Annotated in this window: 52 protein-coding genes (2 of these 52 running past the window's edge); 12 read left to right on the plus strand and 40 right to left on the minus strand. The window is 42.3% G+C overall.

Annotation, left to right across the window (positions count from 1 at the left end; all coding sequences use genetic code 11):
• From AC4PM4_RS05115 to AC4PM4_RS05150, 8 genes are all read right to left on the minus strand, one after another.
• Positions 1 to 215: the 5' end (the start) of a glycoside hydrolase family 130 protein gene (locus tag AC4PM4_RS05115; RefSeq protein WP_491612904.1), read on the minus strand. 787 nt of this gene lie to the left of the window's left edge; the window shows 215 of its 1,002 coding nt (coding positions 1-215); it begins with the start codon at positions 213 to 215; its stop codon lies off the left edge, out of view.
• A gap of 32 nt (positions 216 to 247) precedes the next feature.
• Positions 248 to 1,075 (minus strand): carbohydrate ABC transporter permease, encoded by an 828-nt coding sequence (locus AC4PM4_RS05120; RefSeq protein WP_063563753.1) that lies wholly within the window; start codon positions 1,073 to 1,075, stop codon positions 248 to 250.
• Positions 1,076 to 1,088: 13 nt separating this feature from the next.
• Positions 1,089 to 1,991 carry a carbohydrate ABC transporter permease gene (locus AC4PM4_RS05125; RefSeq protein WP_491612905.1) on the minus strand — a complete coding sequence of 301 codons (903 nt, stop codon included), beginning with the start codon at positions 1,989 to 1,991 and terminating at the stop codon, positions 1,089 to 1,091.
• A gap of 79 nt (positions 1,992 to 2,070) precedes the next feature.
• Entirely contained in the window at positions 2,071 to 3,435 is a 1,365-nt protein-coding gene (locus AC4PM4_RS05130; RefSeq protein WP_090806726.1) for an ABC transporter substrate-binding protein, read from the minus strand.
• 171 nt (positions 3,436 to 3,606) lie between these two features.
• The gene (locus AC4PM4_RS05135; RefSeq protein WP_491612906.1) at positions 3,607 to 5,265 is read right to left on the minus strand and encodes a response regulator; all 1,659 of its coding nucleotides are present in this window, start codon (positions 5,263 to 5,265) and stop codon (positions 3,607 to 3,609) included.
• Complete coding sequence (locus AC4PM4_RS05140) at positions 5,262 to 6,719, minus strand: sensor histidine kinase (protein ID WP_491612907.1); 1,458 nt, start codon at positions 6,717 to 6,719, stop codon at positions 5,262 to 5,264. The genes AC4PM4_RS05135 and AC4PM4_RS05140 overlap by 4 nt, the downstream gene beginning before the upstream one ends.
• A gap of 841 nt (positions 6,720 to 7,560) precedes the next feature.
• A complete protein-coding gene (locus AC4PM4_RS05145) occupies positions 7,561 to 7,872 on the minus strand; it encodes a hypothetical protein (RefSeq protein WP_090950534.1) in 312 nt (103 codons plus the stop codon).
• Positions 7,873 to 7,985: 113 nt separating this feature from the next.
• On the minus strand, positions 7,986 to 9,482 hold the full coding sequence (locus tag AC4PM4_RS05150) for an alpha/beta hydrolase family protein (protein ID WP_491612908.1): 1,497 nt from the start codon (positions 9,480 to 9,482) through the stop codon (positions 7,986 to 7,988).
• A gap of 1,073 nt (positions 9,483 to 10,555) precedes the next feature.
• Between AC4PM4_RS05150 and AC4PM4_RS05155 the strand changes: the two genes are divergently transcribed.
• Positions 10,556 to 11,854 (plus strand): hypothetical protein, encoded by a 1,299-nt coding sequence (locus AC4PM4_RS05155; RefSeq protein WP_491612910.1) that lies wholly within the window; start codon positions 10,556 to 10,558, stop codon positions 11,852 to 11,854.
• Positions 11,855 to 12,094: 240 nt separating this feature from the next.
• Here the strand turns inward: AC4PM4_RS05155 and AC4PM4_RS05160 are convergent, their stop codons facing one another.
• Positions 12,095 to 12,568, minus strand: coding sequence for an HIT family protein (locus tag AC4PM4_RS05160; RefSeq protein WP_491612912.1), 474 nt, complete (start codon positions 12,566 to 12,568; stop codon positions 12,095 to 12,097).
• Positions 12,569 to 12,888: 320 nt separating this feature from the next.
• Between AC4PM4_RS05160 and AC4PM4_RS05165 the strand changes: the two genes are divergently transcribed.
• The 5 genes from AC4PM4_RS05165 (at position 12,889) to AC4PM4_RS05185 (ending at position 16,498) form a co-directional block, all read left to right on the plus strand.
• Entirely contained in the window at positions 12,889 to 13,392 is a 504-nt protein-coding gene (locus tag AC4PM4_RS05165; protein ID WP_063563743.1) for a DedA family protein, read from the plus strand.
• Positions 13,393 to 13,438: 46 nt separating this feature from the next.
• Positions 13,439 to 14,005: a class I SAM-dependent methyltransferase gene (locus AC4PM4_RS05170; protein ID WP_072733075.1), complete on the plus strand. Its 567-nt coding sequence runs from the start codon at positions 13,439 to 13,441 to the stop codon at positions 14,003 to 14,005.
• A gap of 88 nt (positions 14,006 to 14,093) precedes the next feature.
• Positions 14,094 to 14,774, plus strand: coding sequence for a response regulator transcription factor (locus AC4PM4_RS05175; RefSeq protein WP_079693707.1), 681 nt, complete (start codon positions 14,094 to 14,096; stop codon positions 14,772 to 14,774).
• Between the two features lie 100 nt (positions 14,775 to 14,874).
• Positions 14,875 to 15,867, plus strand: coding sequence for a sensor histidine kinase (locus tag AC4PM4_RS05180; protein WP_491613081.1), 993 nt, complete (start codon positions 14,875 to 14,877; stop codon positions 15,865 to 15,867).
• Positions 15,868 to 15,901: 34 nt separating this feature from the next.
• Complete coding sequence (locus AC4PM4_RS05185) at positions 15,902 to 16,498, plus strand: class I SAM-dependent methyltransferase (protein WP_240321320.1); 597 nt, start codon at positions 15,902 to 15,904, stop codon at positions 16,496 to 16,498.
• Positions 16,499 to 16,713: 215 nt separating this feature from the next.
• On the opposite strand, the gene AC4PM4_RS05190 is transcribed toward AC4PM4_RS05185, so the two are convergent.
• The 7 genes from AC4PM4_RS05190 to AC4PM4_RS05220 all read right to left on the minus strand — a co-directional run bounded on the left by AC4PM4_RS05190 (position 16,714) and on the right by AC4PM4_RS05220 (position 23,072).
• A complete protein-coding gene (locus AC4PM4_RS05190; RefSeq protein WP_491612914.1) occupies positions 16,714 to 17,733 on the minus strand; it encodes a phosphotransferase in 1,020 nt (339 codons plus the stop codon).
• 488 nt (positions 17,734 to 18,221) lie between these two features.
• The gene (locus tag AC4PM4_RS05195) at positions 18,222 to 18,542 is read right to left on the minus strand and encodes a hypothetical protein (RefSeq protein WP_491612915.1); all 321 of its coding nucleotides are present in this window, start codon (positions 18,540 to 18,542) and stop codon (positions 18,222 to 18,224) included.
• A 70-nt stretch (positions 18,543 to 18,612) separates the two neighbouring features.
• Positions 18,613 to 20,175: an MFS transporter gene (locus tag AC4PM4_RS05200; protein ID WP_274567213.1), complete on the minus strand. Its 1,563-nt coding sequence runs from the start codon at positions 20,173 to 20,175 to the stop codon at positions 18,613 to 18,615.
• A 267-nt stretch (positions 20,176 to 20,442) separates the two neighbouring features.
• On the minus strand, positions 20,443 to 20,772 hold the full coding sequence (locus AC4PM4_RS05205) for an ArsR/SmtB family transcription factor (RefSeq protein WP_064637734.1): 330 nt from the start codon (positions 20,770 to 20,772) through the stop codon (positions 20,443 to 20,445).
• Positions 20,773 to 20,937: 165 nt separating this feature from the next.
• Positions 20,938 to 21,399, minus strand: a complete 462-nt coding sequence (locus AC4PM4_RS05210) for a GNAT family N-acetyltransferase (RefSeq protein WP_491612916.1) — start codon at positions 21,397 to 21,399, stop codon at positions 20,938 to 20,940.
• A 69-nt stretch (positions 21,400 to 21,468) separates the two neighbouring features.
• Positions 21,469 to 21,909 carry a 3-hydroxyacyl-ACP dehydratase FabZ gene (gene fabZ / locus AC4PM4_RS05215; RefSeq protein WP_090806731.1) on the minus strand — a complete coding sequence of 147 codons (441 nt, stop codon included), beginning with the start codon at positions 21,907 to 21,909 and terminating at the stop codon, positions 21,469 to 21,471.
• A 740-nt stretch (positions 21,910 to 22,649) separates the two neighbouring features.
• Positions 22,650 to 23,072 carry a MarR family winged helix-turn-helix transcriptional regulator gene (locus AC4PM4_RS05220; protein WP_063563734.1) on the minus strand — a complete coding sequence of 141 codons (423 nt, stop codon included), beginning with the start codon at positions 23,070 to 23,072 and terminating at the stop codon, positions 22,650 to 22,652.
• A 143-nt stretch (positions 23,073 to 23,215) separates the two neighbouring features.
• On the opposite strand from AC4PM4_RS05220, the gene AC4PM4_RS05225 reads away from it, so the two are divergent.
• Positions 23,216 to 24,700 carry an MFS transporter gene (locus tag AC4PM4_RS05225; protein ID WP_491613082.1) on the plus strand — a complete coding sequence of 495 codons (1,485 nt, stop codon included), beginning with the start codon at positions 23,216 to 23,218 and terminating at the stop codon, positions 24,698 to 24,700.
• 548 nt (positions 24,701 to 25,248) lie between these two features.
• Here the strand turns inward: AC4PM4_RS05225 and AC4PM4_RS05230 are convergent.
• From AC4PM4_RS05230 to AC4PM4_RS05240, 3 genes are all read right to left on the minus strand, one after another.
• Positions 25,249 to 26,220, minus strand: a complete 972-nt coding sequence (locus AC4PM4_RS05230) for an aldo/keto reductase (protein WP_491612918.1) — start codon at positions 26,218 to 26,220, stop codon at positions 25,249 to 25,251.
• 65 nt (positions 26,221 to 26,285) lie between these two features.
• Complete coding sequence (locus AC4PM4_RS05235; protein WP_256336254.1) at positions 26,286 to 26,417, minus strand: hypothetical protein; 132 nt, start codon at positions 26,415 to 26,417, stop codon at positions 26,286 to 26,288.
• Positions 26,405 to 26,725 (minus strand): SDR family NAD(P)-dependent oxidoreductase, encoded by a 321-nt coding sequence (locus tag AC4PM4_RS05240; RefSeq protein WP_491613084.1) that lies wholly within the window; start codon positions 26,723 to 26,725, stop codon positions 26,405 to 26,407. The genes AC4PM4_RS05235 and AC4PM4_RS05240 overlap by 13 nt, the downstream gene beginning before the upstream one ends.
• Before the next feature lie 213 nt (positions 26,726 to 26,938).
• Here AC4PM4_RS05240 and AC4PM4_RS05245 point away from each other — a divergent pair, with 213 nt between their 5' ends.
• Entirely contained in the window at positions 26,939 to 27,409 is a 471-nt protein-coding gene (locus AC4PM4_RS05245) for a MarR family winged helix-turn-helix transcriptional regulator (RefSeq protein ID WP_063563732.1), read from the plus strand.
• Positions 27,410 to 27,653: 244 nt separating this feature from the next.
• Here the strand turns inward: AC4PM4_RS05245 and AC4PM4_RS05250 are convergent, their stop codons facing one another.
• From AC4PM4_RS05250 to AC4PM4_RS05265, 4 genes are all read right to left on the minus strand, one after another.
• Complete coding sequence (locus AC4PM4_RS05250; protein WP_063563731.1) at positions 27,654 to 27,950, minus strand: immunity 53 family protein; 297 nt, start codon at positions 27,948 to 27,950, stop codon at positions 27,654 to 27,656.
• Positions 27,951 to 27,983: 33 nt separating this feature from the next.
• Positions 27,984 to 29,069, minus strand: a complete 1,086-nt coding sequence (locus AC4PM4_RS05255) for a protein kinase (protein WP_491612920.1) — start codon at positions 29,067 to 29,069, stop codon at positions 27,984 to 27,986.
• Between the two features lie 73 nt (positions 29,070 to 29,142).
• The gene (locus AC4PM4_RS05260) at positions 29,143 to 29,523 is read right to left on the minus strand and encodes a hypothetical protein (RefSeq protein WP_063563729.1); all 381 of its coding nucleotides are present in this window, start codon (positions 29,521 to 29,523) and stop codon (positions 29,143 to 29,145) included.
• Between the two features lie 433 nt (positions 29,524 to 29,956).
• The gene (locus AC4PM4_RS05265; protein WP_491612921.1) at positions 29,957 to 30,991 is read right to left on the minus strand and encodes a glycosyl hydrolase family 18 protein; all 1,035 of its coding nucleotides are present in this window, start codon (positions 30,989 to 30,991) and stop codon (positions 29,957 to 29,959) included.
• Between the two features lie 352 nt (positions 30,992 to 31,343).
• Between AC4PM4_RS05265 and AC4PM4_RS05270 the strand changes: the two genes are divergently transcribed.
• Positions 31,344 to 32,381 (plus strand): hypothetical protein, encoded by a 1,038-nt coding sequence (locus AC4PM4_RS05270; protein WP_491612922.1) that lies wholly within the window; start codon positions 31,344 to 31,346, stop codon positions 32,379 to 32,381.
• Between the two features lie 139 nt (positions 32,382 to 32,520).
• Here AC4PM4_RS05270 and AC4PM4_RS05275 read toward each other — a convergent pair whose 3' ends face one another.
• From AC4PM4_RS05275 to AC4PM4_RS05320, 10 genes are all read right to left on the minus strand, one after another.
• Entirely contained in the window at positions 32,521 to 33,828 is a 1,308-nt protein-coding gene (locus AC4PM4_RS05275; protein WP_491612923.1) for a 6-phospho-beta-glucosidase, read from the minus strand.
• Positions 33,813 to 34,805 (minus strand): N-acetylglucosamine kinase, encoded by a 993-nt coding sequence (locus AC4PM4_RS05280; RefSeq protein ID WP_491612924.1) that lies wholly within the window; start codon positions 34,803 to 34,805, stop codon positions 33,813 to 33,815. The genes AC4PM4_RS05275 and AC4PM4_RS05280 overlap by 16 nt, the downstream gene beginning before the upstream one ends.
• 113 nt (positions 34,806 to 34,918) lie before the next feature.
• Positions 34,919 to 36,562, minus strand: coding sequence for an extracellular solute-binding protein (locus AC4PM4_RS05285; protein ID WP_491612925.1), 1,644 nt, complete (start codon positions 36,560 to 36,562; stop codon positions 34,919 to 34,921).
• A gap of 72 nt (positions 36,563 to 36,634) precedes the next feature.
• Positions 36,635 to 37,528, minus strand: a complete 894-nt coding sequence (locus AC4PM4_RS05290) for a carbohydrate ABC transporter permease (protein ID WP_072733089.1) — start codon at positions 37,526 to 37,528, stop codon at positions 36,635 to 36,637.
• Between the two features lie 22 nt (positions 37,529 to 37,550).
• Positions 37,551 to 38,504 carry an ABC transporter permease gene (locus AC4PM4_RS05295; RefSeq protein ID WP_063563721.1) on the minus strand — a complete coding sequence of 318 codons (954 nt, stop codon included), beginning with the start codon at positions 38,502 to 38,504 and terminating at the stop codon, positions 37,551 to 37,553.
• Between the two features lie 133 nt (positions 38,505 to 38,637).
• Positions 38,638 to 39,468, minus strand: coding sequence for an AraC family transcriptional regulator (locus tag AC4PM4_RS05300; RefSeq protein WP_256336256.1), 831 nt, complete (start codon positions 39,466 to 39,468; stop codon positions 38,638 to 38,640).
• 326 nt (positions 39,469 to 39,794) lie between these two features.
• Positions 39,795 to 40,553 carry a beta-glucanase gene (bglS, locus tag AC4PM4_RS05305; protein ID WP_491612927.1) on the minus strand — a complete coding sequence of 253 codons (759 nt, stop codon included), beginning with the start codon at positions 40,551 to 40,553 and terminating at the stop codon, positions 39,795 to 39,797.
• Between the two features lie 540 nt (positions 40,554 to 41,093).
• Positions 41,094 to 41,984: a GNAT family N-acetyltransferase gene (locus AC4PM4_RS05310; protein ID WP_063563962.1), complete on the minus strand. Its 891-nt coding sequence runs from the start codon at positions 41,982 to 41,984 to the stop codon at positions 41,094 to 41,096.
• A gap of 207 nt (positions 41,985 to 42,191) precedes the next feature.
• A complete protein-coding gene (locus AC4PM4_RS05315; RefSeq protein WP_063563718.1) occupies positions 42,192 to 42,527 on the minus strand; it encodes a hypothetical protein in 336 nt (111 codons plus the stop codon).
• A 149-nt stretch (positions 42,528 to 42,676) separates the two neighbouring features.
• The gene (locus AC4PM4_RS05320) at positions 42,677 to 42,778 is read right to left on the minus strand and encodes a hypothetical protein (RefSeq protein WP_161490553.1); all 102 of its coding nucleotides are present in this window, start codon (positions 42,776 to 42,778) and stop codon (positions 42,677 to 42,679) included.
• A gap of 8 nt (positions 42,779 to 42,786) precedes the next feature.
• Here AC4PM4_RS05320 and AC4PM4_RS05325 point away from each other — a divergent pair, with 8 nt between their 5' ends.
• Complete coding sequence (locus AC4PM4_RS05325) at positions 42,787 to 43,080, plus strand: carboxylesterase family protein (protein WP_063563717.1); 294 nt, start codon at positions 42,787 to 42,789, stop codon at positions 43,078 to 43,080.
• Between the two features lie 223 nt (positions 43,081 to 43,303).
• Here AC4PM4_RS05325 and AC4PM4_RS05330 read toward each other — a convergent pair whose 3' ends face one another.
• Positions 43,304 to 43,867 carry a class I SAM-dependent methyltransferase gene (locus tag AC4PM4_RS05330; protein ID WP_491612928.1) on the minus strand — a complete coding sequence of 188 codons (564 nt, stop codon included), beginning with the start codon at positions 43,865 to 43,867 and terminating at the stop codon, positions 43,304 to 43,306.
• A 600-nt stretch (positions 43,868 to 44,467) separates the two neighbouring features.
• On the opposite strand from AC4PM4_RS05330, the gene AC4PM4_RS05335 reads away from it, so the two are divergent.
• Complete coding sequence (locus AC4PM4_RS05335; RefSeq protein ID WP_063563715.1) at positions 44,468 to 44,953, plus strand: hypothetical protein; 486 nt, start codon at positions 44,468 to 44,470, stop codon at positions 44,951 to 44,953.
• A gap of 274 nt (positions 44,954 to 45,227) precedes the next feature.
• On the opposite strand, the gene AC4PM4_RS05340 is transcribed toward AC4PM4_RS05335, so the two are convergent.
• Both AC4PM4_RS05340 and AC4PM4_RS05345 read right to left on the minus strand, forming a co-directional pair.
• The gene (locus AC4PM4_RS05340; RefSeq protein WP_063563714.1) at positions 45,228 to 46,100 is read right to left on the minus strand and encodes an AraC family transcriptional regulator; all 873 of its coding nucleotides are present in this window, start codon (positions 46,098 to 46,100) and stop codon (positions 45,228 to 45,230) included.
• 421 nt (positions 46,101 to 46,521) lie between these two features.
• Entirely contained in the window at positions 46,522 to 51,549 is a 5,028-nt protein-coding gene (locus AC4PM4_RS05345; protein ID WP_161490552.1) for a golvesin C-terminal-like domain-containing protein, read from the minus strand.
• A 7-nt stretch (positions 51,550 to 51,556) separates the two neighbouring features.
• On the opposite strand from AC4PM4_RS05345, the gene AC4PM4_RS05350 reads away from it, so the two are divergent.
• Positions 51,557 to 51,793: a hypothetical protein gene (locus AC4PM4_RS05350; RefSeq protein ID WP_491612930.1), complete on the plus strand. Its 237-nt coding sequence runs from the start codon at positions 51,557 to 51,559 to the stop codon at positions 51,791 to 51,793.
• Between the two features lie 54 nt (positions 51,794 to 51,847).
• On the opposite strand, the gene AC4PM4_RS05355 is transcribed toward AC4PM4_RS05350, so the two are convergent.
• The 4 genes from AC4PM4_RS05355 to AC4PM4_RS05370 form a co-directional block, all read right to left on the minus strand.
• Positions 51,848 to 53,056, minus strand: coding sequence for an SGNH/GDSL hydrolase family protein (locus AC4PM4_RS05355; RefSeq protein ID WP_491612931.1), 1,209 nt, complete (start codon positions 53,054 to 53,056; stop codon positions 51,848 to 51,850).
• A gap of 17 nt (positions 53,057 to 53,073) precedes the next feature.
• Positions 53,074 to 55,305, minus strand: a complete 2,232-nt coding sequence (locus AC4PM4_RS05360; RefSeq protein ID WP_063563711.1) for an FAD-dependent oxidoreductase — start codon at positions 55,303 to 55,305, stop codon at positions 53,074 to 53,076.
• Between the two features lie 84 nt (positions 55,306 to 55,389).
• Positions 55,390 to 57,012, minus strand: a complete 1,623-nt coding sequence (locus AC4PM4_RS05365; RefSeq protein WP_063563710.1) for a response regulator transcription factor — start codon at positions 57,010 to 57,012, stop codon at positions 55,390 to 55,392.
• On the minus strand, positions 57,012 to 57,671 hold the 3' end of the coding sequence (locus tag AC4PM4_RS05370) for a sensor histidine kinase (protein WP_240321317.1). 1,008 nt of this gene lie beyond the right edge of the window; 660 of the gene's 1,668 nt are visible here — the last part of the coding sequence; the start codon falls outside the window, past its right edge; its stop codon occupies positions 57,012 to 57,014. The genes AC4PM4_RS05365 and AC4PM4_RS05370 overlap by 1 nt, the downstream gene beginning before the upstream one ends.

Genomic DNA, 57,671 nt, shown 5'->3' on the forward strand with positions numbered 1-57,671 from the left:
AGATCTGTTGTATGATGAGCCTCAATCGTCTGCTGCTCCAAAGACCCATAGTCGTTTCGAAAAACCATCACATATTTTCCATTGAATTTCGTTACGCCTGCATTGAATACAAGTGCAGTGGGATATGGGACGCGAGAAGCATCTAGAATCGGGTTATTCAGATAACGTTTAATTACAGAACTTGATGTCAGTTTTCCAATATAAGGTGAATTCATTTCCATTCCTCCTGATGATGTTAAGAATACCACTAGCCCTTTAAGGAGCCCGCAGTCATTTGCATAAAGGATTTGTTAGCAAAAATATAAGCAATAAGGATCGGGAGAATGGACAGACACGCCCCCGCCATCATGAAGTGTGTCTGTGAAGCAGCGGCGATTCCGTACTTCAAATTGGCTAGTCCGACGGTCAATGTCTGCAGTTCGGGTTTACTGAGCGTAAACACAAATGGAATCAGGTATTCGTTCCACGCTCCCCGGAAGGCAAACAAGGCACACACACCGAGCCCAGGCGTAAGCAGCGGAATAATGATTCTCCAGAATGTTCTGCCCGGAGAGCACCCATCGATGCGTGCAGCCTCATCAAGCTCTTTAGGAATTCCGTTCATGAAGCTGAGCAGGATAAAGAATGCCGAAGCATGTGTGCTGATCAGAATCAGAATTACGCCCCACAGCGTATTATGCAGATGAAGTTTAATCATCAGCTCGAATTGAGGTCGAAGAACGACTGCTCCGATCGCTACAAACATAGTAAATGCCTGGATGCTGACGTATAGTTTTTTGCCAATAAAGTCCATTCTGTTCACGACATAGGCTGCCATGGATGAGACGATTAATGTTCCTATGGTTGACGCTACGGCAACAAATACACTATTTAGTGTGTATGTTGAAAAATTCGCCTGTTTCCATGCTTCGATATAGTTGGTGAACTGCCAAATAGCTGGCAGAAAAGTCGCTCCGGCAGTAAGTTCGGCATTCGTTTTAAAGGAACCAAGCAGGGTGATAATTATAGGAAACAGCGTTAGAAATGCTACTATTAACAGAAACGCCCACAGTACGGTATTCCATGCAATTCTCATGAACGTTCCTCCCTTATTCGTTATGACTCATCCGTTTTGATCCATAAAAGTAAAGTATCGTGATGATGCCAACAATAACAGCTGTGACAAAAGCGACAGCACTACCATAGCCAAATTCTTGAATTTGTGTAGATGCCGTGGAACCCGCAGGCGGGAAAAATAATTTATATACATATAAGAACATGACATTGGTTTTTCCAATTGGCCCGCCATCAGTCATCACCATAATACTCTCATAACCTTTTAGCGCATTAATGATGGCTAGCATAATGATCATTTGCATGACAGGGCCCAGCATTGGAATGGTAATGTAACGAAATTGTTGGAATTTGTTTGCCCCATCCAGAGCAGAACTCTCGTACACATCTTCGGGAATATTTTGTAGCCCTGCTAGAAACAAAAGCATATAATTGCCTACCGCCCCCCATACAGCAACGAGGATGATCGTCAGCATGGCATAATCAACGCCCAGCCAATCTATAGCACTGCCGATCAATTTATATTTCAGAAGGAACTGATTGAGGATGCCATTATACGAGTTGAAAATGGTGAAAAATACGACCGCCATAACCGCTGTACTAATGATCGTAGGCATAAATATAATAGCTCTCAGCAGATTTCTCCCTTTAATTTTCCAATTCAGGATGACGGCCAATATCAGAGCGAGCGGTATCGATAGCAGGAGCTTGCCTCCAGCATAAACGAACGTGTTGGATACTGAATCCCAAAACTGATGATCTGTCATTACGCGTTCTAGATTTACCAGTCCTACAAATCGTGCAGTCCCAAACCCTTTGTAATCGTAGAACATATATCTCATGGCCCACATAATCGGGTAGATGCCCAGAACAATGGTAAGAATATAGCTTGGCAAAAGAAAGCTGTATGAAAAAGCTAGATTCTTTGCTTTATTCATATCCTCTCAACTCCTTGCAATCTCTGTAAGATTTAATGAAAGGATGGAGCGTGCCCCACCCTTTTTAAACACCTCTATTTTATTTTACGTATTTTCCTGCAAGTTCCGCTGGATCGAAATCTGCAATAGGCTCGGCCTTCGCTTCTCCACTCGCAATTGCTGTATCCAAAGCAGCGTTATAACGAGTATTCAAATCGTTGATAATGGTATCCAGATTACCTCCGCTTAGAATGTACTTGACGAAGGCATCGTCAGATTTCATACCGTGTACCGGCACTGTAGGGTAGACCGGCCAGACACCGTCGTACTTGTTCGGCAGGAAACCTTCTATGCCTTTAACTTCCGGTTTCGCTGCAACAGCACTTACTGAAGGGACCATGGATATGCCAAAGCCTTTCTCTTGATATTGTTGAAGAACAGATTCATTATACATATACTCCAGGAACTTCCAGGCTGCTTCCTTATTTTCGGTCTCTGAACTTATTGCCAACCATTGGCCCCCTAAGAACCCAGAAGCACCATTGAAATTTCCGTCAATGGATGGTGCAGGTGCTGCAGCCCAATCAATTTTAGCTGGAAATTGAGATTGGTAGACTCCCGCTTCAGCAGAAAAGGATAAGTACATCCCGATTTTCCCTTCAGCGAATTGGGCGCGCAATGGGTCGATATCAAGCGATTCGACACCGGGCAACATACTTCCATCATCCTTGATTTGCTTAAATGCTTCCATGATGGGTTTAAAGCCACTATAGTCATATCGAGCTGTCTTAAAATCATAACCATATCCGCCGTAACCACTTACTTCTGCAATAACACGGGCAGATCGGCCCAAGGCACTGGAAGGATTTTTAAAATTCTGTGCGAAACCGTAGGCTCCGTTTGATTTACCCACTTGCGTAATTTTCTTGGCTGCCTCAACCAACTCATTCAGTGTAGTCGGAGGTTGTTCAATACCTGCTTTGGCGAAAAGCTCTTTGTTGTAAATCAGACGCATCGTTGTCCCATAGTTCGGCAAGCTATAGCGTTTTCCATCGAAGCTGTTCAGATCCTCCATGACAGGAAATGTATCTTTCATTTTATCTGTGAGAAACTCGTCAATTGGAGCTAGGAATCCTTTTTTATAGAAGGTCTGTATGGTGTTTTCTTTAACACGAATGACATCCGGTGGTTCCGAGGTCTGAAAAGACATATCCAGCGCTTGATCGAAATCATCTCCCTTGATAACCAGTTCCACTTCGATGTTATCCTTATTGGTTTCATTGAATTTATCGATCGTTTCTTTCACGAACTCAGAATCATGGCGGTCTCCAGTCCAGTAGGTGATCTTGGTTTTAGCCGCTGCGCTTGCTCCTTTATCTGTGGACTTAGGGCTACTGCAAGCCGCTAGGCTTCCCGTGAGCACGATACACAGTGCAGACATAAGAAATTTCTTGTTTAATTTCATTCGTATTACCTCCCCTTTTTATCTGTTATTCTCTTTCTTCTTCATTATAGTTTCTTGTAATCGTTTACATAATGCGGTAAACCACACATCAAGGGCAGGTTTTCTTATGAATCTGTCATTAAAAAACTAGCCCTGCATCCGAAACTTTCGGAAACAAGGCTATCTTTCGAGTTATGATTGATCATAGGCCAGATCCACAGGCGGACTGATCTTCCCTGTACTATATAATTTGAATTCGGATGGTGTCATATTGGTATGCTTCTTGAAAATTTCGCTAAAATAACGTCGATGCTCATACCCCAATTCCCTAGCGATCTCCTGTACCTGATAATCATTGATTAGCATTTCTTTAGCTTTTTCCATTCTTTGATGGATTACGAATCGCTGAAATGAAATATTTAGCACTTTTTTGAACAGATTCGAAAAATATCCGGGACTTAAATTGAACTGCTTTGCACATAAATCAAGTGATAAATTTAAATGCAAGTTGGCACATATATAATCCTTCGCCTGATAGATCAACTTGGTCGTTTCATCCGAACGCTCGTGCTCAATCCACGAACACGCTTCAAGACAAAGTTCTTTTACTGTATCCCGCATAATCTGAAATGTAACCACACCTGTGCGCTTTACATGGTTCCACTGCTTCTCAAGGTTCTTCACCCGATCAGGCGGAAATTGTTCTAACATGACTCGACATATCTTGGATGACAGCTCATAACAAAGGTTTTCGACTTGTTGCGGTTTGGGAAGAGGATCTCGCTGCAATAAATCATTAAAGATCTGCTCCAGAATAAGTCGGCATTTTTCTCGATTGCCCGAGCGCAAAGCCATTAAAAACTCGTGCTCCGTGGACGCAGTATAATGAAGCAAGGTTTTCTCTTCATCGGATGTACTTGAATAACTGTTAACACCATTACCATCTGTATAAAAATGATAGGCCAGAGCACTTAAGGCTAGTTGATATGAATCCGGTAATTCATCGATAGATGTTACACAACTACCAATACCGATTGAGATGGTAGAGTTCGTGAATTGATAAATATTTAATCTGCATGCTTCAGAAATCTGCTCTGCGATTCTCATATCTTCACAATTGATCAGACAGATGAACCGATTTAACGCTTCACTAAAAACAACACCACTGCTAAAAGCTGCGATAGTTTCCTCCAAAATATTTCGAAGGCTGAATCTGATCAATTCCACTTCCCTTGAGGGTTGTGCTTTATATTTGTCCATAAAACGGTCTAGCTCCACAATAAAAAGATTGAAATTCTGAGGAGCAAGTTGAATGCCGAGTGTTTGCCATTTTTGAAAGGCTACGACAGCATTCGTCCTATGATGAACTAGCAAGGACAAATACTCCTGCTGCAATACAGGTAAGCTTTTTCTTACATGTTGCTTCAGTTCTATCGCCTTGCTCTGCTCCCGCCATTCTTCTTCGATTGCTGCCTTTGCTTTCAACACGACCTGAATGATTTCATCTATAGAGAATGGTTTCTTTACGAAATCAAATGCGCCTAATCGAATCGCTTGTCTCGTAAATGAGAAATCGGTATACGCGCTGAGAATGACAATTTTCGTAAAAGGAGCGTTTACGAGAATTTCTTGCGTCATGGCCAGCCCATCCTTTTTGGGCATCCGTATGTCTGTAAGGACAATATCCGGTTTGGTCTCTTGGATTAGGCGAATGCCTTCCTCCCCATCGAGTGCCGTACCAACCACTTCAATGTGATGTTCTTCCCAGGGCGGCTTCTGAGAAATCATATTGACTACACTTCGAATATCATCAATGATGCATAATTTAATCCGTTGGAGTTCTTCTATCATGATTCAACTTCTCCTTCTCTAATCGGAATCCAAATGTCGGTTCTCGATCCCTTGCCAGGACTGCTGTGAAGTTCGATTCGTGCTTCTTCTCCATAAAATAGGTTGAGCCGATTCACGATATTGTTCAGAGCATAACCCTTCTTGGAGACAGGCGGTTTCAACATCGCTTGACTTACCATAGCCGCATCCATGCCTGCACCGTTATCCTCAATAATCAAATGAACCCAATTGTTTTGTCTGTCCACCTGTATATGAATCTGACCTCCGAAAGTAATGTCCTTAAAGCCGTGTTGAATGCTATTTTCCACAATTGGCTGCAAGAGAATCTTTGGCAAAAGGCTGTTCAGCACAGATTTATCAAGTACAGTAACTTCAAACACAAACAGTCCTTCATAGCATTTTTGTTGAATTAAACAATACTGCTGTGCGTGCAACAATTCATCCTGCAGCGTGTTCCAATCCTTCCCCCCACTCAAGCCAAGCTGAAACATCTGGGACAAGGAGAGAATCATCTCATTGACTTCCTCATTTTCCCCTAGAACGGATTTGCAGTAAATCGTATTAAGAGTGTTATACAAAAAGTGTGGTTCCATTTGCGCAGTTAAAGCTCTCATCTCGGCCTTACGTTTTCCGGATTCGCTCAACCTTACATCATCAATGAGTCTGTTGATTTCATCCAACATGCGATTGAATTGAAAACCGACCTGAGCTACTTCATCGGACGAACGGCTGGCAAAGCGAACATTCAGGCGGTTATTCTCTACCTCGCGCATAAGTCGTTGAAGCTTGTATAGAGGATTTAGCAACAGCGCCGTCAGTTTATTGGATAAAAGGCTAGTGAACAGCAGAAAGAAAAGCATTATATAAAGGGTTGTGCGCTTTACACCGTTCATTTGTTCAAGCAGTTTATCCTTCTGTTGAATACCGAATAAACTCCAATCTTTGACAACTGTTGATCTTGTGTAATTGACTAGGTAATCCGTTTCATCAAAATTATGAAAGAAAGAGCCCATATTGCTCTCAGATACATTGTACAAGAAAGGTTTATCTTTCATTAGATTATGGCTGGATGACCATGAAGTTCGGATGACTTCCTCGCCATTGGAATCGATTACAAAATAGTCGCTGTCATCATTCGAAGAATGTTTGTTAACCAGTCCTATTAGTCCACTCTCATTTACATTCACGACAATGTATACATTTGTATTGGGGACATTCTCTTGAGTTCCCTTTGTAACAAATGAAATAGCACGCTTATTACCAGAAAAAAACTTATCAGAATGCCCTTTTATCCACTTTCCTCCATAATTCTCAATCATATCGAAATACATACTGGATTCATAAAAGGATTGTGTCTGAGAACGTCTTTGTGAAATAGGATAAAAATCTCCAATGGGCGTGGCAATAAGTATACTTTCGATTAGAGGTTCGTTGAAATAAACCTGTGAAAACACATATTGGAGCTCTGACAAATGCACATAGTAATTGGAGATATCATTACTCTGTACATCCAGCATCATATCTTTGAAGGCATAGCTAAAAGTCAGTGAACGAATGGAGTTGGAGATCCCCGTTAATTTATCATCCAGTATCTGAGTGGTTTTGTTTACGGTTTCTTGACTAGTCTCAAATGCATTTTTCTGGAGCTCTTTGGATGCAATCCAGTAGGTTGTCAGGCCTACCGCCCCAATTGCAAGCGTTATCATAGTTATGATGGATAAGCGAATTCTCTGTTTGAATGAACTGCTGTATATCAAACGATTGAATTTTTTAGTGATGTGCTCTGCCCAAAGTCGTCTCATAAATTCGGTATCAACCTCTCTTGTAAATAAAAGAAGTCTTGCTGAAATTAAACTTATCTATTTGCGAATCATTTTACATTAAAATATCAATTTAGCAATACATTCTTCATGTCAATACGGATTTATTACAAATATACTGTTCCATTCGGATCATCAATTAAACAATTCCACGCTCCGGTTTAATATGTTTCAATTCTTTTGCTGCCAAGAAGAAAAAATTTATATCAACTTAAATTTATTTGACTCGCCGATATAATCATTTTACTACTAAGGGGGGCTGAGGTTTTGCCGATCAGGGAGATTTTTTGTTTAGTTCGTTTCACGCACTCAATTGGCTTAAGCCATAACAAAAAAGCCGCTATATAGCGACTTCCAATGGAATCATGTTCTTGTCCCTCGACACTTCCCTTAAATCATCGTCTGTCTAAATGATCCTTCTATTTTTGGTCAACGTTGTTAGCCTTATGAATACCACATCATACGTTGGTTTAAATCACTTTAATTGTTTTAAATATTGCTCCATTACTTGTAACCACACTCTTAATTGACTCAAATTTTCTACTGAATGAGAGCCATATGGAAACAATTCAAATTGATATAGCTCTGGACTTCCAAATACATGACTAAAATTAACTTCAATTTGGTCTTTCGTAAAATTTAAACATTCATAGTAGCTCGTAATTTCTGCTTCACTATATTCATCTGGGCAGATGTAGTCGATTGCCTGTATGATTTGCTCATAATTATAATCTTCGGCTTTTACTTCAAATATGACCATATCTTCATGTGAAAACTCACGAAACATGGTTGCCACCTACCCTAATCATTTTTTGGTGAACGTTGCTGCCTTAATGGGGGTTAGTCATAGAAGAAGAGTTGTACGAAATAGCATATCAAAATCGGTAGCCTGTTTGTAATTTATAATAGCGAGGTTACGAACTTCACCTCCGGAAAACGGCTGTCCGGTCCTTTCATTAAGATTCCGCCTTGATTCTTTAGATACATATCGAAGAAATCCAGCATATAGGCATTGATCACGGAGTTCGCTCTTTCTGGCACAATCTTTCCTGTAATGCCCAGCATATTGAAAACCGGAGAAATGAACTGTACATCGGTAAAATTCAAATGCTCTGTATTTTCGATATAGAGGATTTGTCCTCCTTCGTCGACCGTTTCGCGCATCCGTTCAAGCTCCAACTTTTTATCTTCCGTTACTTGATCATTCCACTCTCTTGTTGAGCCCCTACGGTTAAGCTCTGCATCTGTATAGACCCGGTTATTTATCACCCTGTTTAATTCTTCGAAATAGCTTTCAGAGTTGATGAACAAAAACGGCTTTCGCAGATCCTCGCTTTCACGCAGTCGATACAGCCCTCCATCCAAGTCTATTCCGACCCTGATTCGTGGATCGTAAGAAGCGTCGTAGGCCGTCGCTCCGCCGATAGAATGACCGAACACCCCGATATGACCGAGATCAATCCTCCCTTTTAAAGGACTTGGAATCTGTCCCGATTGGATGAGCTCGAATTGGTCCAGCGTAAACGCCACATCGGCGGTTAACACTTTTCCCAACTTGTCGCGATTTTCTCTTCCCGTTCGGTAATCATCGTCGGGAGAGAATAAGTCGTTGGTTGTGCTGGTCGTGATTCGACCGTCCGGAAACTCGGTTGCAACTGTATTGTAGATGTGATCGATCACTGCCACGATATATCCGTGACTCGCGAGATTCTCAGCTTGCGACGTATGGAGGAACCTGGACGAGCCAAAGCCGGGATTTGCAAGGATCAGCGGATATGAAGTCTGTGCCGAGGAGACTTCGGCCCCCGAATAAGCATGACTGGATACGTACTTCAAGTGCTGAAGAGTAAACTCAGGAAGGCCATAGTTCGCGGCCATATAACGTAAAATTGGAGTATCGGGAATAAAGGGAGCGTACTTGCTGGTGCCAACTTTAACCGGATACCATACCTGAACCATCAACTCTCTCTTACCCTCTCTGGCTTCGTCGAAAATCTCTTCCCTATTAGTATCCACGAGATGAAAAGTTTGCGTTCCTACCTTAAATTCGCCTGTAGGTTCAGGTAGATTAAATACTGGAAAAGCATACATGAGACCCGCTGTTACGACCAGCATTATCGCTATAACGGTATAAGCTGAACCCAACAAGAATCGCGGGATTTTTTTGGGGCCGTTTTTTCTAAAATAGCTATAACCTGAAATGGCTAAAAAAAAGATCGTTATGCAATATGAGAAAAATAGTTGAACTCTGTATCCTTCCACCGTCCAATGAATGACCAATAAAAGAGTGGCGATTCCGCTTGCAATGAATACCTTACGCCGTCCTTTCTTTAATAGGAATGTTAATGCAAACAAGCCGATGTTTGACAACAAAAGCAACAGTTCAAACAGCCTCATCTCGATTCTCCTTTTAAAAATTTTCTATTTTCGTTTGTTCCAATATTATCCTGCCAGGATGGCCTTAGCTATCGATTCCACTTACATCCACCTTACAATTTTGTAATTCTACCTTGTAACTGTGCTCATCTTTGGATAGGAACTTAGTTACTTAAATCAAAAAAAGCCGCTATAATTAGCGGCTTTGAATGTAATAATGCTCTTGTCCTGCGACAAGCATACACAGGATAGTCCATACCTTTTTCTCTTCAATATACTTATACACAATTCGGAAATCATGCAATCAACGGCTCCATCCCATTAAAATGTATGAATTATTGCTACAAAATTGCTTTTTTGAGCCTGAATAGTGGAGGAGAACTATCAAAATCTATCCGAAGTATTGAAGAATTAACTGGTATATTGCTACGGAAAGTCCTAAAATACTCGCTTTCATTTTAGATGGATGATATCTTTTGCTGCGAAACAAGTACAGAAAGATCACTATAAATCCTAAGGGAATCCACAGCTGAAAGACACCTTCTGTTGTATAACGAGAAAAAATTGGAATAATGGAAGTACTGATCAAAAAGTAAAAGAAAACTGTAAAACGTCTTGTTTCTAATTGCTTGCTCCACCTTACTAAAAAGAAAAAAATAATGATTCCGACAATTGTAATGTATAAAGGGGGGAGAAGAATAGAAACATCCCCAAATTTGAATTCCATTTTGCATTGCCCTCCTCTTTTAAATCATCACCACTTTTTGTTCCGGATTGGGAAGCATGTACATTATATGTTATAATCGAAAGGTTAATTTTACCAAAAGTAAAGAGGGATGTAAAAACACATTGTAGGGTTTATAGTTTTCGCTTAAGATTTTAGCTGTATTATGGAACTATTCCAAACAGGTGGTTCCATGCAAAAAACCAATAGATATATAGAGGTACTTAATAGATCGCGGAGCAGATATCCATGTCACTGATTTAAGAGGTAAATCTCCCATTGATGTGGCGACAAGCTATAAACCAGACAAGATCATCCAATTTTCAGAAGAATATCAGCTATTACATCGTGACTAGGAGGACCTCATATCATGAAAAGGATCACCAAACGTACATTTCTAATCACTACTCTAACAGCGTTCCTTACTATTTCCTTAGCCCCTGTCCCCACTCTCGCTTCTGATTACAAGCAACTTCCAAAGCCAGAGTGGACCTATGACGTACCTACCGATACGACAACCCAAATACATAGTAAGAACTATTATTTCACAGGAAATATCGTCTACCCTATCGTGTCAGAACAGACTAACTCTCAAACTGCATATACATTCTTGTATCAGTCAGATCGCTCTACCGGCAAAACTAAATCCGTACACTCCTTATTAGCGATAGACGACAAAACTGGAAAACAGAAGTGGATTCATAAATCGCCTATGCTCTACAATTCGTTTGAAATAGATCAGAGCGGTGACGTCTACTACTTCGATGAGGTAAATTCCGGTAACAAGAAGGTATACCAGTTGATCTCTCTGGATTCAAATAACAAGCCACGCTGGGTCAAAACATTCAAAGAGCACTTTCAATTCAATGTCCTAGAAGATGGGCGCATAGCCGTGGTTACTTTCACAAAAGACACCAGTGTGATTACTCTTTATACAAAGGAAGGCAAGCCGCTTATCAAAAGGGAGTTTCCTGGCCACGTACGACATATTCAGAGGAACTACGTCGGATTGTTAAATTCTGATGCTCCGAGAAACACGACGACAATTGATATTTACTCCATTCCTACAGGAAAGAAGATTATTTCCGCTGTCCAACCGCAGGATCACGTCAATATTGTGCATGCTGACTTTGAAGTTCTAAGTGGCGGAACTGTGATTGTTCCCATTTACGATGCAAAGATGGAAGTGGAAACCTTGCACGGCTACAAGCCTAACGGGGAACAAAAATGGATCAGACCATTGCCTAAGCCAGCACAGGATGCCGTTTTCGGTACAACGTATGCGCATAATATGTACGATTCTTTTTACGTATCCTTAGGAAATAACTTTCTGATTCAAGAGAAAAATAAGCTTAGTCTGTACAATACTAACAATCAATTGATTGCGACCAAGACGTTTACTGATTTACCTGCACAAGGACTGTTACAACGACTAAATGATCAGAGCATTGTCTTCGGAGCCGTCGACAAAACACAAGCTTGGTATGATTCATCTAAACCGGAGCCTAAGAAAGCCGCCTACTATATTCTGGACTCTAATACACTAAAAATAAAAAACTCTTTTGTAATCGATGACGCACTTTTTCACCAAGCCGATGTTCGTTTTCACGATGCAAATACATTCTATATCCACATGAGTGAAACCATTGCCAAATACGTTCTAGAGTAGCATATGTAGGCTGGAGTAATCCCCCATTATAACGATTTATGCCTAGCCCCTCTCCAGGAGCGAAGTCATACATCGTTTCTTTTTTTATCAAATGAGCAGCCTGCAGAACTGCAGACTGCTCATTAGTTTTATTGAGATGTCGTTTCCTGTTAGCTTACTGAAACAACCTTATTTTTCTCTTGTAGGGCCCACGTAATCTTAGATTCATTTCCCACTAGAGTTATCATCCTATCCTAGATCTTAAATGTTTTTCTTTATCCAAGAACGCAACTTATCAGCATAGAAATCGCGTTCATCTGGATCGGATGGAGAACCCTTTGACAGATAAAGTTGATCATTCACATATCTAGGGTAAACATGGAGATGAGAATGCCACACGTCTTGATTGCCAGCGGGCTCATTATGTTGCCGCGTAGAAATCCCTTCACATCCATATGTACTTTTCATTGCAAGTGCTGTAAGCTGAGCCGCGCGGTGAATTTCACCAGCGTAATCCGCTGGGAGATCAAAGATGTTCTCGAAATGTTGATTAGGAACAACAAGAACATGTCCTTTATTGTTTGGCCACCATTTGCTCGCTATAAAAGCCGTTACCTTTTCATTCTGATAGATGATATCCCTTTGTTTTGTCCCCTGGTTAGGTCGCTCGATACCCCAAACACGACAAAATGGACATTCGTAACCTTCGGGCTTATGTGAAAATGATGCTGTCATCCTCCTCATTCAACTCCTTTCATATTTTTCCAAACAGCCATTATACGCAGGCAACTTTTGTTCGTTGCGTTATCCTCAACATCGGTAATCAAACTGAGCTCGCTTTTATTGCGGTATGCCCGGCTCATTTGATCACCACTCCTGAATATATCCACCTTATCAAGTCTTGCCAGTAAGTTGGCAAGGCTTTTTTGTCTTGAACGTACCATAGTTGTATCCCTTTGCTTATGTAATCTTTAGATTTTCTTCAGAATTATGCTTATTAATTCCTTAGTTTTTTTCATTATGATTTCTATATCGACAAGAGAGGAGGCAAAAAAATGATCAGTAATACGATCTTAGAGCTACTACATCAGTATGGATATCTGATTTTTTATTTTGCCTTCTCATTAGGGCCATTTGGCATTCCAATTCCGAATGAGATCACGATTATCAGTGGTGCTATTTTGAGTCACACGGGTGTTATCAGCTCATGTATCACATACTTCTGCATTTTAACAGGACTTTTGACTGCCATTACCTTTGCTTATTTTGCAGGGAAGTTATTTGGGCCCAAGATAAAACACAAATTTCAACATAATAAACACTTCGTTAAGGCTGAACTGATTCTGAATAAGAGTGGCAATTGGGCGATGTGCATCGGTTTATTCATTCCAATCGTGCGATATGTACTCCCTCTGGTCATTGGACTGAGCGGTGTTCAGTATCGGAAATTTGCTCTCATTTCATATTCCAGTGCTTTGCTTTGGACCATAACGTATTTTACAGCGGGAATCTACTTCGGTGCTCCCATTCTATCAATGCTTCATTTATTAAAATTTTGATCGATTTTGATAACATACCATCACGTATACGGAGGAACCACAAACAATGAATTCCAATGAACCTATTTTATTTCTGAAAAGCTTTCTTCAAAGCCCAAAACATGTTGGCAGCATCATACCCAGTTCCCGGTTTCTCGCTAACAAAATGGTGAACCAAGCGCCTTGGCTTGACGTAAAAGCAGTCGCCGAACTCGGATCGGGCACAGGTGCCATCACTCGTTATATTCATCAACAGGCACAAGATTCGACCCAAGTGTTATTGTTTGAGATGAACGAGACGATGAGGAATAATCTAAAGACTGAATACCCTTCATTCCCCTGTTATCCAGATGCCTCTCGATTAGTGGAATCCATGAAGCAAGAGGGCGTTGAGCAACTGGACTGTGTATTTAGCGGGTTGCCTTTCTTCAACTTTGAGTCTGAATTGAGGAATACGTTGGTAGACCAGATCCATAAGGCGCTCAAACCCGAGGGGTTATTTATCGCCTTTCAATATTCGCTTCAAATGAAAAAAACACTATCCGAAAAGTTTATCATCGAAAAGATAGAATTAGTGCCCTTGAATGTCCCTCCTGCCTTCGTTTATGTCTGTCGCAAAAAGGAAACAATTTAAACAACTCAGGCTATGGTTTACACTGATATTATCCTCTTTATAAGGATTTAAAATTTTATTTAAAACAGTCTAAAAGGAGTGTTGGATTGTGAGTACCGTTCTCATTGTTGATGATGAACCCGACATCCGTGATGTCATTCATGTCTATTTACGTAACGAAGGATATCAGGTCATTGAAGCCGCCAATGGTGAAGAAGCACTAAATATTATCAAAACTACATCGGTCCAGCTCGTTATACTGGATGTCATGATGCCCATTATGGACGGAATCAAAGCCTGCTTCAAAATAAGAGAAGTATCAACCTCTCCCATTATTATGCTATCCGCCAAAGAAGAGGACATAGATAAAATTACAGGCCTGACTACCGGGGCTGACGATTACATGGTCAAACCGTTTAATCCGTTAGAATTACTAGCTCGCGTTAAGGCTCAGCTACGACGCCAAACACTGATTGGCAAAGCAGAATTCAATTCACTTATCCTGATCAAGGACCTTGTCATTGATACAAGTAAACATTCCGTGAAGTTAAAGGAGAATGACATTCCACTAACTCCACTGGAGTTTTCCATTCTGGTGCTGCTTGCAAGCCATCCTGGACAAGTATTTAGCTCCGAAAAGATCTACGAAACCGTATGGAAAGAACCTTACGGGTATTCGGATAATACAGTTATGGTCCATATTCGCAATCTGCGAGAGAAACTGGAAGTGAATCCACGAGAACCTCAGTATATTAAAACGGTATGGGGAGTGGGTTATAAACTTGATTAGACGATCTAACCCTTCTCATCGAACTCGAAAGAAGAAAATACAGATTAACATTTTGATCCGAATTATTTTGAGCACCATTGCTGCAGCTGTCTTTAATAATATGCTCATTTACCTATCTATAGATGTTTTTAAAGCTTGGGAGCAGGCTTGGTTTCGCAATTCGCTTCCGTATGTCATTACTCCAATTTTTATATTAACTTTTATCTTAACCTTCCTATTTTTAACACGTCGAATGGTTAAAGATATTATTCATTTGGAGCAAGGATTGCAATTCATTTCAGAAGGAAATCTGGACTACCGGGTGCCCGTTAATCGACAAGATGAACTTGGGCGAGTCGCTTCCAACATTAATCACATGACTGAACAGTTGCAGCTGCAGATGGTTAAGGAGCGCGAGCTGGAGAAATCCAAGATGGACATGATCACGGGTATCTCACATGACCTGCGCACACCGCTTACCAGCATCATCGGCTATATTGAGCTTCTAAGAACAGAATCATTTCAAGACAAAGCAGAGTATGACCGCTTCATCCAAAACACCTATAACAAAGCAACGCATTTAAAGAAGCTGCTCGATGACTTATTTGAATACACACGTCTAACCTCAGTAGATACCCAATTGGATTTGAAAAAGGTTGACCTATATCAGCTATTGGACCAGTTGCTGTTTGAATTTGAACCTTTAGCTCAGGAGAATGGAATTCATATTGAGAAAGAGATTGGCGATTCCCCAATCATGGCCTGCGTGGATAGTGATAAGATTGCTCGGGCCATCGATAATCTTCTTATGAACGCCCTGAAGTATTCTGTGAAACCTGGTGCGATTCATATTCGAATGAGTATGCGTCATGAGTACATTATCATTAAAGTCGAAAATAAAGGTGAGCCGCTCACAATAGAGCAAAAAAGTAAGCTGTTTGATCGATTTTATAAGGTTGATTATTCAAGAAGCAGCGAAGGTATTCAAACGGGGTCTGGTTTGGGTCTTTCGATTGCAAGAAATATTGCGGAGTTACATCAGGGTACCTTAACGCTTCAACATTCACATAACGTATTTACGTTCCAGTTAAGCTTGCCTTCCAACATCCAGTGAAACATTATTGAATTCAACAATGGAGGATACCGCATTGAAAACATCCGAACCGTTTCTTTTCCTGCAAGGATTCTTAAAGAACCCCAAACGAGTAGGAAGTGTCCTGCCCAGTTCCAAATTTCTAGCCCATAAAATCGTTCAGTCTGTACAATGGGAAGAAGTTAAAACCATTGCAGAACTGGGGCCAGGAACAGGTGTTATCACACGTCTTATGAGAGCAAAATTACCGAAATCTTCAATCGTGTTTTTATTTGAGAGAGACCCCAAAATGAGGAGTAATCTGAAGAAAACATATCCTGAATTCATGTTCCATTCGAATGCATCCTATCTTTTGAAAAGGATCAATCAAGAACATGTGCATCAGTTGGATAGTATCATTTGCGGACTACCATTTTTTAATTTTTCCAGAGAAATGAAACAAAACATCCTTTCACAGATGCATACAGCGCTTCGACCTGGAGGGATGTTAGTGTTGTACCAGTACTCACTTCATATGAAGAAACGATTGGCTGATTTATTCGATATTGAGAGAATTAAATTTGTGCCCCTCAGCTTCCCTCCTGTTTTTGTCTATACTTGTCGCAAAAAGAAAGATGAAGGACACAGTGAAACGAGGGAATCAGTATACTAACCATAACCATACGAAGTGATGTGAAAAAAATGAGAAGTCTCTCTCTTCAAGCTCGAAGACGATTCTGCGTTTCCGCCCGGCTCAAGCTCGATTTTGGTAAAAGCTTTTATTCACTTCTCCGGACGGGTCCAGTTTCATCTTGAATAGAGTGCCTTAGCTTCCCCGCTTGTTGGGACGCAAACGTACTGCTAAATCGCATCTCATGATGAGACAATTTAATTGAGCTTATGAAGTGTACCGTTCTTATGTTCATTGAGCAGCTTTGAGAAAAGCTTGCTAGAGTAATCAATCCTACGCTCTGGAAACTCGCCTGTAAGTATAATCTTCAACATATGAAGCAGACGTTTACCCGTTAGTTCAGTAGGCCCGAGAGACCATTGTCTAATACTGGGATATAAGTATATCAACCCAGAGTAACGAAATGCTGCCCTCAATCTTTCATAAAAATCATCATAGCTAAGTGATATACCGTTTGCAATTAATTCCTTGTAATAAATTTTGGCATCCTCAAGGTTAAAATAACTAGCCAAGTCAATATAAAAGGGTGCATAATAACACCATCCGAAGTCAATAAAATAGGATTTTCCATTGTAATAATGGATGTGGGAACCGTCTACGGATTGCAAATCTCCATGCGTAAGAGTTAGGCTTTCCTTCTCATCATACAAAGCCACCATATCACGTGCAAAAGCGTTTGCTTTTTCACGTAGTAATGGCAGATACGCGCCAAATTCCCTGTAAAATTCGGGGTTCTGCTCTATAAGCGTTTGAAAATGGTCCACAGACACTTGTGTAACTAAATAATTTTCCCAATAATGACGGTCAGCATGGGGGAGCCACAGCATCTCCGAACCTCTATGCATATTAAGGGCATGGATTCTGGCTAATGCCTCCGCAACTCTTGGCGACCAGTCTACGCCAGGCGGAGGAGATTTAACACTACCCAAATCTTCTATCGCCATCCATCTAGGCTCATCTGTTTCTAGATCTAGTGAAAAAGTGGCGGGTGTGTTCTGATGGCCCTGGTCAGTTAACGTTTTCATTGCCATGCGTTCTTTTAGGGCAGCTTCTTTAAATATTACGCTCTCCTTTTGACCATTTTCATAAGTAACCTCTATACGACGTACATCCGCACCAGACCACCCACGTTCAGCATCCGTCATATACCCTTGCTCTAAATGACGGATCTTTCCACGTTGTAGTTCTTCGGCTAAACCTTGAGCAATTATGATCATATTATGTTCCAAATTAATCTACCTACCAATCTAGTTAATATAGGTTACTCAATAGAGCAATTTTTTGAACTCCTAAGAAATCTCAAGCAAACAGGTGTCCGACGTGCCTTCGAGTTCACTTCCTTCCTCATTATTTTTCAAAACAAAAAAAGGGAAGAAAATGAACAAATTGTTCATCTTCTGCCCCTGTAGAGAATTGACTAACGGATAACATGATGTCCAATTCAACCGAATGTCAAACAAATGACACTTGTCAAAATAGGCTTAATGTAAAAAAACCATGCATGAGAGCACGGTTCCGCAGTCAACTAGAAGTAGTCGATGTCCCATGTTCTTAACTAATGCAGGGGTTATTCCATTTTATTACATGAAGAAATAAACCACTTAAATAAGCGGATTTCTGCAAATTAAATGAAATAAACCTAATGCAATTAACTAGCTAAGAACAACAGCAGACACTTGATACTTCCCCCTTATATTGAAACTAGCTATAGTATAGATTGAAAACACGAACTAGTCAAAATTCTAAATGCTTTATGAGGAGCATCTGCAAGGTCTTCAGCTGACAACCCTCCATCCTTATGGAATACAAGCACAGTTGGCATTCCGCTGCTGGTGCCAGAGCTGTCGTTCTCTCCATTGGCTTTTTCTAATTCGCGGGCTACGGTCGAGGAGTACCCATCTGGAACATTAATCTGCCCCTTTGTTCGTACCAGATCCTGCATCCCCGGTGCGGTAACCATCAGTCCCACCGTTGCAATCAGCCAAACCGCAAGTACCAGCCATCTAAACTTCAGTATTGTTCTCATATCTAATCTCCCTCTTAATAAAGTAAAACTAAGGATTCATCATTTCCATTGCGAGTCTCTCGAAGGAAGATTAATTCCCGTTCTGTGTATTCTTTTTGTTTTTAATCAAAATTGCACTCGCGAATGTACCAATTATTAAGAAAATACCAATCAATAGTGTTACATTTTGCATACCTGAATTAAAAGCATTAAACACGAGTGACTTCATTTCATCAAAAGCTGGCATAGCTTTAAATGCTTCAGCTTGCTTGCTATCAAAAACTTGTGAACCCCCAAAAGCTCCAGCTTTATGGAAAACATCCAGCATTTGATTTCTAAACTCGGTAGGAATATTGGCTAAATTCATGATACTTGTGTTCAATGAAGCGTTATAACCTTCCGTTAATTTAATTCCAAGCATTACAACACCAAAGGAGATACCCACTTGTCTAAAAACATTTAAAATACCAGAAGCCATACCTACATACTCTTTATCAACTGAACTCATAGCAGCATTAGTAATAGGTGGATTAACTAGAGCATTGCTAATACCTAAAAGAATAAAACCAGGCATCAGATAGCTCCACTCAAACGGAGCTTTGATCATATAACGCATAACAAATATTCCGATTGCACCGATCAATAGTGCTCCACTAACTAACCAACGGTTACCAATTTTCCCCGAGATAATTCCTGCAATTGGACCAAGAACTATCGTAAAACCACTAATGAGTAACATTTTTGCACCTGTATCAAAAGCCGAGTAACCCATGTAATTTTGCATAAGAATGGTTAAATAGGTAAAGCCTCCATATAGTCCAGCACCTAATACAAAAGCTGCGATATTAGCCCCATTAAATGTCCAATTTCTAAAAATAGATAATTCAATCATCGGCTGTTCTACTTTTTTTTCGGTAATGATAAAAGCTATAAGTAAAATAAGTGATAATCCAAGTAGACTTAAAATGTGCCAATCAGTCCATGCGTAATCTCCATTCACTGACTTTTGAATTAAGGCTAGAATCATCGTAAAAATCATCGCTGTACTGAAAATCAGTCCCCAAATATCAATTCGTCCATTTTTGTTTGTTTCACTTTCTTTAATCACAAACATTCCTAATATAATTGCTACAACCGCAACTGGAATGTTAACAAGAAAAATAGATCTCCAACCAAAAACATCGACTAATGCTCCTCCGACCAAAGGACCACCGGCAATAGCAAGCCCAACGGCACTACTCCAAATACCTAGTGCAAGTCCTCTTTGATTTTCAGGAAATGAAGAAGTAACTATCGTTAAAGATAATGACATCATAGCTGCGCCACCAATTCCTTGAAATCCACGGAAGATGTTTAACCAAATATCACTGTTTGCCAATCCACTGGCTAAAGAGCCAATCATAAAAATACCCAATCCTAATAAAAAGACTTTTTTACGTCCGATAATGTCGCCTAATTTTGAAACTGGCAACAACATTGCCGCATAAACTAAAGTATAGGCATTCAACACCCATTGGAGATTTGAAAAACTCGATGAAAAAGCTTGTTGTATATCTGGTAATGCAACATTGACAATTGTAATGTCTAACATGGCCATAAATACGGTTAAACTTACCGTGGCTAGAACCCACCATTTTCTTTTTGATTGTGTCAAAATAAAAACTCCTCTCATGTATACGTGCGTACAAATGCATATATATATTAAAATGAAGAGCACTACATTATTTCGAATTCATGAGTGCTTTCATATTGTTAGCCGTTATCTGAATATCAACAGAGGAAAAGTTATAAAAGTACCCTGCAAGTTCACTTCATATTCCGATAATCCAGATCATGCATCTTTGATTGAATTAAAATAAACCTCTTTATCGTGTATACGTGTGTACAAATGCATATATATATTAATATAAAAAGCACTGCATTATTGCAAATTCATGAGTGCTTTCATATTGTTAGCTGTTTGTTCAAATTTATCTACAATGAAATTGTTATTCGTTTTGTAATAAACTTCTCGCCCTTCTTTTCTCCTTTGAACGATACCAAAACGACTCATGAAGTCAAGGTGCCGAGAAATAACTGAACGATTCTGTGGAAAATATTCTGCAATACCACCGATTGTCATTTCACCATTTGCAGAAAGAAAAATTAACAACTCACTCCGCACTGGATCAAGTACCGCTCGAAAAAACTCAATATCAATATTGTCTTCTATCAGCTTTTTACATTTATTTGGATCAAGATTTAATCCCATTGTCATACCCCCTGAATTCATTATATGCATTCGTGTGCACATGTCAATGTTTTCGGGAAAATTCAATGAACGAAATTTTATATCCCATACTTACACCTCCATAAAATCAGTCAGGGAGTCTCTATATCTTTTGATCAGCTGTTATTCATTTTTCTTACCTACTGCTCAATCCCAGTGCTTTTCCATAGCTTCTTCACATCGAGAAAAACCATTTTTTGAATAAAACTTTACACTCTCACTACTTGGCCAAAGTATAAGAAACTCAACCTCATTTTCTTTTGACCATTTTTCCATAGCTTTATGAATTTCTGAGCCGATACCTAGATTCCTGAAAGCAGGGCGAGTATAAACATTCGTAACGTAACCGTAATAAGGATCTGGTGATTTCCCTGGCCTCGGAACTTTATGTATTAATTGCATATACATATGTGAGACAAGACTTCCACTAATCTCTGCAATCCAAATATACCAATCTCCACTTTTGATAGCTTTCACCAAGAAATCACTACAAACCTGGTTAAATTCCTCAAATGTGACCGCAGTATCCACACTTTCCTCTTCCGAGAAGTCCCAACGCATTTGAACAAGCTGAGGCACATCCTCCAACGTGGCCAAGCGAATTATCATCATACATCCCACCTTGCTTTTAAATATCTTTAAACTTCATTTTATCATATCTTTGCGCTAACCAGCCCGTTAGTTGAATGCCTCAATAGAATTAAATGCAAACATTATTTCTGCTTCACAAACCAATTCATTGTTTACCTTTGCGATGCCTATTCCTTTGACAATCTGTCCCTTGGCTCGGGTCACTTCGAATTCCAGATGGAGTTGATCCCCTGGTTTTACTTGCTTTTTGAACCGACAATTATCAATACCAGTCAGTAACCCTATCTTATGGTTATTACTCTCTACGTTGGACATAGCGATACCACCCACCTGTGCCAGTGCTTCTACAATCAAGACTCCAGGCATGACAGGATAATCGGGAAAGTGACCAAGGAAATAAGGTTCATTGAAAGTCACATTTTTGATTCCAACAGCTTTCTTTCCCTCAACAATTTCTAAGATTCTATCGACCAAAAGAAAGGGATATCTATGGGGAATAAGCTCTATAATTCGATTAATATCAAGCATGGATTTCCTCCTCTAATATTGGCTTATAACCATTCTAACGTCATTTGGAGAAATCAGCCATTTTTTTACTAACCTGCCCCCTGACCGTTCTCTTCTTTCACCAACCCTAATCTTCCCAGCCGCTGAATTCCAGAGTCATGTTGCTAATTTGGAGATAAAAGTTGATATACATAAAAAGGAGAAGCAAAAGAGTGCATGGGAATATCACGGAAAACCTTATTTATATGATCGAACACTGAGGAAAAAGCCGCTGACAAAGAAAAACAATGTAGCTGAATCAACTGCTGCTATGTAAAGGGAATTAAAGAGACGGAGAATTTAGCATACTGGAACATTTATTTGTTGTGTTTGAATTTCACGTTAAGTACGATACTGAAAATAAAATATTTTTATTGAAATCGAGGAATACTTTCAACATTAATATTAACTTCTCGCCATAAGCTCAGCTCAAGCATAGTTATTTTAGGATTTAGTGTGGGCGGATTTTGGGCTATCTCTATTGCAGTTAATATACCCACAAACCCAATCTGGGTATAACGGATCGAACCCAGCTTTTTTACAAACCCGTTCAATCAGGCCGGAAACATGCCGACAAGCAGTACGATCAGGCAAATCGTGGCTACGACTGACAGAGCCGGGATCATGATACCGATCACTCTGGCAATTCCCAGATACCCGGTCGTGGTTATGATCCATTCTTTTCCGGCAATATCCGCGTCAGTTGCTATGAACTTGATAATCTAGCCCTGTTTGCTGTCGTAAATTTTTTTCAGCAGGTCCGCAAACTGCTGTTTATCGCTTTCGGACAAACAATTCGTCATCTGAAGGCTGAACTCATCCAAAATCCGTTTCAGCACAGGTTCGAAATCTTTCGCTTTTTGCGTTGGATAAAGCAGGTAAGAACGACGATCGCGAGCATCCACTGAACGGTAAACGTACCCAGCCTCCTCTAGCTGCTTGACGCAACGCGTTGTAGTCGCTTTATCGAACTTCACTTCATTTGTGAGCTGGTCCTGGTTAAGCCCGGGATTCGACAAGATCGCCTTAAGATAACTGTGGTGCCCGCCCCCGCCGATATCAAATGGTTTTAATATACCAGCCAATTCTTTTTGGTTAATACGATGAACGTAGGACAACATTTTGCCAATCGAAGGTTTCTTCAACCCAGTACCTCCTTAAAATCTTTTGTATCCAAAAATTTTACCTCATGCAAGTTGCGTATGCAACTAACTTAAAGTATAATCAAAACCAAATTAGTTGCTAATGCAACTAATTGTTTTTGACGATAGTAAGGAGTGATTATTTAGTGAAACTGAAACTGGAAGACGAGAATCGTTTCATTACTTATCAAGATGACCCAGTTATCCAGAAAAGGCGTTGGATCATCCTGATAGTCCTGAATTTATTTACATTTATGTCGACGCTCGACGGCAGCATCGTCAATATTGCTCTGCCCGTTATCGCGAAGCGGATGGATCTGACAGTCGCTGAAGCGGAATGGATAGTCACAGCTTACCTGATGACCATTTGTGCAGCGATCCTCTTTTTCGGTAAGCTTGGAGACATTGTTGGTAAAATTAAAGTGTTCAAATGGGGTATGATTATTTTCACGCTTGGTTCCCTTCTGTGTGGGTTCAGCTTCAGCCTGCCGCTTCTCCTGGGTTCACGACTACTCCAAGCCCTGGGCGCAGCGATGACGATGGCCAACAGCCAGGGCATCATTACAGACATCTTCCCAACAACAGAACGTGGAAAAGCATTGGGATTGATCGGGACATTTGTCTCCCTTGGCAGTATAGCTGGACCGAGCCTGGGCGGTTTTATCGTATCCGGACTGGGTTGGGAGTATATATTTTTGGTGAATATTCCGGTTGGGCTGATCGCGATTGCGATTGGGTGGAAGGTACTTCCTGCTGATCGCACCAAACTGAAGGTCCGTATTGATAAGGCCGGGGGTTTGCTATTCCCTCTATTTATCATAGCTTTGTTTTCAGGTCTACTGCTCGGGCAGCAGGTCGGTTATGGAGATATGCGGATCGTCGCTGCATTAATCATCTCCGCCATTGTTTTTGTTATTTTCCTTTTCGTTGAGATTCGTAAACCAGAACCCATGCTAAAGCTTACCCTGTTTAAAAATCCGCTGTTCAGCTTAAGCATTTTATGCGGCTTTCTGGTATTTGTGGCCAACTTTTGTTTTAACATCATCGCACCGTTCTATACGCAAAGTATTTTGAATCTTACACCCTCCCATGCTGGGCTCCTGCTAATGCTGTTTCCGATTGTCATGGTGATCGTAGCTCCACTCAGTGGCGCACTATCGGACAAAATTGGTTCCGAGCTGCTCACTTTTGCAGGACTCATTGTGATGGTTATCGCTCAAGTCGGACTTGCACGACTTCATAGCGGCAGCTCTATCATTCTGGTTGGGAGTTGGATTGGTATGCTCGGTCTCGGCAGCGGTTTGTTTCAATCACCGAACAACTCGTTGGTAATGTCGAAAGTGCCCAAAACCCAGCTCGGAATTGCAGGGAGCATTAACTCGCTCGTCCGCAATATGGGCATGGTCGTGGGAATTACGGTTGCTACTACTACCCTATTTGGTGTTATGAGCAACTTGGCTGGTCGTAGGGTTACAGGACTTGTGCCGGGCCGCCCCGATCTTTTTCTATCGGGCATGCACGTGGTTTTCATGACCTCCGCTTCAATATGCTTAGTAGCTGCAGTACTTACGGGTTGGAGGCTGTGGTCGGCAAAACGGACTTTACGCCGCGAACATTTACGGTCTCGATAATAATATACTGGAACTGTAAATCAACTGAGGTGCTGTTCTAGTCAAAAAAATAAATTATGTGAAAAGTAAAAATGTTAATTAGTAAAATTATTTATGTACTCTTTTTTTTCGGGCATAAATTAGATTGATACCCAATCATAAATAAAGGCACTCAGTAATTGCGTGCCTTCTATGCCCGAGAGGTACAACCCTTTTCACTTCTTATCCTCCGCAAAATGGAAAAACCCTCTCTAATACAGCTGAACTCGTGTTAATTGTTAACCGTATTTTTTGCGCTAACGATCATTCAATCCATGTTCAATAGATTAGAGGTTATTCCAGAAAGTTCCCCGCCATTTTGCCTATAAGGTATGCCTGAAACCAGGTTTACCGTTTTTTTAATCGGCTCCCAAATGTCTTCAACTGCTTGTCACATCGAAAAAGCGAATAAACTCTTCAAGGATCGCATCCAAGAAGAGTTTATTACAAAAGTTTTAGCTTATAGAATCGATGTTGTTGGTGAGGATATCGATACAGAACGGTATCATAATAAAGGATATGTGTCCAATTTATACTAATGCATGTGGTATATAAAGTTCTTCTAAACGGGTAATTTCTTCAGACGTTAATTTAACCGATAACGCTGAAACCGCATCTTCAAGATGGCTGATTTTGGTCGAACCGATTATTGGTGCTGTGACCTCTTCCTTTTGCAGCAACCATGCAAGAGCAACTTGTGCGCGCGGAATCCTTCGGTTAGCGGCAACTTCTGCTACTCTTTCAGCAACTTTGCGATCAGCTTCTTCCGTTTTAATAAACAACGCTTTTGCTATTTGGTCGTTCTCGGATCGCGAGGTCTGCTCATTCCAGTCCCGGGTTAACCGGCCTGCCGCCAAAGGCAGGTAAGGAGTGATGCCAACGCCCTCATCTTTGCAAAGGGGGAGCATTTCTCGTTCTTCTTCCCGATAAAGCAAGTTGAGTCTATTTTCCATGGAAACAAAACGTGTCCAGCCATTGCGCTCCGCGACATGCTGCGCTTTCGCAAATTGCCATGCCAACATGGAGGATGCTCCGATATATCTAACCTTTCCCGCCTTAACTAAATCGTGAAGAGCCTCCATTGTCTCCTCGATTGGTGTATTAGGATCCCACCGATGGATCTGGTACAAATCGACGTAGTCCGTTCCAAGCCTTTTTAGACTGTTATCAATTTCGGTCATGATGGCTTTACGGGAAAGTCCCATTGCATTCGGACCTTTGCGCATCGGAACAAATACCTTTGTAGCAATGACGGTTTCATCACGACGGGCGAAATCCTTTAATGCACGTCCAAGAAATTCTTCACTTGTTCCATCCGAATACATATTAGCAGTACTAAAAAAATTAATGCCCATTTCGACTGCTTCTTTAATGATCGCTCTGCTGTCCTCTTCATCCAATGACCATGGGGTATTGCCGCGTTCAGGTACGCCGAAGCTCATGGTTCCAAGACTTAACTTCGAAACATCCAAACCGCTTTGTCCCAGTTTCACATATTCCATTTAATAACACACTCCTTATATTTGTAGGCGTTACGCCTTATATTATCTGTAGATCTTCTGTTGAGTCACAAAATTGTTAAGATCCGTTGGGATGAAGTCAACCAACTCGAGCCGCTTGACACGTTAACAATACGTTCCGCTGCTGCTTCAATCAGAAGTGGCAGGATTGCTTGCGTGACAGCAATTACATCGAACACATTCGTTTCGAAAACTGTGCGTATCTCGTCGAGAGACGCGATGCTTGGGGAGCGGTCCTTCCAACTTCCTCCAGTGGCCTACCTGGCAGACCTGCGGATGATATACCCGCGTTGTTAACAAGCACGTCAAGAGAGCCGAGTTCGCTGCGAATACGTGCTGAAGCAGCTGAGATGAAATCCTGATTCGTGACGTCGAGCTGTAGAGCACGAGCATCTTCACCGATACTTTTCTCTGCTGCCTCCCCTTTTTCGAGATTGCGCGAGCCGAAGAGTACCGCAAAGCCTTGTGACGCGAGAACTTTCGCTATTTAAAGCCCGATTCCTTTGTTTGCCCCAGTGACCAAGGCGACAGGTTTATGCATTTTTCACTCCTTCCTTTACATCCTTTGCAGAACTTTATAATTTTCATAGGTTGACATATCAACCTAAAGACAAATTCAATTCCCTTGGTTGATATGTCAACTAACAAAACAAACTGTACCATCTTGTGGTTGACGTGTCAACCATGGTATTATATTGGCATGGATATTAATGAACTAAACGACGACGAAATGCGACTATGGAATACATGGAAAGGCTCCTTTAAACGAGTCTTTGGCCACGTTGTAAAAGAAATGTCTGAATATACAGGACTATCAGAAGGTGATTTTGGAGTATTAGATCGTTTAGTCCAATTTGGGGATGGAAAACTTCGCCAACAGGAATTAGCTGACTCGATGGACTGGGATAAGAGCCGACTATCTCATCATCTAACGCGTATGGAAAAACGAGGTCTAGTTCTGAGGAAACCACTGGACACAGATCGCGGTGTGCAAGTCATTATTACTCCCGTCGGAAAGTCAGCCTTGGATGAAGCCCTTCCCATAGTCTCAAAGGCAATACGCAAGTATTTTCTAGATCTATTAACTGATCAAGATATTAAGTCAATAACTGAACTGGCGGAACGAACCAAAAAAATTGACAGATCGCCTAGTAACGACTCTTCATCTTGATCGCTGTTTTGGATGGCATGCACAACATATAAGTACTGCAATTGACAAGTAACGGGCCTCTCTCGCTAAAAATAGCGGAGGGGTCAGTTTAATTTTTCCAGTTGAAGTCGTATAGGTGTAATGCAGTCGAAACTTTATTAAATAATCATCAAATCAGTAATGTTATTGTTTTTTTATTTGGCACTAGTGTCCTAAAACAAGATTAGGGCAGCGCGATAGAACACATCGATAACTTCCGTAATTATCATCTTTCTATGCTTGAAGCCCAATTTTTAAAGTGAATCAGTATCTCTTCTAGATTCGTTGCTCCGCCTGCACCATGAAATACTCCATCCCTCACAATACAGTAGAACCAATCTTCATCAGTTCTCTCTTCTTCTATCGAATCAAATGGCGTATCCTCTAAATAAGTTTCCGCCAAATTGATTTCAATAGACCAACCGGGATTATCCACTGTATCAATTTTCACACCATATGAATGTTCCCAATCTCCATTACAGTTTTCATAATACCAGTTCTGAAGCCATTTTAATGTATTCATCATCTCTACCTCTTCTTTGGAATTCCGTCTGGTCTAGTTAGTCTTACTACTACAGATCCGTTCAATCTCCTCAACTGGAAAAATCGTAGTTCTGCTCATCGAAACGAGATTAGTGTAGAAATCATTCATCACTACGGCTATTGGAGCGTACCGCATGATAATCTTTGCTGCTGAATCCATCATCTCTGGCAACTCGTCGCGCTCAGTACAACGGCGTATGTAGTCTATACGTTCAGTTCGGTTTACCGTGCCAACTAATGCCGTTACAAGCCAGTTCACTAACGTTGTTACCACATAACACCCATCATGAGTCTTGTTCACTTCAAGAAAATTCAATTCAGAATCGGACAGTTCAAACCGAGAAGACGTCGCAAGACCAAAGTCCGAAATATAAACACGGTTTCCGTCGGTTAAAACATTCTTAAAGTGGAGATCGAAATGATGTAACTTGTTTGCATTCATAAAGGAGACAGCGGATCGCAGATTCAAATCCACCATGGACAGTGCTGAAGCGGCTTTACTCTCACCAATAGCAATCTGTTCGGAAAGCCAGTCGTGCAGGTTGTAGGGAATGTACTCACAGAACAGTACAACACTGTACTCGGATTGTTCAAGTTCCTCAATACGGTCACCCATTTTTGAAGTATCCCAAAACTCAACCATACGGGAAACATCGCTCAGTTCATCAGAGATTGGAGTTCGTCGTTCTGGACTTTTTAACACCCGCCAGTGGTACATTAACGGAAAACTCGCACAGTGATTTGCCAGCACCCAGTTGGTGGTCATGGTATGGGCTGCAACCTCGCGCCACACACTAAAACCTGGAGAACCTATGCCATACTGGCAATATGGAGGAAGTTTGAAAACGTTTTTCGTGGACATGGCATTTTCAGTGAGCCTTTCTTTTTCCGTAAGTGGTATTATTTTCACGAAGATGGGCGTTTCCTCAATCTGCATCAAAACCGTTGCACCACCAATGCCAGTATCAAGACCCGTAGCATCTTCTACTCGTTCTCGAAGCTGTTCATCACTGAGCAATGTTACGGCAGTGGACACGATAGCATAGCGGGTAAGGCGAGTTTCATGAGACACATAAGACTCCTTCTGTGATGATGTCATAGGGGGTATTCTCCTTTTTTCCCAGATCGGATGGCGTGAAGTATGTACATTTTGTACATTGACATAAAGTTCCCTAACTTTCTCTGATCATAGCATATTTAACGACGTTCCATTGCCCTTGCTGGTAAGCAAGTATCATGTCTAAAGAGATTGATCCCTCGTTTGAACGATACTTACTAACCTCAATAGTCATCTCATCTGGGTTGATCGATTGCTTCTGCTTTTCAATGGTTAGAAGAATGCCTTTAAGCATCGTTTTCCCCTGCTCATATAACTTTTGCTCTATTAATTGTTCATAGTTGTAGTTATAAATCTTGATGTTATATTCTTTTTGTAAGTATTCTTCAATAACTTGTTTATCAGAACTTTTCAAAATAACTCCCTCTTCCCAAACCAGAGAAATGTACTCCATATCGGCATTAAGAGCTGTATCATTTGAAATCACTTCATCCAACGCTACGCGATAAGGTCCAGTAAGATCCTCCTGTGAACCTGAACTAGTCAAACTGCTGGAGCAAGCTGATGTTAGAATAATCAGTATAATGTTGAGAATAAAATATAAATATTTTACTTTTATTATAATCCTCCCCTTTAAAGTACTTACTTAAATGAACGCAATACAACTATATTATGTTGCCAAACAATGGAACAATGTTCTTTTCCCTCGACTTTCCCCTCTGAACACAGTCTGTTAAACGTGTATAAAACATCGTTGTTAGCCTTATGAATACCACAACATACGTTGGTTTAATTCACTTTAATTGTTTTAAATACTGCTCCATTAATTGATTTATAAAAAAAAATAGATTTTGATGCTTGCGAATAGGCAAGAATCAAAATCTATTCATCTATTAGCTTAGATGATCCATACCAACTCATCTTATACTTTACTCTATCAATCCAGCTGATATGGCTTCCCAGAACCCTGAATCTTCTGTTCCCATAGACCAGATGGAGATACCCGCGAGATTATACTTTATTGTTAAATGAGTTTTTTCCTGGATACTTGCTGCATTTTCGTACCAAACCACATGTTTTGAACCATCATCTGCCTGATAGCGGAGAGATATTGAAGACGAAGACTCATCCCATTCTGGTTTAGCGCCTGTTGAAGCAATCAAAGCAGGGATTTCTTTTAGAGCTATAATATCTCCATTCTTCTTCGTTTCATTCCAATTATATCCATAAGCTGGCACTCCAATAATTACTTTTTGAAGAGGAATTTCAGATATAGTGTACTGAATGGCAGCCTCCATCCAATCTTTACCTGCTACTGGTCCAGAAGGTCCCCATGGACCATTCTGGTCATAAGTCATAACTTGAATATAATCAGCATGCTTGCCTAATTCCTTGTAATCGAAGGCACCTGACCAGCTATTAGTAGGATCATTTTCAAACTCAGCTGGAACCGATACCATTGTGAGATATCCCTTAGGTCGTAACGTTTGAGAAATCTCTCCAATAAAACTACTGAAAGCTTTACGATCCTTAGCCTCAATATTCTCAAAGTCGATATTAATACCTTTATATTGATTCGTTTTAACTAGGTTAAGAATACTCTTGATAGCCTCTTTCCTTACTTTCGAATCGCCTACAATTTTGTGAGCTAGTGCCGCATTGAAGTAATCTCCTTGCCAATTGGAAACCGCTGCAAACGTTTCGATATTTTTCTTATTAGCAAAAGAAATAGCTTCCTTGGGGGCAGAACCAACAATTTTACCCTTCGAGTCGAATGTAAATGAATCTGTGGAAACTTGAGTGAGGTGAGAATAATTAGTAATAAGAGAGTCATAAGCATTTTCATCTTGAGCATAGTATCCCAAAACTATTTTGGAGTTGGAACCCGCTGAAACATAACTCGACGATAAAAGAAAACTACTTAATATTGTGCTGATTATGGAGAGATATAAAAGTTTTTTCATTACAATACACACACCTCGTATTTAGTTATTTATTAATTTATCAGTATTTATGAATTGATTAATCTCTGGCATGACGTCATACCCAATTTCCCTAACGAACGTTCGTTAAGCCACTGTAGCATAGCGTTTTTTTGAATACAATATATATAGATATAATCTCATATTATTAGTAATTCACTAAGACATTAGGATAGACAAATATAAGTGCCTCCCCATTCCTTGCCATTTTGCACTCAAGAAACTAACACTATTTATTTTAAAATTGTAATGAAATTTACTTTATTTTCTCTTTTGCAACAATTTGATATGTTGCTCCGTTAGAGGTGCTGAATACATCCTAGGAGGAAAACATATGAACACTCGTAACAAAAAAATAGCCTTAACTTTAGCCGCAACGATTATAGTTGGAGGAGCTTTGTCATTTACTAACTTTAACAGTTCCGATGCGGCAGAACTTAATTCAACTAAGGAAATCCACATTCTTCCTATGAAGATTTCAGAGCAACTGAACAATAAACTAAAAAATGTTAAGCTCTCATATCAAATTCCGAGTATCGTTATTTTCAACAAACATCTCAGTGATAAAGAATATAAGGATTTAGAGAAGAAGATTGGTAAGTTCCACATCAAAAATACGTATAGCAAAGTTCTTGAAGGATTCTCTGCAAATCTCACAAAAAGACAAATTGAGCTGTTAAATAATGTCTCATTCGTGTCTTTAATTGATTTAGATTCAAAAATTTCATTGGGTAAAGAAATTACCATAACATCAGATTTTGTTAAGAATAGCGACCAATGGTCCGCCGGATTCGCAGATTACCCCAAAAAGGATCGTTCAATCTATAAACTGAATTATTCGTTTAATTCACTACCGAAAGAAATCAATATGAATCAAAGGGGGCTGTACCTGAGTGGTGTTAATCGTAGTGATGATTTATTCATGTTCGTGAAGAAAAAAATAGATAAGACATCTAAATTAAAGCCAAATCAGACCTATCTTGTAACCTTTGATTTTGATATTGCGACTAACGCAGCGAAGGATAGTATGGGTGCTGGTGGTTCTCCAGGAGAGAGTGTGTATGTAAAAGCTGGAGTAACTAAGCAAGAACCCAAATCGATTCTAAATAAGGATTATTTCTATCAAATGAATATCGATAAGGGCCAGCAGTCTCAAGAAGGCAAAGATGCTTTTGTGCTCGGAAATTTATCGAAGAGTACATCTACAGATCAAACATATGAAGTAAAAACGTTCAATAATAAAAACCGACCTTTTCTCGTGAAAACGGATGCGAAGGGAGAATTGTGGATTATCCTTGGCACGGATTCAGCATTTGAAAGCGAAACCAGTATTTATATCACAAGAACTAAAATAACCCTCAAAGAAATTTAGATTTTGAGTAAGGAGCTGTGCTAATGACAGCTCCTTTTATCTTTTTACACTCGCAAACGAAAAGTCTCTTTCTTCTTTTCTTCACTCCGGTTTTCAGTGTTGAGATCGTCCAAACATGATCTCTTTTTATTTAGAATCCTTACCTCCCATGGAAGAACTGCGGCAAATATTTACGGTTCTGCTCCAGCATTTCATTCAGCATCTCTTCTGATATACACACGGAATCGGTTAGCGGATGAGAGCTAAGGGCGAGCAGTGCCTTCTCCCTGCTTCCCGAGACCGCCGCTTCGATGGCCAGACTCTCATAGGTCTTCACCGCTTGAATCAGGCCAACTGCGGCATCCGGTATTCGTGTAATAGGTACCGGAACAGCTCCTTTCTTCGTTACCAGGCAATTCACTTCGATACTGACATCCTGTGGCAAAAAGTCCAGGGTATCGCCGTTCATGACGTTTAGCGTTAGAACCTCTCCGCTATCCGTATGAATCGCCTTCATCAGGTTGACAGCCGCCTCGGAATAATAGGCACCTCCACGCTGCTCCAGCTGCTTCGGTTTCTCCACTAGCTCTGGCCGCTTGTAAATCTCAAATAGTTCATCCTCAAGGCGCTTGACCATCTCAGCTCTCGTCTCGCCTATGGCTGCGGCAGCCTGCTGCTCCGCCAATATCTCACGGTGAAGGTAATAATATTTCAGATAATAGGACGGAATAGCGCCAATCGCCCGAATCAGCTTAGCGTTCCAAGCAAGCTGTGGCACGTTACTGGCCGAGTAACTCCCCCCTGTGTCCAACAACTCCTCCAACTTTGACTCTCCATCAATCTCGATCCGGCTGATCCAGTGCAGATGATTTAACCCGACAAACTCGCAATAGATGCGTTCCTCAGGCACCTGGTAAAGCGCAGACAGCCACTTGTAGGCGGCGATCGGGGAATTGCATAAACCAATGGAGCGGATGCTGGAATGCTTCATGATGGCTTCCGTTACCATTCCGGACGGATTCGTGAAATTAAGTAGCCAGGCGTCAGGACATAATAACTCCATATCCTTGCATATATCCAAGAGTACAGGTATGGTACGAAGAGCCTTCATCATTCCGCCGGCTCCGGTCGTCTCCTGCCCGAGCATTCCATATTTCAACGGGATCGTTTCGTCCCATTTTCTAGCCTCCAGCAACCCTACCCGCATCTGTGTAGATACATAATGGGCATCCCTAAGTCCTTCCTTGCGGTCCAAAGTTAAAGTAATATTAATCGGCAGTCCGCTTCGTTCAACCATTCGCTTCGCCAGCCCGCCAACAATGGTGAGTTTATGAAGGCCTTCCGGAATATCCACTAGCACGATATGCTTAACCGGAAAGCTCTCATAATGACGGATGAAACCTTCGATCAGCTCAGGGGTATAGGAAGAGCCTCCCCCAATAACAGCAACCTTTAATCCAGGGCACATTTCACATTCCTCTCCTTTACGGCAAGTCCTTGGTGCAATTGTTCATATACAGTGGAATCTGATTTCACTCCGCTCTCATCCATTGCGAGCAGGATGGCACCCGCTGCTGGCTCAAGGTCCAAGATACGTAACCGGCATTTCGGTGCTGCTGTAGTAACCTGAGACTCGATATGCCGAACCACATAATCTCCTTCTCCACGAGTTAGCACGCTGCCGGCCAATACAACATCAAAGGAATCATTGCCCATACCTAGTTTATGAATAACTGCACTGGCGACTTTCCCCAGCTCCAAACCTTGCCTTTCCAATATTTTTCTTGCGACTTCATCCCTAGGCGCAGCCTGAAACAGCAGTTTCGCCAGCGTATGTGGTGCCCTTCTTCCATCGTCCAAAAATCGGTGGTACATCTCTTCCACGGTCTCGAAGGTAAGCGCATTCAACGTAAGCGAAGTCAATGTAGTAGGCTGCTCCCTACCTTCCCATGAACGAATGACTGTCCGAAACACCTCGACGGCCAGATCACCGCCTCCGCCGAAATCGCCGAATTCATAACCGAATCCTCCGATCTGAACCTCCTCGCCTGCAACGTTAACACCATATCCATTCGTCCCGCTTCCGCATATAAGGACAACCCCATCCGTCTGCCTTGTGCCGGCTCTCATGGCAATGACAGTATCGCATACGATACGATGTTTCTTTAAACCCATTGCACCTATTATTGGACGTAAGATGCGGAAATCCGCCTCACGATCGGCTCCCGCAAGCCCGAATGTAGAGTAAGTGATATTCTCTTTGTTAAGCCCCGCCTGTGCATAAGCCTCATCAACGGCCTGGGTTATACTACTCTCTGCAATGGCAGCACCAAGCTGATGATTGCCACAGCCGCTGATTCCCCTGCCTAATATTCGTCCCGTTTCGTCCGCCACGACGGCCAATGTCTTACTACCTCCACCATCTACTCCCAAGTAATAGTTCAAGTATGATCTCTCCTATGTTTCTCGGCTAATGAAGCCGCCAGCCAAGACTCTCGGGCGAAAGCTAAAGCTTCCCGCAAAAGTCTTAACGAAAGGGCTGCTTCCAACCATAATGTTTATTTCGCAGCTGCCATTTTCGCCTTATTCTCCTGCCATCTCGCTGTTTTGTACTTCAACAACTTGTCATAACCGGATTTTTGCGCATCCGCCTCAGCCTTATCCAGAAGCGAAAGCACTTCCTGATCCGAGGTCGTGGAGCTTATCGCTTTAGCTCTAACTTGCTCATAGATCTCAAACACCCGCTGCGCAATAATGCCTTCTTCCGAATCGCTTGCAGGATCCAGATTGGCGAACTCCGTTGTGTTCATCTGCGTCTTCCACGTAATCTCCGATTGCCAATACGTTTCAAAGTTTCGCTTCTCTGGTGGAAGTTTAGACTCGAATTTCATCTTAGAATTGTCCACATAGACCGTGTTACCGTTCCACTGAAAGTTGACGGTTGCGTTCATCAACTCATCACGACCTTTAGCATCGCTTGTGAATTTGTCGGTGAACAACGGCATATCCTCCTCGTCCGTTCCATCCCAATATAATCCTTCTGGCCCCCACATAATCGTACGTTGGCCATCAGGACCTGTGAACCAATCCAAGAAGGCGAAGATGGCCTCTGGATCTTTGGCCGATTTCGTAATGACGCTGACATTCCAGCCTAGCTGTTTATAATCACCCGGGAAAATCTTGTTGCGATCCAACTCCGCTTTGTGTACAGGCCATACCATGATGTAACCAGCATCCGGGTCTTGCGCTTTAAGCAGATTGTTGCCCTTGGAGCCAAACTCGGTGGGACTGGACGCCACATAAATGGCTACTTTGCCGTTGATAACCTTCTGCTCGACCTGCTCCAGCTTCTGTGTGAAGGCATCCTGAGTGACAAGTTTTTCACGGTACAGACGGCTCATATACTGCAGCAGCTCACTATAGACAGGATCCGTGAACAGCGATACGAGTTGATCCCCTTGTGGAACGGCGATCATACTGTTGAATGTATGTGGGCGATTTTCTGCAAACGCAGATACCATGATGTCCACTCCTGCAGCAGTTTGACCAACCTCCAGCGGAACAACATCTGGATACTTTGACTTCACTTGCTTCAAATAGACGTACAGATCCTCTGGTGTTTCCAGGCTCGGCGAGCCGAGTTCCTCGTAAATCTTCTTATTGACGAGATATCCTGCGTTGCCGTTTGGCTGCGTGGTATACCAGTTAGGGAACTGATATAGCTTACCGTCAGGTGAGCGAAGCAATTCGAGCGTAGACTCCCCAGCCCACTTTTTCAGATTGGGGTATTTATTCAGATAATCATCGAACGGGACCAACATCCCCTCAGAACGGAGCTTTTCGACATCCGCTCCACGATCCATCCATATAACATCCGGCAGTTCACCGGCCACAATCATGGTACTGAGCTTGTTCTTGGCGACGCCACCGGAGCTGATCGGCACTACGTCGATCTTTTTATTCTCTTTGATCCACTTCGTCGAAGCATCTTTACCCCAATCCGGCATTGTGTACCAGTCATAATGGCCGTAGAATGAGAATTCCAGCGGTTTCTCTCCCAGTACAAAGGTATCCCCCGAGACTGGGTAATTCTTCTCTTGGCTTGCAGTATTACCTCCTGAACCCGAACATCCCATTAAAGCCATGACAATGATAAGTGTGACTGACAAGCCAGAGAGAAGGTTCTTTTCCCCTTTTTTCATTATGAGTGCTCCCTTCGCGATTCATCTATGGTCAAAGCGGACGCTTAAAGCCTTGTCCGGGATTTGCTTGAATTACTCCTTCAAAGAACCGATTAATACACCCTTCACAAAATATTTCTGTACGAATGGATAGACGCAGAGGATCGGAATGGTTGCCACCATCATCGTCGACATGGACAACGATTTGGTAGTTACGGTTTTCATCGCGCTCATCCGGCCCTGTGCAGCAGCATCCATGTTCTGCATCTGTTCCATCATGATATTGGCATTAAGTATCTGCTGAAGCTTAGTTTGAATGGGTAGAAGATCCGTGTTAGATATGTAGATACTTGGCGCAAACCAATCATTCCAGTGATACACTGCCGTAAACAGCGACAGCGTAGCAATGACCGGTCCCGATAAAGGAAGTACGATTCGGATGAATACCCCCCAGTTCGAGGAACCGTCGATACGGGCGGACTCCTCAAGCCCGGGCGGGATACCCTTAAAGAACGTCCGGAATATGATCATATTCCACACGCTGATAATGCCTGGTATGACCATAACCCAAAAAGAGTTCATCAGACCCAGCTCCCGAATGAGCAAGTAGTTGGGTATAAGTCCGCCGCTGAAGTACATCGTTATGATGCAAGTTACCATATAAAAGTTGCGACCCATCAATTCGCGTTTAGAAATGCCATAAGCTAATATGGCTGTTGCCACAATGGAGAGCAGTGTACCCAGCAACGTTCGGAGCACCGAGATGATGAAACCGTCAATCAGTCGCTCATCCTTAAACACCACATGATAATTTTCAAGTGTGAATTCACGCGGCCAGAATGTAATGCCGCCCTGCATCGTATCTGTCCCGGAGTTAAATGAAATGGCAGCAGCGTTCCAGAACGGATATAGCGCAATAAATGTAAACAAAGCCAATAAGAAGTAAATTATGCCAACAAACCATCGATCCCCATTCGACAGCCTCATGTGTATCTCTCCCCCTTCTCTCCTACCAAAGGCTGTTCCCCGATCGACGAGCCCAATAGTTGGCTCCGGACAATAACACAACGCTGATGATGGCCTTAAACAGCCCTGCCGCCGTTGCGTAGGAGTATCGGCTGTTCTGAATGCCAATTCGATATACATAGGTGTCCAGCACGTCGCTAACATCTCGCAAAACCGGATTGCCTCCCAGCAGCAATATGTCCTCAAACCCTGCATTTAGGAAATTACCGATAGCCAGAATCGAGAACACAACGATAATTGGCATAATGGATGGAATAGTGATGGAAAAAATCTGCTTCAGACGGCTCGCACCATCAATGGAAGCGGCTTCATACAGTTGGGGATTGATGCCCGCAATTGCCGCCAAATACACAATGGAGGAGAAACCAATCTCCTTCCACACATTCGTTACCGTCAAAATACTCCAAAAGTACTTTGGCTCCGACAGAAAGTTAATCGGCTCATCGATAAGACTCAGCTTCTGCAGCAGTATGTTTAGGCTGCCGTTGTCCGTAGACAAGATGGAGATCACAAAGCCCGATACGATGACCCACGACAAAAAGTGAGGCAAATAACTGATCGTTTGAACAATTCTTTTGAAAGAATGTTTCCCTACTTCATTGAGCATCACCGCGAGAAGGATGGGGGCAGGAAACCCGATGCACAGTTTAAGCATGCCAATGACGAGAGTATTCCGCATAATGGTCCAAAACTCCGGCGTCCCGAAAAACGCCTCAAAATGTTTGAAGCCTACCCAGGGACTGTTCAGAAACCCTTTGAATAAACTGTAGTCCTGAAACGCCATCAGCACTCCGTACATGGGAATGTAGCTGAAGACCAGGATAAACATCATGGCCGGAAGCACCATAAGTTGAATATCCCATTGCTTCAGAAAGCGGTGCAGGTGACTTTTCTTAACAAGCGGCTTCGTTTTGCTGCTCATCTCCACTTGCGGCATTGGCATCTCCCCTTTTTAATTTAGTGTTAGATTTATTAACATAATTATGAGATGCTTGCCACTTCATTGTATCTCCTGCACCAGTTCATTTCTCTGCTAAAACCAGTAAAATATAGCACTATATTACTGATTTCTAGGGATTTTGCTTTTGTGAAGTCTTTGGCGTCATGCCGATGTGCTTTTTAAACAGCCGATTAAAGTTGGTCAGCGTGCGGAAGCCACATTCCAGAGCAATATCCATTACCTTCATATGGCCTCCCTCCAGCATTGTGACAGCTTGCTCCAGTCGAATATGGATCAGGTACAGCATCGGAGGCATGCCGACCGCGCGTTTGAATATTTCGCTGAACCTTGAAGGACTGAGATAGACAAGAGAGGCCAGCTCCTCCAGCGTCCATGGATGGGCGAAGTTTTGTTCCATAACCATAATCACCTGACGTATTTTCTCATACTGTCTCTCACTGATGAGGTGTTGACTACCGCAAATCCCCTCTATTCGACACTCCCGATTTACTATAGTCAGAAACTGGAGTATAAGCGAATATACAACCGTAGCGTAGGAACGCTGCTCCCTCTCATGCTCCAATTGGAGTTCAAGAAGAAGTGACCGCAGTCTGTCCATGGCCGGATGATCACGGTGGATTAGATTCGTGTAATGTTTGTCTATGTCGCGGAACGGGCTGAATAGCTCCGGATCGAATCGGAGATTATGAATAAACCAGGTCGAATCGAACGTAATGACAGTCATGACAAGATCCTTCGTTTCGTAAGCGCAGTGAAGATCATTCGAATTGATGAGCAGCACATCTCCCTGCTGGAAATCAAATTTTTGACCGTTGATGATGTAGTAGCCCGTGCCGGATTTGATATAATTAATCTCCAGAACATTATGCCAATGAAGCTTTTGATAATGGATAGTCACACCAATCGTGTCGCCGATATAAACTGGATAATTCTTATTCATTTTTACCTTTTCCTTCGGAACCACTTCTTCCCTTATGATAGATGGCATTCATAACTCCCCCCACAACTTTTCTTGTAAGCGCTACCAAATACATATCTTGTAAAAAACTCTATCACCTATATTCCATTGTTGTAAATAAAAAAGCTATCCCAAGAGCCATTACTGACCCGGGACAGCTTTTTAAAAGTAAACTCTGTAGTGCCTTTCAGATACACCTTATCGCTGCTAATTCTTCAGGACTTCAACTTCTGCCATATCGTTCAGAGTTATATTCAGATTATTTCACCTTATTTGTAAGTTTCGTTATAAATTCCATCTTTCGAACGTCAGTTGGCCGGTTTAAATTTGATCCAATCAAAATAGGCCCGTACCGGCATACCTGGGTAATTGAATTTTCCTGTCCATATTTCAGCCGGTCCCGAGCCCGACCACAGATTAACCATAATATAGCCAGGACTGGTCGGAAGTGTTCCACGTGATCCAGTCTCCGTGTGTACCAGTTTACCGTCTACATACCACTTAATGGATGATGGCGACCATTCGAACGCATAATTATGAAAATCGAGCGAGGCATCAAACCCCAGATTGATGATCGTGCTATGCTGGCCTACGCCATTCGTAAAATAATTAGTTTCCATCTTCGTCGTGTCTTTGCCCAAAATTTCAATGTCGATTTCGTCATTGGATGTGCCTGTTCCTTGCCCGGAATACGTGAAGAGGCTTGTGACGAGACCGACTCCTGAAGCCGCTTTTAAACGTGCTTCAACCCGGCCATAGCCATACTTCACATGGGTCGAATATTCAGCGGAAGCATAATTTTTCCCCGAGCAACTTGCGGGACACCCAGTATTGTCAAGTCGCAGAGCCATAATTCCATTCACGAATTCCTGATTAACCGCCTTCCAGCCCACTCCGAAATCTGGACCATTAGCCCATCCATCTGAGGTATAGAACAAATTAGGATTCACGCCGTTTAAAGGTTCGTTAAAAGCAATGTCTGCCGCCGACGCTTGAATGGGCAACAGCATCGCGCATATCAGGCCACTTGCCATTAACACAGCCGACATTTTCTTTCTAAAATCCATTAACTTTTTCATAAACAACACCTCTTCCTTGGAATGTAATTAAGAAAACATAAGCACGAGAAGTTATGCACTTCTGGGATTCCGGAATGAATAATTCCATCCTGAATCAACTTCATACTACATGTAAAAATGTAGTAAATCTCAATCATTTCAATGATTAAACTGCACTATTTAACGGTTTTTCGCATCAGTCCATTAGTTAAAAGGCTACAAACAGCCTATAGTTCCTTCCTGTTACGGTCTTCTTCAGCCTTCTTATCTCTAATCTTAGGCAGCGACCTGCGATACTATTTTGCAAATATTCTCGGAAATCTGTGCATATTGGAGCACTATAGTGACGCTATTGCCAATGAACTGTCCTGTCGGTTAGTTAAACAAGAAGACAGCCGATCGTGATCGGCTGTCTTCTTGTTTTTTTGCTCTATCGTGTCCCGTTTGCTTAATGATGTGTGTTGCTTTATTTCTTGTATCATGTATTCAACGAATGCTAAAAAAATTTGTAAGTCAACATTACTATTATCTATCTGTTTCTCTTTTATCTTAGTTAAGATCCATATTTCGCATCATGAGCACTTGCTCAACATTCGTTGTGAAACCTAATTTTAACAATAGATCGTTCAGAGGTTGATTGGATTTACGCAGGTTAGATGTCCCTCGTCTGCAAACATAGTCTAACGGGGCGAACAGTTCACTGAGTGCAAGCTTATAAATCTCCTCTGCATCTTCCCGCCCTGGAAGGACCTCACATTGATAGAGCGAAATGGTTACCATTTTACCCTCATGATCAAATGTTCGCTTATACAACGCATAGCATACAGGCTCGCTATCTTGTCTAATGATTATAGATTCACCCTCCTTCATGCTAGGCCATTGTGTCTGCCAAGCGGATAAACCTCGATAGAAGTCTAGCGCATATACATCACGGGGCAATCCTTTGGTGATAGAAAAGGGATGCTCAACAGATCGCTTCAATAATTGGGGATCTATTGTACCCGTATGTTGTAAAATCATTAATCGATCCGTAATTTCATACCCCACATACTGATATAGCTTGATCGCACTCTCATTCTGCGTGAGCGCTTCAAGTAACGCAAGTTCCACGCCTTGTTCTCGGTACAACTCTAGATTTCTTAACATGAGCGCTCTGCCAATGCCCTGCCCTCTAAATGCAGGCGCAATACCTGTCCCACCGTTCCATGCCACTTTCTTTCCATCTACGTCACGAAATCCATTCATGACAAACCCTGCAGGTTCACCATCCACATAAATAGCGAGTGAATTCTCCAAGGAAAGTCCTTCGTTAACAACCCTGGTCATCAAAGCATCAATCGTCATGACCATCTGTATAAAATAGCCCTCGAATCCTAGATTCCAAATACGTACATTTTCCTCCATCGATAGCTCACTTAGTTTCCTAAACGTCATTGTCATAAGTACAAACCTCTCTTTTACTTCGTTTAATGTGATCATTTTCGTATTTTCGTCCAACCTATATGCATTCTACTTTAACCGCTCGATAATGAAAAGTAAGGGAGCCATGGTCGAGTCGAACAACTAGTTCAAATCTCCATCTCACGCCACCGGCTTCATCGCATTTTTATACCGTGTATTGGAACTATGTTCAATAAATATTAAAATCTATCCTAAATATTGAAGAATTAACTGGTACATTGCTATAGAAAGCCCTAAAATACTCGCTTTCATCTTAGAAGGATGATTTCTTTCGCTGCGAAACAAGTAAAAGAAAACCGCTATAAATCCTAAGGGAATCCATAACTGAAAGACACCTTCTGTTGTAGCACGAGAATAAATGGAAGTAATGAAAGTACTAATTAAAAAGTAAAAGAAAACCGTAAAACGTCTTGTTTCTAATTGCTTGCTCCACCTTATTAAAAAGAAAATAATAATTATTGCGATAATTGTAATGTGTAAAGGGGGTAGAAGAATAGCAGCGTCCCCAAACTTGAATTCCATTCTACATCGTCCTCCTCATCTTTAATACATCGCCAAATTTGATCAATATGCAAATCTTGATCAAATTCAAACTGCATATACAGCTATCTTAAGATAGATTAAGAATTAATTACAGGTTAAAGAAGGCCCCACTACATTTATTCCGAACTTCAAATTAATCTGTTGTAGTTGGACAATAGTTGATGCATGACTATTTCGGCCATATCTTCGGGGGATTCGCGTTGGTTATTCTTAATCCACTGGACCAGCACACCAATCGATGAACCAACATAATGAAAAAATAAGTGAAGACAGCTTATATTTAAATGTATGGTTAGGTGCTAAATCAGATCAGAAGAAGCTGCCTGTATTGGTGTACATCCATGGAGGGACATTTAAAAACGGATCAGGTTCCATGGACTTGTACAACGGCGAAAACATGGCAAAAAAGGGAGTTGTATTCGTAACGATTAATTACCGACTCGGTATTTTCGGCTTTACGTATTGGGTAAATTTCGCCAAGAGTAGCGACCCTAACGATGATATACTACCATTTTGGGCGCCATTGAATTAAGATCTTCATTTAAAGAATAAAAGACATTCGTAAAAGTTTCCGATTATGAGAGAAGAATCTACAATTACACCCTGTATGATCAATTCGATAAGCTTTCAACTCCTCTGTTATTTCCGGATACAACCAAGTTTCTTGTCTTGTCTCAGAATAAGAACTTAATATTATGTAGCAAAAAGGACGGCTTCGCCGTCCCTTATGGGAACTATAATTGAAAGCAGATTCACTAGTAACCCTTCTTCTGTGCAATAATGATATAGACGGGTTGGTTAGCAACTTGTGTTGCTGGATGAATCGTATCAATAACTGTAAAACCTGCCTTAACGATTTCTTCCTCCATCTCCTTCGATGAAACCCTTGGAGCATTAGTCATCTCCGTCTTCTCTAATTCAATGCACAAAAAGATCCCTTTGTCTTTTAAAACTCTGTGGATTTCATCCAACACCAATGAAAGAGGTTGAACCTCGTGTAACGAGATTGAAGCAACAGCTTTTTCGAATCTATCGTTCTCTAATGGCATTTCTTTAAAGTTTGCAGCGGTGGTCTCAATATTGGTTATCCCTTTTTCCTTAGCTTTTAGCTCTAGATACTGTAAAATATCAATATCGTAATCAAACGCAACTACCTTTTTCACATATTTAGCAAAAGAAAAGCTTATATAACCTGTACCAGCTCCAAGATCTAATAGTTCATCCTCTTTATTAAGCTGTATAAACTTAAATAACTCCTCTGCTGGGAACCTCTCAATATTCTCCAAGTGCTCAATTTTTCTTTGTAGTTTTGGATTCATTTTTATACTCCTTGTATAATCGTATTTGTAAAAATATTTTGTTTTTTTCCAGCTGACGTCGAGGTAGATCCCAGTCTTGCCTGTTGAACTAAGGGATCAACAAGTTCTGCTTAGGAGATTTTCTATAGGCTTTTTAGTTCATATATTATTCTAACCACCGAAATTACCTCTCTGAGCACATTAAAGATATTAATTATCCATAATAACTATAATGTATAAAATAAGATTTGTAAATAACAATGTTTAACACACCAACCCCCTAATTTCCTACACTTGACCTAACCCGATATTTCATAAAAATTGGCAGAATCCTCCATCTATCACCAACGATCCAAGCTGGCATGAAACATGGAGTAAGGTGCTTGCTATCGTTCTCCTCAGTCTTGTAAGTCTGTTGGGTACTCGACCATGAAGCCTAATAGCCCGTCGCCAGAAGCTCTGCTAAAGTTAATGAATCGCGATCTCCTCATTCAGAGAACAGGCCGTTTGCGTATGACAGTCTCTTGGCAGGCGAATTTTATTCAATTTTTATCCATAAAAGAAAAATATATGATATATTTGATAAGTCACTTAAAACATATCAGGAAAAGAGGATGTTCTATGAAAAAAGTCTTTTTATCATGTATTGCCATGCTCTTGTTTTTGATTTCATTTTCCCCTGTGACTTCCGCCGCCAGTGGGGATCGTCTGATTTATGACACGATGTATAACGTCGCCGGTGGGGGATTAGTGTCAAACAATATCAGGTTTTCGTTTCAATTTGATAATTATGGTGATGCGCAGATCTGGGACGTCAAGGCACGCAAGATGATATGGAACAGCAAAACCAAGGACACAAGAATACATAAACTCCAGATTAATTATTTCAGCGGGAAGTTGGTTATATCAGATCCGCAAAACACACCTTATTGGACGTCAGATAACCTAGCATGGTCTAAGACATATTATGGAGCAGACAATGTGCCAGCCAATCTTAGAGGTAATGTGCTGATCATGCAAAATGACGGCAATCTGGTACTGTACAACAATGAAAATCCGGCCTTGGGCTGGTATCCTGTCTGGGCTTCCGATACAGGTGGACATTAAACACCATAACAGTACCTTGCAAATGGATTCACGCACTCATCTGCAATCATTATGTAATGTAATCTGATTCTCATTAAACAGTTGTTGTACACCAAAAGATCTCTTCAATAATGAAGAGATCTTTTGGTGTTTCACATATAACCGACATTTGCAACTCAAAAATTCAATAATTCTCGCTTGCTCACTACATAGGAATACAAATTGAGGATGGGACTCTTCTTTATCCGCGATTTAAATCTATTGTGCCACCCCACACTTATGAAGATAAACAGCTTTATCTCTTCCGTATTGGTATCCATATCTCGCTTCTGTATTGCAAAGAAGTAACATCCTTATGCTCATTCCACAGGATTTCCGGTCCTTCGCTCAGCTCATAATCTGAAGAAGGAAACCACTCGGAATAGATTCTTCCCCAGATATCCTGAAGCGTACCGGGAAAAGGACCAACGACAGTAAACACTGCCCATGTCGAGGAAGGCACTTCCAGTTGTGCCAAACCCTCAGGAGCCTTTTGGGTCGTAGCTGCACCGATATAATAATCTAGTTCCCCCTTTTCCTCCATCCGTTCCTCACTAAAATGAGCCGAAGCACTAATTAGCCCAAGCGGCTGAACATTGGATATCCTCTTAATCGTCTCAATTAATTCCGGCGTAAGACGTTGATACATCGCAGCAATGTCCGGGTTTACCCCGTTGAACACGATCGGCACCCTTTTACTGATACCCACAACCCGAAAGGCCTCTTTGTCTTCAATACGGTAGTTCATTTCGCTTCCTCCTTGAATGGTCAATTGGAATGTCATTCGAGGGAAGGCCTTGAGTGATGGACCATGATTTTTCGCTTCCGAGGGCGTAACCCCATGCATGCTCTGAAAAGCTCTAGCGAAGGAATCCGGAGAAGTATATCCATATTTGAGGGCAACATCAATGACTTTACTGTCATTCCGGCTTAGTTCCAGAGCTGCCAGCGTCAAGCGCCGACGTCGGATATACTCTGACAAAGTAATGCCGCTTAGAAAGGAAAACATACGTGTAAAATGGTATTCCGAGCAGCAGGCGATTCGTGCTACCTCTTTCATATCCACAGAATCCGTTAGATTCTCCTCAATGTAGCTCAAGCCCTCATTCAATCGTGCTAGTGCATTCATGATCTTTCCCTCCCTCGTTGATCTAAGCATATCAGAGCCTTTCTTCTCGTATCCGACATTCCCTGCACCATTTTGCAGGCATTCCTTCTTTCATGATTTCCTGACCAGCCCCATTAAACGCCTCTCCGCTCTTGTCCAACACTGCTCAACGTCAAGTTGATGACCCATGGCAAACCTGTATTAATTTACGTCTACTTGTTATTAGATAATATATTAAATTACTAATGGTGTCTTTTTAAAGCATTTGCAAAAAGGAGCGCCTTCAATGGGAACATGTTCTTGTCCCCCGACCAAAAAAGCCGAATGGATTGTTCTCATCCACTCAGCTTTTAGGGTAATTTCACAATAATTTGTATAGCATCACCTCAATAACTCACAAGTACAACTAACTGCATCATGTAAGCCTGTCGCAACACCGCTATTATTCAGAAAGTATCGGTTCACCTGGCTCCTCATTTGCAAGCAGCTCTGAACCATCAGAATGCCGTTCGAACATAACTGCGTCAACTCTCGTATAGATCATATCGGCAGGAAGCGTTGGCGGGTCTACGGTTGTAGGAGTAACCCTGGTTAACCGGACATACTCGCTACCGTCACCCGTAAAGTCGAACGTTCCTAGATTAACCCAACCCGATGAGCCGATCGTTGCATCGATATAGGTGACCTCGGTACCCGTCTTATGCTTCACTTCCACTTTGACATTATTATCATTTCCCGTCGTATGGACGAGCTTGTAGATCGCGACTGTATATTTCCCCTCTGGAAACTGGCCTTTCCACGTTGCGGATGATCCTTGAACTGTAGAGTAACGGGACTTAACCCCAATTTTGTATCCGGCTAAATTACTTTGACTCCAAGAGCCTTCTGTCGTGTATAACCCAGTTGTATTTGTACTATCGACGATAACCGTTAGGTCCTTGATCGTGATGTTCAAAGGTGGTGTGGTTAAGGTCACTCCGTCAATCGTGACAGTAGCCCATACCTCAATGTGATCCGTGTCCCCATCGAGATTAAGAAGGGTCAACACCCCACTGCTATCCACTTCGGCCAGATCCGTACGATCAACGAAATACTGCACATCGGCCTGTGTTAAATCACCGATCAAACCGTTATCCAAATAGCCGGTTACGCTCAGCTGTGCGGTTTGAGTCATCTGCAGCTCGTTCCGATCAGACAGGATCACAGCAGACTCCAATTGCGGTACCCTGTTCGGGTCCACCCACATGATCGCATCGGCAATGACCCTGGACTTGTTGGCTTTATTGGTTAGTTCCACGTACCCACTATCGCCTGCAGCAAAAGGATAATCCCCTAGGTGCACCCAAGTACCATTCGCCGCTGTCTCATCAACAGTAACCGTCTCGGAGCCCCCGCTATAATAAACAGTAAAAGAAGCATTCGTTGCCCAATTTTCACTCGCAGCGGTGATTTGCGGAATCTTGTAATACACACTGTAAGTGACACTTTCCGGCAGCTCAGGCCGCCATCTCATTTTGCTTGTCGCGTTGCCGGCCGTAGATTTGGCATACACATAGTTATCATAGTAATAGTTGTCAGCCGTCGTATCCCTTATCCAGACGCCTTCTGTCTCCGCCTCCGTATTATCCACAATGATAGATGAACTCTCCTGCCCATCGGGTTGGACTGGAGTTTCCGTTACCTCATCAGGCAGATAGAGTGTCCGCTTACGGGTCTGTTTCCCCTCCGATTCCACGTAATACGTGAAAGTTTGGGATAAATCATTCACCCGTATCGACCATTCCATTGGGTATATCGTATCTGGGATGGTCGTGTACGTGGCCCCTCCATCCAAGGAATAATGAATGGTCGCGGGTTTCGTCGTTTTGGCCTGCACATAAGCATCATAGACCGTTTCGTCGGGCTTAACCATCAGCATGCCTTTAACAGCATCAATTGGACTGTGGGTATCAAAGAAATAGCTTGCATCCGATAGTTCAGCCGTTCTAACCTGATGCAGCGGCACATCAATGTTAAGTCCTTCTACAATGATCGCGGTGATGCCCTTGCCTGAAACCGTGGCTTGAATGATTCCGCCACTCATAACTGCTTGCTCTGGTGTACCATTGTCGCGGATGATCGTTACGGTATAATCCTGTGTCGGGTTGAATCCAATGATTTGTTCATTCAATTCGATCGGAGTCTGAACTTCTTCTGACGATGCATTGCTTAGCCCGATGTAGAATTTATCACCGCTCTCACCCGTTATCCAATTCAATTGAGGATGGTTGGTCTTAATAATCCCCTTGGGCATCCAAAGCCAAACGTCGGAATTACCATAAAATTGACCTGGTTTATTCCCATAGAGGTGATATTTGAACCATAAAAAATTCGTTTCAAATACGGAAGGAAATGTAATGCTTCCATTCGATTTTAATGATTGTTCGCTGATCAAATAATCCATCGTTTGCCCAAGCTGCCCCGGAATATGGTGGTAATAGATGGATGTAGCCCCGCTGGGGCCTTCCAGAGGAAAGTCCGGTTCAAGTTGGCTAACGGCGAAGCCTTTATAGTAATAACCTGGATAACTGGAATATCTGCCAATAACCGCATTATGAGCAATATCCTGCAGCAGTTTATCCCCTGTATAGAGCGACAATCTCAGCATGAATGGAGCTTCCTGAGCGTTCATCCGATAATAGCCGGTTGTACTTCCTGCTTCAAACGTCAATCCGCTCGGTGAAACAAGCCAACGATCCGCCTGAACGCCTCCGGCTATATCTTCTGGAAGCTTGAGCCTAGGATATTGAAATTTACCACTTTCCGGCCAATGGAACGACTCTGCGTAATTATACGTCTCAGGCTGAGGAATCGTAACGTTACCTTCAGGAACTGGACGAGCAACGAACATGGTTGCATACCGTTTGGCTTCCTTATAAGCGGCATTCAAGTATTTGGGATCCTGAGTTTCCTCATAAAGCTCCAAGATCTCCATCCACAGCTTGCTATAATAATAAATGAACTCATTTTTACTCACATCTACGGTTGCAGGCGTATCGATATATTGCAAGATATAACTATCGGCTGCATCCTTGGCAGCCTGCAAATACTGCGCCTCTCCTGTCATACGATACATCATCAGGGGTTGAATGACAGGCCCCCGGTCTTTCTGGTCCGGGTCTCGCATGAGGTACTCTTCCTGTGCCAGCGCCCCAATTCCTGCCGAAGTGCCCATCATCTGATTGACGGCGGCTACGCTTGAAACATCGAACGGCAGAGTAGCCATTTTCCATAAGGAAGGCACACCGTATACTTTCTTCTGCGTCGGCGACCAACCGATACCATTTCGCGATACGCCATACTGGACGGACGGCAGTGCTCTCGTATCGTAAAGCTGGTCATCCCCAGTCAAATAGTAAGCCCCCAAAAGAACCGCATTCGAGCTTGTTCGGACGCTATCCTCGTTTTCGATATCAATAAATCCCTTGGCACGGCTCCACCACCCGCTGGGTGACGGGACATAATTAACAGAGTCGTCCCCTTGCGGCTCAATCTTAAGTAAATCGATCATATTGAACATCGCGTCAGTAAGCGACTGATCTGACACATTTTCGCGGTATGCTGAATAACCGTACTCATTGCGAAGAATATCCGCGTAGGATTCATACAGATTGCTTTTTTGAGCGATTAGCCCCATATGAAATTGATAAGTGCTCTCTGCGGTCATTTGCGAATAAGTTCCTAATTGAGGCGCATACAAGATTGGCTGCACGCTGCCTTCGTTGTTGACCAGGCTCATGCCAAGCCGTTGTTTCGTAACGCCTCCCGTCGGTTCAAATTCAACCGGAAGCTCTGCCGAAGGTACAAATACACCATACGTTAATGGATTTCCCGAACCATCATTTTTCTCAACCAGGCTCATCGGAGCGCTCAGCTCTCTCAAGCTTGTTGATTCCACTGTACCTACCATTTTGGCATGTGACCTGAATCCATTTAACACTTCATTGATGCCCGAGACTGCCTCTGTTGTGAAGGACTGATATCCAATCACATAATTGCCGTCGCGACGAGGCGTAAAGGCGAAAGAAACATCTGGTTTTTCCCCTGCCATGGACCAGTTCACTTCAAAATCGTAATCACTGCCATGCGTAGAATCGGTTAACACCGCCGTGTGGTTATCGGGAAAATGGACCCCATCGAATGTAATCCAGCGTTTGTTCATCGTATCGTAGTAATTGGTTCGGCTGCCCGCATTCCCATCTAATAAAACCCATTGCTCCTCAAGTCTTTCCGATACGTTATTGATTGGCGTCCAGTTTCCCGTGTCCGTGTTCTTATAGAACATGTCACGAACGATGGATTTACCCCCATCCCATGCTGCCTCATAGAAGGTCGCCTTATAGTTAGCATTTTCGATGCTGCCTTTTTCCGTATAACTGAGATTCGCTAATGTGCGGCTCCGCAGCGGGGGCAAGGGTGGTGCTTGCTGCCGGATATTTCCTTCGAACTTGACTGCATCGGCCCGAGTAATAATCGTACCCGTCGTAGGTTGCGTTCGAGTCAGCCTGACAAATTCGCTATCATCACCACTAAACTCATACTCCCCCAGATCCACCCATCCAACCGATGGACCTGACGAAGGTCTAAGATCCATAAACTTAACATCCGTAATCCCGTTATGAACAATCTCAATCTTCACATTACTATCTGCTTTATCCGCCCAATCCAGCTTATAGAACGATATTTTCGCCGTCCCTGCTTCCAAGCGCGGATTCCATGTGATAGTTCTACCTACAGCATCCGTATATTTGGAACTGGAATTATTGTATCCCTTTACTCCTGCGCTTGTGGTCCAATAAGGAGCGGAGAACCCGTTATTGACATTGCCTGAATCAACAGTGACGACATTATCAATTGTGAGGCTTCCATCATCAATGATGATCGTCTTATGTGGTTCTTTCTGCTTTATATTCCCTTCGAACTTGACCGCATCCGCACGCGTAAGGATCGTGTTCGTGGTGCCCGCAGACCGGGTCAATTTAACGAATTCTTCACCAACTCCGGAAAAATAGTACTCTCCCAAATCAACCCAACCAGCTGGAGCGCCAGATGAGGGTCTTAGATCCATAAAGACTACATCCGTCGTTCCATTATGAATAATTTCGATTTTCACATTGCTATCAGCCTTATCCGCCCAATCCAGCTTATAGAAAGATATTTTCGCCGTTCCTGCTTCCAAGCGTGGGTTCCATGTTATCGTTCTGCCTGCTGTACTCGTATATTGGGTGCTGGAAAGATCATACCCCTTCACCCCTGTGCTTGTGGTCCAATTTGGAGCCGAATATCCATTGTTCTCGTTACCCGCATCAGGTGTCACAACATCATTAATCTTAATGCTCCCGTCATCGATGATAATGGTCTGATAAGGTAAGGTCTCCGCATAAGCGGCCCTTATTCCGATCAGGCTGGAAGGAACTACTATCGTCAACATGAAAACGATGAAGAAAAAAAGCTTCCTTTTGACCATACAACTCACAGCCTCTCCTATTAATGATAACGCTTCCAAAAAAAGATTACCCTTTGCTCAAATGATCGTGAAAAAGGAATTAACCTTAGCCTTCTGGCTAATCCCGCTCTGTCGTTTCTATCTTAGCATGTCACATCACCGTGAAATTTCTTTCATTTTAAGAATTTCTTATACGATTTTAAGTAAAAAAAAGAAACCTACATCCTAATTGAGCGCTCATTGCAGTCAGATAGAATATAGGTCTTCCAAGTAGACCAATCAATTATAATGGCGGCTGCACCAATAGCAACTTCCCAAGCTGAATGACCGTATGATCATACCAAGCCGGATGTTGTCGAACATGTTCCATACCTCTTTCATTGCCACTTGCCTCAAACACGGCCGCTTTGTCTGTCTTCTTGTGATCGATTTCGAAGCGAACCGTATGTTTCCCATTCGGTAGCTCCGGTAAGTAAACATATTGATTTCGATTATGATCGTTATATGAAGTGAATCGATCGATAAGGAAGGGTTCACCCTCATCCACCGTCACCTTCAATCTGCCGGAATCCGGCCCCCCAATATCGAATAATCCGATGTGGGTTCCCTCAAACTCCACTGTGATCGTCTCTCCGGGATCGACTGCTCGCCATAGACCGGGGAACAACCATTCATACTCGCGCACTAAAGGAAAATCATCAGGGGTCATGTAAGACCACCCCTCGGAAAAATGAGTAAGACTATCCAGTGGCAGCATGGTTGCATACTCCCAAGGATTGGCCGGGACCAATGGATCCTGCGGCAAGTGATGTTCGACTTTTCCTACGTGATCTCGAAGCTCTCTGATTTTCTCAAACGACCGGGTGATTGTATCCGTGTAAATCTGATGTCCTTCGGGAATCGTTGGATGGATCGAATCATGCGTAAAAATAACGGCTCCGGGAATAGATACGTCTGCTCTTAAGGTGAAAATGAGCTTTCCTTCCAAAACCAATTGACTGACTGCTACGCCCAGATGAATCGAAGGAATGCCGTAATAGTCAGCGACTTCCTCTTGCATACGAGCGCCCTTCTGGTATTGGCCCGATTGAAATGAGGTCAAATCCCGTTCCTTAACCGTATACACAAACAGAATATCGGTAAACCGGCTGTGCTTGTGAATCTGTCGGACGATGCCTTCGATCCGCGCCTTGGATTCGGGAACTCCGCCATCGTTACCAACAAATTCAACAAACACTAGATCAGGCTGATGACGCAGTACATCTGTCTCCAAACGGGCGCAGCCGAGGTCCGATCCTGTCCCATCAATGCCTGCGTTCACAGAGCGGATATCTGCATGCGGATATTGCCCTCGCAGCCAATCCGCCGTCATGACCCTGTATCCTTTAGAACGTGTATTACTGCCGCCAAAATAGACAATTGTTACTGTTTCCCCATTTTCCAACTTTTGAATGACATTAGGCAGCCCTCTTCGAGGGAAAAATTCCTTCATCGTGACTTCACCCGCCCTCACTTAGCGTTTTTAGGAGCAAAAAATTTGACAGCAAATACTTCATAATAAGGCGAACCATACGTTGCACAGAAATCAAACCGGATTTGGGTTACACCTTTTGCATGCACCTGATGTTTATTCAACGAAAGATAATTTCCGCGGACTTTAATTTCACTCTTTGTTCCGTCCTCTAACGTTAAGGTCACATCATAATCCTGGATCAGTGGCTCGATTGGATCGTCGAAATGCTCCAAATTCAGCTGCGAATTGAAGACAAGATGGATTTCATCCAGATTTTTGGGGCCTGCAAAACCAAATTCCAACCATTCCTGTCCTTCTGTACGTTCCGAAATCCAACCGTTTGGCAGACCATAAGGTCTGGAGAAACCATTGACGACATTCGCGGGATTATACATATCCTGGGATGGTTTCAGATCCTTGAAGCAAATGCTCTTATTAAGCTTCTTCAGCCTGGACGGCTCTTCCGGTTTATAAAAGAAGCTCACCACTCCAGTCATTTTCTCTTCATTCGTGTGTATCGAAAGGCTCTCTGAACCTTCCAATACGATGTAGACCTTGTCATCAGCCGGTTTCTCGCAGCCCAGTTCCAGCGTGATCCATTCATCGTAACCCGCTGAAATAAGCAAGGGATATTTTTTCAACTCGCTGGCGGGAATATAGTTTTCCTTCCGCTCCCCGCCAAATAGCTTCACTTGCAACATTTCCGAATGCTCGGATCTATTTTTAATTTTGATCTGCACACTTTCAGCTACGGATGTCTGAATTGGCAAGACCAAACATAACGCTTTCTCCAAGGAGATCTCTTCAGTTGGATGAAGATGTTCATAGCTTCGCTGAGACGAGGCACGAATCGTTAAGCCGTCAGCAAAATAAGGATCCAACTGCTCTTGAAACCCTACAATCGTTTGCCCGTCTCGAAGCAGCTGCGTCTGAAGCTCATCCATATGCGCTTTGACGATGTCCGCGGGGTCTGTATCATATTTTACGCATAACGCAGCAGCCGTTCCTACCGCCTGCCCCATACAACCACAGGTTGCCATCACCCTTGTAGACCCGAAAGCCACATGGGTAGCGCTTATATTGCGGCCAGCGAACATGAGATTGGGAATATTACGTGAAAATAAGCTGCGGAAAGGGATATTATACAACCCCGGCACAAAATTCCAAGCTGTAGCCGGCCCTTCATCGTAAATGCCTTTATTCGCATGCAGATCCATATACCAGCCTCCGACGGATACAGCATCTTCGAAGTGAGTCTTTGCTGTAAGATCGTTCTGAGACAGCATGTGCTCCCCGATAAACCGTCTTGACTCCCGCTTTCCCGGAATCGGGCATACATAATCCAAGATGAGATTGTCTACATCATCAAACTCACCGCTATTTTTGATATAATCCCATATCCCGTACACCAATTTCCGCAGTTCCAATGCGATGTCTTCATTATTCTTGATAATATCCATATGACCGCCGTATTCCAGCCACCACAATCCGCCAAGCCCGTTGATTTTCCTTGGAAAAGACCGATGGTTTAATCCTTTTCTGATACTATCGAAAAACTCCAGCTTCGTGATATCATACGCAAAGCCAGGCCTTTTGTAAGGAACGGCATAGTTTACGTCACGGGCTTGAAACAGAATCGTATCGCCCATCGTGTAATGATCCGCCACTTCTGGAGCGAGCTCCTCCTTGTATTCATGCTTCGCTTCTCTTCCCCATCGGAAGTCAGCACCTGCTTGGTATCCAACTATTCCATCACCGGAGCAATCAATATAGGTTGGGCTTTCAAAACGAAATTTTCTTTCGGAAGCTAATTGAAGACCCTCCACCCATTGAATTCTGCCGTTCTCCATGCCCGTTTCATGTACACATGTATTCAGAAACAGAGAAATGTTAGGCTCATCATAAACCATGTCGAGCAAGACCGTATCCGAAAGCGAAAGCATAAGCTTCTTGTTGTATAACGGATTATAATGAAAGATCTTCAGCTTGAGTTCTTCTACCAACCCGCCCTCGCGGGCATAATAGGATGGACTATTTCCGAGATATGCCGACCCGTTGATATGAACTCTGACCTCGCTGCTCGCATTTCCCCCAAGCACCGGCCGATCATTAATAAGTGAAACCTGCAGACCTTGGCGTGCAGCCGCAATGGCAGCGCATATCCCTGCAATACCTCCACCTACGACGGTTACATCTGCTTTCATAAGCTCCATTTTGATAACCTCCATGATTAGATGCTCCTATCATGGTAATAGTTTTGGCTCCTTTTTTTTTACAGGATTTCGCGAAAAAATCATACATTTTTTGCATCCTTATTTGGATTCGTACCGTGTCATTTTTATCCGATATTGCTTAGGTGTATCACCCGTATATTCTTTAAACAGTTTGCAAAAGTAACCTTCATTGACGATGCCTACTTCCTCGCACAATTCCAATAAAGAATAATCCCGGACGTTTAACAACTCGAGAGCAAGATGGATTTTTTTACGGTTGATGTAGCTGATCACGCCTTCGCTCATTGTTTTTTTGAATAAGCTGCTAAAATACGATGGCGCTAGATTCACTTCCTCCGCAATTGCCTCCAACGTTAAGCGTTGTTTCAGGTTTTTCTCGATAAAATGCATAGCACTCATGATTTCTGCACGATGTAATAGTTGGCCCGCGTGTACGTATTCGAATGTGAAGTCACCAATATAGGCAAGCTGCTCCTGAAAAGCCATAAATTCCATGGGGAAGTCTGGGACTTCCGTGGCCATCTTGTTCCCTGATTTAAACTTTACGGTAATGTCTCTGTACAAGTCTCTAATCATGGGCGCCATGATGGACTTGTGGATTTTATGGTCCGAAACAAATTGAGACAGATCGGCAAGTGCATTCTCCAGCTCTTCCTTGGAAATCTTCCTTTTCATCCGTATAAGAAAATCAGCCAGCTTCTGCTGAAAGTCTGCTTTTTTGTCATTATCGTATTGGAACCGATGCATCGGTGTTTTCACTACTTTTTCTGTATGATAATAGAAATCCTCACTCACATTTTTAGCTTCCGTGTATGCCTGTTTGATCGATTCCCAGCCTCGGTGTGGACCACCAAAAGCGACGGATACCCTTTGATTCAAATATTGATGCAAATGAGAGACGATCTGCCCTCCCAGTGATAGGCAAGCATATTCCGTTTCCATATCACTGCGGTTATTTTCCCAGGATAGAAAGCCAATAAAACGATTATCGGACAGATCCGCAGCTACCCCACTGCCACCATTCATTACCGTTTCTTCGATGATATTCGTAATCGCATATTTCAAGATGTTTTGATCTGCGGCAGCGTATTCGTTGCGGAAACTTTCATACGTATTCATCTCAACGATGAAGCAGCAATAGTTGGCTTGAAAGAAATGGAACTGCATGCGATTAGCAAAATCCGATGCCCGATGAGAAGGAATTTCGCCTCTGATCAGTTCGTTGAAAAATTGCTTGCGCACTCTATATTTATTTTCAAGCACGGATACGTTTAACGATTGAAATTCCGCTTCTTTTTTCTTGAACTCATTTAAAATTCCGGCTGCCTTATCCAAAGCTCGATTCAAATCCGCTTCCCTCAGCGGAACCTTTACAATGTACTCCAATACGTTGGCTTGAATCGCTCGCTGGGCGTATTCAAAGGATGAATAGGCGGTCAAAAGTATGTATTGCGTATGGGGGAGCTCCGCCTTGAGCTGCTCAATCATGGAGATTCCGTCCATTCGCGGCATAACGATATCGGATATGACGATGTCCGGCTTAAGTTTTATGATCTCCTCGATCCCATTCTGCCCATTATTCGCTTTGCCCACTAGAACAAATCGCTTATCCCTATGAGAGAGTTCATTAAAAAACAATTCCAATCTTTGAATGATCAGGTCTTCATCGTCAACAATGAAGCAGGTATAATCTCTCACCATTATGCATCTCCTTTTTGCAATTCTGCCGGGAATACAGCGCGTATACGGGTTATTTCCTTAGGTATGCTAATGATTTGCAGTCCAAATTGATCGCCATAGTGAAGTCTTATTCGGCCATGAATATTATTTAGCCCGATTCTTTTCCTTTTTAATTCCATTTCACTCGGTTCTGAGATTAAAATATGCTTTATTTTATCAGCTGGAATTCCCTCGCCTTGATCAACAACTTCTATGATGACGATACCGTCCTCCCTGTACGCATGAATCGTAATCGGTCCCTCAATTCCCCCTCCGTTATAACCATGGAAGATGCTATTCTCCACAAGAGGCTGCAGCAGCATTCGAAAAACAGGAAAATCCATTAACCCTGCTTCGATATTTTCAATCAAGTGGAAGCTTCGGTTATACCGAATGTTCTGGATCTCGATATAGTCTGCTACATTGCGTAGTTCCTGACTTAAGGAAACCTTCTCTGAAGCATCGTCTATCCCGTATTCCAATAATGAAATGAGCGATCCGATCACCACATCTACTTTCTCTATTTGTCCGAGACGTATAACGTTGCTGATCGAACCAAGTGTGTTATACAGAAAATGAGGGTTAATTTGAGACTGTAGCACCTGGATTTCCAACTTCCGCTCAAGTTCATTATGAAGTTC

The sequence above is a fragment of the Paenibacillus sp. MDV22-iso6 genome (assembly GCF_058408365.1).

Excerpts from the sequence above, each read along its gene's own strand:
- AC4PM4_RS05255 (WP_491612920.1), bottom strand. The coding sequence starts at position 29,069 with ATGACATCATCACAGAAGGAGTCTTATGTGTCTCATGAAACTCGCCTT.
- AC4PM4_RS05130 (WP_090806726.1), bottom strand. The coding sequence starts at position 3,435 with ATGAAATTAAACAAGAAATTTCTTATGTCTGCACTGTGTATCGTGCTC.
- AC4PM4_RS05270 (WP_491612922.1), top strand. The coding sequence starts at position 31,344 with ATGAACACTCGTAACAAAAAAATAGCCTTAACTTTAGCCGCAACGATT.
- AC4PM4_RS05210 (WP_491612916.1), bottom strand. The coding sequence starts at position 21,399 with ATGATAATTCGCTTGGCCACGTTGGAGGATGTGCCTCAGCTTGTTCAA.
- AC4PM4_RS05300 (WP_256336256.1), bottom strand. The coding sequence starts at position 39,468 with ATGAATAAGAATTATCCAGTTTATATCGGCGACACGATTGGTGTGACT.
- AC4PM4_RS05245 (WP_063563732.1), top strand. The coding sequence starts at position 26,939 with ATGGATATTAATGAACTAAACGACGACGAAATGCGACTATGGAATACA.
- bglS (WP_491612927.1), bottom strand. The coding sequence starts at position 40,553 with ATGGATTTTAGAAAGAAAATGTCGGCTGTGTTAATGGCAAGTGGCCTG.
- AC4PM4_RS05265 (WP_491612921.1), bottom strand. The coding sequence starts at position 30,991 with ATGAAAAAACTTTTATATCTCTCCATAATCAGCACAATATTAAGTAGT.
- AC4PM4_RS05145 (WP_090950534.1), bottom strand. The coding sequence starts at position 7,872 with ATGTTTCGTGAGTTTTCACATGAAGATATGGTCATATTTGAAGTAAAA.
- AC4PM4_RS05165 (WP_063563743.1), top strand. The coding sequence starts at position 12,889 with ATGATCAGTAATACGATCTTAGAGCTACTACATCAGTATGGATATCTG.
- AC4PM4_RS05295 (WP_063563721.1), bottom strand. The coding sequence starts at position 38,504 with ATGCCGCAAGTGGAGATGAGCAGCAAAACGAAGCCGCTTGTTAAGAAA.
- AC4PM4_RS05195 (WP_491612915.1), bottom strand. The coding sequence starts at position 18,542 with ATGAGAACAATACTGAAGTTTAGATGGCTGGTACTTGCGGTTTGGCTG.
- AC4PM4_RS05125 (WP_491612905.1), bottom strand. The coding sequence starts at position 1,991 with ATGAATAAAGCAAAGAATCTAGCTTTTTCATACAGCTTTCTTTTGCCA.
- AC4PM4_RS05190 (WP_491612914.1), bottom strand. The coding sequence starts at position 17,733 with ATGATCATAATTGCTCAAGGTTTAGCCGAAGAACTACAACGTGGAAAG.
- AC4PM4_RS05150 (WP_491612908.1), bottom strand. The coding sequence starts at position 9,482 with ATGAGGCTGTTTGAACTGTTGCTTTTGTTGTCAAACATCGGCTTGTTT.
- AC4PM4_RS05310 (WP_063563962.1), bottom strand. The coding sequence starts at position 41,984 with ATGACAATGACGTTTAGGAAACTAAGTGAGCTATCGATGGAGGAAAAT.
- AC4PM4_RS05120 (WP_063563753.1), bottom strand. The coding sequence starts at position 1,075 with ATGAGAATTGCATGGAATACCGTACTGTGGGCGTTTCTGTTAATAGTA.
- AC4PM4_RS05285 (WP_491612925.1), bottom strand. The coding sequence starts at position 36,562 with ATGAAAAAAGGGGAAAAGAACCTTCTCTCTGGCTTGTCAGTCACACTT.
- AC4PM4_RS05325 (WP_063563717.1), top strand. The coding sequence starts at position 42,787 with ATGAACCAACATAATGAAAAAATAAGTGAAGACAGCTTATATTTAAAT.
- AC4PM4_RS05340 (WP_063563714.1), bottom strand. The coding sequence starts at position 46,100 with ATGAATGCACTAGCACGATTGAATGAGGGCTTGAGCTACATTGAGGAG.
- AC4PM4_RS05230 (WP_491612918.1), bottom strand. The coding sequence starts at position 26,220 with ATGGAATATGTGAAACTGGGACAAAGCGGTTTGGATGTTTCGAAGTTA.
- AC4PM4_RS05275 (WP_491612923.1), bottom strand. The coding sequence starts at position 33,828 with ATGTGCCCTGGATTAAAGGTTGCTGTTATTGGGGGAGGCTCTTCCTAT.
- AC4PM4_RS05360 (WP_063563711.1), bottom strand. The coding sequence starts at position 55,305 with ATGGAGGTTATCAAAATGGAGCTTATGAAAGCAGATGTAACCGTCGTA.
- AC4PM4_RS05290 (WP_072733089.1), bottom strand. The coding sequence starts at position 37,528 with ATGAGGCTGTCGAATGGGGATCGATGGTTTGTTGGCATAATTTACTTC.
- AC4PM4_RS05135 (WP_491612906.1), bottom strand. The coding sequence starts at position 5,265 with ATGATAGAAGAACTCCAACGGATTAAATTATGCATCATTGATGATATT.
- AC4PM4_RS05160 (WP_491612912.1), bottom strand. The coding sequence starts at position 12,568 with ATGACAGCATCATTTTCACATAAGCCCGAAGGTTACGAATGTCCATTT.
- AC4PM4_RS05335 (WP_063563715.1), top strand. The coding sequence starts at position 44,468 with ATGAAAAAAGTCTTTTTATCATGTATTGCCATGCTCTTGTTTTTGATT.
- AC4PM4_RS05250 (WP_063563731.1), bottom strand. The coding sequence starts at position 27,950 with ATGAATACATTAAAATGGCTTCAGAACTGGTATTATGAAAACTGTAAT.
- AC4PM4_RS05180 (WP_491613081.1), top strand. The coding sequence starts at position 14,875 with ATGCTCATTTACCTATCTATAGATGTTTTTAAAGCTTGGGAGCAGGCT.
- AC4PM4_RS05205 (WP_064637734.1), bottom strand. The coding sequence starts at position 20,772 with ATGGGATTAAATCTTGATCCAAATAAATGTAAAAAGCTGATAGAAGAC.
- AC4PM4_RS05330 (WP_491612928.1), bottom strand. The coding sequence starts at position 43,867 with ATGAATCCAAAACTACAAAGAAAAATTGAGCACTTGGAGAATATTGAG.
- fabZ (WP_090806731.1), bottom strand. The coding sequence starts at position 21,909 with ATGCTTGATATTAATCGAATTATAGAGCTTATTCCCCATAGATATCCC.
- AC4PM4_RS05350 (WP_491612930.1), top strand. The coding sequence starts at position 51,557 with ATGAAGAAAAAAAGCTTCCTTTTGACCATACAACTCACAGCCTCTCCT.
- AC4PM4_RS05315 (WP_063563718.1), bottom strand. The coding sequence starts at position 42,527 with ATGGAATTCAAGTTTGGGGACGCTGCTATTCTTCTACCCCCTTTACAC.
- AC4PM4_RS05155 (WP_491612910.1), top strand. The coding sequence starts at position 10,556 with ATGAAAAGGATCACCAAACGTACATTTCTAATCACTACTCTAACAGCG.
- AC4PM4_RS05170 (WP_072733075.1), top strand. The coding sequence starts at position 13,439 with ATGAATTCCAATGAACCTATTTTATTTCTGAAAAGCTTTCTTCAAAGC.
- AC4PM4_RS05355 (WP_491612931.1), bottom strand. The coding sequence starts at position 53,056 with ATGAAGGAATTTTTCCCTCGAAGAGGGCTGCCTAATGTCATTCAAAAG.
- AC4PM4_RS05365 (WP_063563710.1), bottom strand. The coding sequence starts at position 57,012 with ATGGTGAGAGATTATACCTGCTTCATTGTTGACGATGAAGACCTGATC.
- AC4PM4_RS05345 (WP_161490552.1), bottom strand. The coding sequence starts at position 51,549 with ATGTTGACGATAGTAGTTCCTTCCAGCCTGATCGGAATAAGGGCCGCT.